This is a genomic window from Pseudomonadota bacterium, assembly GCA_016719885.1.
Taxonomy (GTDB): Bacteria; Pseudomonadota; Gammaproteobacteria.
Genome location: JADJYF010000021.1, coordinates 1 through 56801, shown reverse-complemented (window position 1 = coordinate 56801; position 56801 = coordinate 1). Strand labels below are relative to the sequence as shown.

At 66.1% G+C, this 56801-nt stretch carries 52 protein-coding genes and 1 pseudogene (1 of these 53 running past the window's edge); 27 read left to right on the top strand and 26 right to left on the bottom strand.

Annotated elements, in window-relative coordinates; genetic code table 11:
* A protein-coding gene (locus IPM80_20100) for a nitroreductase family protein (GenBank protein ID MBK8960655.1) crosses the window boundary here: on the top strand, positions 1-536 show its 3' portion. Its footprint begins 22 nt before the window's first position; only the last 536 of its 558 coding nucleotides appear in the window; its start codon lies off the left edge, out of view; the stop codon is at positions 534-536.
* A 60-nt stretch (positions 537-596) separates the two neighbouring features.
* Positions 597-935, top strand: a complete 339-nt coding sequence (locus tag IPM80_20095; GenBank protein MBK8960654.1) for a zinc ribbon domain-containing protein — start codon at positions 597-599, stop codon at positions 933-935.
* Positions 936-944: 9 nt separating this feature from the next.
* Here the strand turns inward: IPM80_20095 and IPM80_20090 are convergent, their stop codons facing one another.
* The 4 genes from IPM80_20090 to groES all read right to left on the bottom strand — a co-directional run bounded on the left by IPM80_20090 (position 945) and on the right by groES (position 4606).
* Positions 945-1601: a hypothetical protein gene (locus IPM80_20090; protein ID MBK8960653.1), complete on the bottom strand. Its 657-nt coding sequence runs from the start codon at positions 1599-1601 to the stop codon at positions 945-947.
* Positions 1602-1615: 14 nt separating this feature from the next.
* Positions 1616-2239, bottom strand: coding sequence for a hypothetical protein (locus IPM80_20085; protein ID MBK8960652.1), 624 nt, complete (start codon positions 2237-2239; stop codon positions 1616-1618).
* A gap of 381 nt (positions 2240-2620) precedes the next feature.
* Positions 2621-4276 carry a chaperonin GroEL gene (gene groL, locus IPM80_20080; protein MBK8960651.1) on the bottom strand — a complete coding sequence of 552 codons (1656 nt, stop codon included), beginning with the start codon at positions 4274-4276 and terminating at the stop codon, positions 2621-2623.
* 39 nt (positions 4277-4315) lie between these two features.
* Positions 4316-4606 carry a co-chaperone GroES gene (gene groES, locus IPM80_20075; protein MBK8960650.1) on the bottom strand — a complete coding sequence of 97 codons (291 nt, stop codon included), beginning with the start codon at positions 4604-4606 and terminating at the stop codon, positions 4316-4318.
* A 233-nt stretch (positions 4607-4839) separates the two neighbouring features.
* On the opposite strand from groES, the gene IPM80_20070 reads away from it, so the two are divergent.
* Positions 4840-5370, top strand: a complete 531-nt coding sequence (locus IPM80_20070) for a hypothetical protein (protein MBK8960649.1) — start codon at positions 4840-4842, stop codon at positions 5368-5370.
* A gap of 88 nt (positions 5371-5458) precedes the next feature.
* Positions 5459-6124 carry a cAMP-activated global transcriptional regulator CRP gene (gene crp, locus IPM80_20065; GenBank protein ID MBK8960648.1) on the top strand — a complete coding sequence of 222 codons (666 nt, stop codon included), beginning with the start codon at positions 5459-5461 and terminating at the stop codon, positions 6122-6124.
* Here the strand turns inward: crp and IPM80_20060 are convergent.
* Complete coding sequence (locus IPM80_20060) at positions 6121-6354, bottom strand: hypothetical protein (GenBank protein MBK8960647.1); 234 nt, start codon at positions 6352-6354, stop codon at positions 6121-6123. The two genes, crp and IPM80_20060, sit on opposite strands and share 4 nt — an antisense overlap.
* Positions 6355-6550: 196 nt before the next feature.
* Here IPM80_20060 and IPM80_20055 point away from each other — a divergent pair, with 196 nt between their 5' ends.
* Positions 6551-8635: a sel1 repeat family protein gene (locus tag IPM80_20055; protein MBK8960646.1), complete on the top strand. Its 2085-nt coding sequence runs from the start codon at positions 6551-6553 to the stop codon at positions 8633-8635.
* A 7-nt stretch (positions 8636-8642) separates the two neighbouring features.
* Here IPM80_20055 and IPM80_20050 read toward each other — a convergent pair whose 3' ends face one another.
* Together IPM80_20050 and IPM80_20045 are read right to left on the bottom strand one after the other, a co-directional pair.
* On the bottom strand, positions 8643-9257 hold the full coding sequence (locus tag IPM80_20050; GenBank protein ID MBK8960645.1) for a hypothetical protein: 615 nt from the start codon (positions 9255-9257) through the stop codon (positions 8643-8645).
* A gap of 29 nt (positions 9258-9286) precedes the next feature.
* The gene (locus IPM80_20045) at positions 9287-10912 is read right to left on the bottom strand and encodes a tetratricopeptide repeat protein (protein ID MBK8960644.1); all 1626 of its coding nucleotides are present in this window, start codon (positions 10910-10912) and stop codon (positions 9287-9289) included.
* 158 nt (positions 10913-11070) lie between these two features.
* Between IPM80_20045 and IPM80_20040 the strand changes: the two genes are divergently transcribed.
* Positions 11071-11658 (top strand): class I SAM-dependent methyltransferase, encoded by a 588-nt coding sequence (locus tag IPM80_20040; protein MBK8960643.1) that lies wholly within the window; start codon positions 11071-11073, stop codon positions 11656-11658.
* Positions 11659-11668: 10 nt separating this feature from the next.
* Here the strand turns inward: IPM80_20040 and msrB are convergent, their stop codons facing one another.
* On the bottom strand, positions 11669-12229 hold the full coding sequence (gene msrB, locus IPM80_20035) for a peptide-methionine (R)-S-oxide reductase MsrB (GenBank protein MBK8960642.1): 561 nt from the start codon (positions 12227-12229) through the stop codon (positions 11669-11671).
* Positions 12230-12296: 67 nt separating this feature from the next.
* The gene (locus tag IPM80_20030) at positions 12297-13865 is read right to left on the bottom strand and encodes a glutamate--cysteine ligase (protein MBK8960641.1); all 1569 of its coding nucleotides are present in this window, start codon (positions 13863-13865) and stop codon (positions 12297-12299) included.
* 227 nt (positions 13866-14092) lie between these two features.
* Here IPM80_20030 and IPM80_20025 point away from each other — a divergent pair, with 227 nt between their 5' ends.
* Positions 14093-14965 carry an allophanate hydrolase subunit 1 gene (locus tag IPM80_20025; protein ID MBK8960640.1) on the top strand — a complete coding sequence of 291 codons (873 nt, stop codon included), beginning with the start codon at positions 14093-14095 and terminating at the stop codon, positions 14963-14965.
* Between the two features lie 12 nt (positions 14966-14977).
* Positions 14978-15949 carry a biotin-dependent carboxyltransferase gene (locus IPM80_20020; GenBank protein MBK8960639.1) on the top strand — a complete coding sequence of 324 codons (972 nt, stop codon included), beginning with the start codon at positions 14978-14980 and terminating at the stop codon, positions 15947-15949.
* An 81-nt stretch (positions 15950-16030) separates the two neighbouring features.
* Here the strand turns inward: IPM80_20020 and IPM80_20015 are convergent, their stop codons facing one another.
* The 5 genes from IPM80_20015 to IPM80_19995 all read right to left on the bottom strand — a co-directional run bounded on the left by IPM80_20015 (position 16031) and on the right by IPM80_19995 (position 21065).
* On the bottom strand, positions 16031-17515 hold the full coding sequence (locus tag IPM80_20015) for an anthranilate synthase component I (GenBank protein ID MBK8960638.1): 1485 nt from the start codon (positions 17513-17515) through the stop codon (positions 16031-16033).
* A gap of 116 nt (positions 17516-17631) precedes the next feature.
* Positions 17632-18303: a hypothetical protein gene (locus tag IPM80_20010; protein ID MBK8960637.1), complete on the bottom strand. Its 672-nt coding sequence runs from the start codon at positions 18301-18303 to the stop codon at positions 17632-17634.
* Positions 18304-18524: 221 nt separating this feature from the next.
* A complete protein-coding gene (locus IPM80_20005) occupies positions 18525-18731 on the bottom strand; it encodes a hypothetical protein (GenBank protein ID MBK8960636.1) in 207 nt (68 codons plus the stop codon).
* Positions 18732-19033: 302 nt separating this feature from the next.
* The gene (locus IPM80_20000; GenBank protein MBK8960635.1) at positions 19034-20146 is read right to left on the bottom strand and encodes a VWA domain-containing protein; all 1113 of its coding nucleotides are present in this window, start codon (positions 20144-20146) and stop codon (positions 19034-19036) included.
* A gap of 61 nt (positions 20147-20207) precedes the next feature.
* A complete protein-coding gene (locus IPM80_19995; protein ID MBK8960634.1) occupies positions 20208-21065 on the bottom strand; it encodes a MoxR family ATPase in 858 nt (285 codons plus the stop codon).
* Between the two features lie 85 nt (positions 21066-21150).
* Here IPM80_19995 and IPM80_19990 point away from each other — a divergent pair, with 85 nt between their 5' ends.
* A complete protein-coding gene (locus IPM80_19990; GenBank protein ID MBK8960633.1) occupies positions 21151-21972 on the top strand; it encodes a sel1 repeat family protein in 822 nt (273 codons plus the stop codon).
* A gap of 12 nt (positions 21973-21984) precedes the next feature.
* Here IPM80_19990 and IPM80_19985 read toward each other — a convergent pair whose 3' ends face one another.
* Both IPM80_19985 and IPM80_19980 read right to left on the bottom strand, forming a co-directional pair.
* Positions 21985-25170, bottom strand: coding sequence for a cyclic nucleotide-binding domain-containing protein (locus tag IPM80_19985; GenBank protein MBK8960632.1), 3186 nt, complete (start codon positions 25168-25170; stop codon positions 21985-21987).
* Positions 25171-25209: 39 nt separating this feature from the next.
* Positions 25210-25416, bottom strand: coding sequence for a YdcH family protein (locus IPM80_19980; GenBank protein ID MBK8960631.1), 207 nt, complete (start codon positions 25414-25416; stop codon positions 25210-25212).
* A gap of 384 nt (positions 25417-25800) precedes the next feature.
* Here IPM80_19980 and IPM80_19975 point away from each other — a divergent pair, with 384 nt between their 5' ends.
* Positions 25801-29661, top strand: coding sequence for a cyclic nucleotide-binding domain-containing protein (locus IPM80_19975; protein MBK8960630.1), 3861 nt, complete (start codon positions 25801-25803; stop codon positions 29659-29661).
* Positions 29662-29688: 27 nt separating this feature from the next.
* On the opposite strand, the gene IPM80_19970 is transcribed toward IPM80_19975, so the two are convergent.
* From IPM80_19970 to IPM80_19960, 3 genes are all read right to left on the bottom strand, one after another.
* Positions 29689-30027 (bottom strand): DUF3301 domain-containing protein, encoded by a 339-nt coding sequence (locus IPM80_19970; protein MBK8960629.1) that lies wholly within the window; start codon positions 30025-30027, stop codon positions 29689-29691.
* 30 nt (positions 30028-30057) lie between these two features.
* A complete protein-coding gene (locus IPM80_19965; GenBank protein ID MBK8960628.1) occupies positions 30058-30192 on the bottom strand; it encodes a CPXCG motif-containing cysteine-rich protein in 135 nt (44 codons plus the stop codon).
* A gap of 62 nt (positions 30193-30254) precedes the next feature.
* On the bottom strand, positions 30255-30737 hold the full coding sequence (locus tag IPM80_19960) for a YajQ family cyclic di-GMP-binding protein (GenBank protein ID MBK8960627.1): 483 nt from the start codon (positions 30735-30737) through the stop codon (positions 30255-30257).
* An 87-nt stretch (positions 30738-30824) separates the two neighbouring features.
* Here IPM80_19960 and IPM80_19955 point away from each other — a divergent pair, with 87 nt between their 5' ends.
* The 8 genes from IPM80_19955 to IPM80_19920 all read left to right on the top strand — a co-directional run bounded on the left by IPM80_19955 (position 30825) and on the right by IPM80_19920 (position 39921).
* The gene (locus IPM80_19955) at positions 30825-31511 is read left to right on the top strand and encodes an HAD family hydrolase (GenBank protein MBK8960626.1); all 687 of its coding nucleotides are present in this window, start codon (positions 30825-30827) and stop codon (positions 31509-31511) included.
* 52 nt (positions 31512-31563) lie between these two features.
* Complete coding sequence (locus tag IPM80_19950; protein MBK8960625.1) at positions 31564-34455, top strand: insulinase family protein; 2892 nt, start codon at positions 31564-31566, stop codon at positions 34453-34455.
* A 15-nt stretch (positions 34456-34470) separates the two neighbouring features.
* The gene (locus tag IPM80_19945) at positions 34471-34905 is read left to right on the top strand and encodes a hypothetical protein (protein ID MBK8960624.1); all 435 of its coding nucleotides are present in this window, start codon (positions 34471-34473) and stop codon (positions 34903-34905) included.
* Positions 34906-35006: 101 nt separating this feature from the next.
* A complete protein-coding gene (locus IPM80_19940) occupies positions 35007-36065 on the top strand; it encodes a phosphotransferase (protein MBK8960623.1) in 1059 nt (352 codons plus the stop codon).
* A 109-nt stretch (positions 36066-36174) separates the two neighbouring features.
* Positions 36175-36540, top strand: coding sequence for a hypothetical protein (locus IPM80_19935; protein MBK8960622.1), 366 nt, complete (start codon positions 36175-36177; stop codon positions 36538-36540).
* Positions 36541-36701: 161 nt separating this feature from the next.
* Positions 36702-37064 carry a hypothetical protein gene (locus tag IPM80_19930; protein MBK8960621.1) on the top strand — a complete coding sequence of 121 codons (363 nt, stop codon included), beginning with the start codon at positions 36702-36704 and terminating at the stop codon, positions 37062-37064.
* Positions 37064-39334, top strand: coding sequence for a LamG domain-containing protein (locus IPM80_19925; GenBank protein ID MBK8960620.1), 2271 nt, complete (start codon positions 37064-37066; stop codon positions 39332-39334). Before IPM80_19930 ends, IPM80_19925 begins: the two co-directional genes overlap by 1 nt.
* Before the next feature lie 302 nt (positions 39335-39636).
* A complete protein-coding gene (locus IPM80_19920) occupies positions 39637-39921 on the top strand; it encodes a hypothetical protein (GenBank protein ID MBK8960619.1) in 285 nt (94 codons plus the stop codon).
* Positions 39922-39948: 27 nt separating this feature from the next.
* Here IPM80_19920 and IPM80_19915 read toward each other — a convergent pair whose 3' ends face one another.
* Complete coding sequence (locus IPM80_19915) at positions 39949-40899, bottom strand: paraslipin (protein MBK8960618.1); 951 nt, start codon at positions 40897-40899, stop codon at positions 39949-39951.
* A gap of 19 nt (positions 40900-40918) precedes the next feature.
* Entirely contained in the window at positions 40919-41356 is a 438-nt protein-coding gene (locus IPM80_19910; protein MBK8960617.1) for an NfeD family protein, read from the bottom strand.
* A 164-nt stretch (positions 41357-41520) separates the two neighbouring features.
* Between IPM80_19910 and IPM80_19905 the strand changes: the two genes are divergently transcribed.
* On the top strand, positions 41521-41934 hold the full coding sequence (locus IPM80_19905) for an acyl-CoA thioesterase (GenBank protein MBK8960616.1): 414 nt from the start codon (positions 41521-41523) through the stop codon (positions 41932-41934).
* A 52-nt stretch (positions 41935-41986) separates the two neighbouring features.
* Positions 41987-43117 (top strand): hypothetical protein, encoded by a 1131-nt coding sequence (locus IPM80_19900; GenBank protein ID MBK8960615.1) that lies wholly within the window; start codon positions 41987-41989, stop codon positions 43115-43117.
* A 169-nt stretch (positions 43118-43286) separates the two neighbouring features.
* Here the strand turns inward: IPM80_19900 and IPM80_19895 are convergent, their stop codons facing one another.
* Positions 43287-44186 carry a hypothetical protein gene (locus IPM80_19895; protein ID MBK8960614.1) on the bottom strand — a complete coding sequence of 300 codons (900 nt, stop codon included), beginning with the start codon at positions 44184-44186 and terminating at the stop codon, positions 43287-43289.
* A gap of 161 nt (positions 44187-44347) precedes the next feature.
* Here IPM80_19895 and IPM80_19890 point away from each other — a divergent pair, with 161 nt between their 5' ends.
* Entirely contained in the window at positions 44348-45097 is a 750-nt protein-coding gene (locus IPM80_19890) for an alpha/beta hydrolase (GenBank protein ID MBK8960613.1), read from the top strand.
* 16 nt (positions 45098-45113) lie between these two features.
* Here IPM80_19890 and IPM80_19885 read toward each other — a convergent pair whose 3' ends face one another.
* Entirely contained in the window at positions 45114-45467 is a 354-nt protein-coding gene (locus IPM80_19885; GenBank protein ID MBK8960612.1) for a nuclear transport factor 2 family protein, read from the bottom strand.
* Positions 45468-45533: 66 nt separating this feature from the next.
* On the opposite strand from IPM80_19885, the gene IPM80_19880 reads away from it, so the two are divergent.
* Both IPM80_19880 and IPM80_19875 read left to right on the top strand, forming a co-directional pair.
* Positions 45534-46184, top strand: a complete 651-nt coding sequence (locus tag IPM80_19880) for a nitroreductase family protein (GenBank protein ID MBK8960611.1) — start codon at positions 45534-45536, stop codon at positions 46182-46184.
* Positions 46185-46273: 89 nt separating this feature from the next.
* The gene (locus IPM80_19875) at positions 46274-46657 is read left to right on the top strand and encodes a rhodanese-like domain-containing protein (GenBank protein ID MBK8960610.1); all 384 of its coding nucleotides are present in this window, start codon (positions 46274-46276) and stop codon (positions 46655-46657) included.
* Positions 46658-46763: 106 nt separating this feature from the next.
* Here the strand turns inward: IPM80_19875 and IPM80_19870 are convergent, their stop codons facing one another.
* Both IPM80_19870 and IPM80_19865 read right to left on the bottom strand, forming a co-directional pair.
* A complete protein-coding gene (locus IPM80_19870; GenBank protein ID MBK8960609.1) occupies positions 46764-47588 on the bottom strand; it encodes an alpha/beta hydrolase in 825 nt (274 codons plus the stop codon).
* Positions 47585-47968, bottom strand: a complete 384-nt coding sequence (locus tag IPM80_19865) for a hypothetical protein (protein ID MBK8960608.1) — start codon at positions 47966-47968, stop codon at positions 47585-47587. The genes IPM80_19870 and IPM80_19865 overlap by 4 nt, the downstream gene beginning before the upstream one ends.
* 204 nt (positions 47969-48172) lie before the next feature.
* On the opposite strand from IPM80_19865, the gene IPM80_19860 reads away from it, so the two are divergent.
* The 4 genes from IPM80_19860 to IPM80_19845 all read left to right on the top strand — a co-directional run bounded on the left by IPM80_19860 (position 48173) and on the right by IPM80_19845 (position 55649).
* Complete coding sequence (locus tag IPM80_19860) at positions 48173-49300, top strand: fatty acid desaturase (GenBank protein MBK8960607.1); 1128 nt, start codon at positions 48173-48175, stop codon at positions 49298-49300.
* Between the two features lie 347 nt (positions 49301-49647).
* Positions 49648-54474 carry an FG-GAP repeat protein gene (locus IPM80_19855; GenBank protein MBK8960606.1) on the top strand — a complete coding sequence of 1609 codons (4827 nt, stop codon included), beginning with the start codon at positions 49648-49650 and terminating at the stop codon, positions 54472-54474.
* A 135-nt stretch (positions 54475-54609) separates the two neighbouring features.
* Positions 54610-55419 (top strand): LLM class flavin-dependent oxidoreductase, encoded by an 810-nt coding sequence (locus IPM80_19850; GenBank protein ID MBK8960605.1) that lies wholly within the window; start codon positions 54610-54612, stop codon positions 55417-55419.
* Positions 55416-55649, top strand: a complete 234-nt coding sequence (locus IPM80_19845) for a hypothetical protein (protein ID MBK8960604.1) — start codon at positions 55416-55418, stop codon at positions 55647-55649. Before IPM80_19850 ends, IPM80_19845 begins: the two co-directional genes overlap by 4 nt.
* Positions 55650-55739: 90 nt before the next feature.
* On the opposite strand, the pseudogene IPM80_19840 reads toward IPM80_19845, so the two are convergent.
* Positions 55740-56600 (bottom strand): annotated as a pseudogene (locus tag IPM80_19840) (NAD-dependent deacetylase).
* Between the last annotated feature and the right edge of the window lie 201 nt (positions 56601-56801).

The following is a 56801-nucleotide window of genomic DNA, read 5'->3' as shown; positions in this document are numbered from 1 at the left end:
TCAGCCAACGCTGGAGTCCACGCGCCTTCGCGTCGCGACCCATCGAAGCCGAGAAATTGCAGACCTTGTTCGAAGCCGCGCGCTGGGCGCCGTCCTGCTACAACGACCAGCCGTGGAGTTTCGTGGTGACCCGCCAGGGCGTCGACGCGCAACACGAGGCCTTGTTGGGTTCTCTCATGCCCGCCAACCAGGCGTGGGCGGCCACCGCGCCGGTGCTGGTGTTGAACTGCGTGCGCAAGAACTTTTCGCACAACGGCAAACCCAATCGCTGGGCGCACTATGATCTCGGCTTGGCGGTCGGCAACCTGCTCGGCGAGGCGACTCACCAAGGCTTGTTCGTGCACCAGATGGCCGGTTTCGATGCGGACATCGCGCATCGTGCGCTGGCCTTGCCCGATGACGTCGACGCGGTCGCCGTGATGGCGCTCGGCTATCTCGGCGATGCCGCCCGCCTGCCAGCGGGCGTGGAAGAGAAGTCCGCGGCGCAACGCGAGCGCAAGGCCGTCGCCGACTTTCTCCACCAAGGCCGATGGTGAAAGGATTCGATGCCGAACGCGCTGCGGCGCCCAGGCATCTTCACGTTCGGAGGTTGCGACATGCCGGTATATGAATACGTGTGCGAAGAGAACGGCCAGGTGGTGACCGTGCGTCACGGCATGCAGGTCGTGATCCGTAATTGGGGCGAACTATGCTTCGCCGCGCAGGTGCCGATGGGCGACACGGATTTCGAAGCGCCGGTGCGCAAGAAGCTCGGCGTGCAGGGCATCTCCATCCCGGTCGGCAATTCGACCTTGAAGAACCAGGGCTTCACCAAGCTGGTCAAGCGCGACAAGGGTGTTTATGAGAACGTGACCGCGACCGGCTCGGAAAAACGCTACATGAAGGCCGGCGACGCGAGCTCCATGCCCCATCTGCACAAGAAAATCGGCGATTGATGCTTCCTTTCAATTGAGTGCCTTGTCGATGGAGCGGATTTTTTCATTTTGCGACAGCCGGTAGAAGCGGCGCAGTTCCTTGATGAACATCGGCTGCTGATGCTGGGCCGGGTAGCGACGATTCAATTTACGACAATACTTGCCGGCGTAGTGATTGGCGGCGCGATAGCGTTGCCCGAGCGGGCAATGATGATCGGCGGCGTAGCTCACCGCGGCGAAGAACTGCTCATGAAATTCCTCGCTGTCGTCGATGACGCCTTGTTGCCGTAACAACAAGGTGGCGGTGACGTACTTGTCGACCTCCGCCTGTAATTCCATTTCGAGCTGGGTTACCTGGCGCGCATGCACAGCGTTCCACACCAGGTAGTGGAAATGGCTGACACCTTCGAGCGCGATCAGGAATTCGTTGAGGTTGCGCTCGTCGAGACAGGCGTAAGGGTCGCAGGCCGACAGGCTGTCCAGCACCTGCGCGTCGATGTAGAGGCTGATGTCGAGCGTGTCTTCACATTCACGCACCAGCAGCCTTTCGCTGTTGGTGTGCGCCTGTTCCCCCGACTCGAGTGACTCGGCGAGTCGCGCGTCGGTGACGAGGTAGTCGGCAACGCGCTGTTCAATCGGCGCTTCGTACAGACACGTCAGGTGCTCTTGCAGCGTGGTCAGCAGCATCGCCGCGGTTCCCGTCAGTGCGAGATGCCGACACGGCCAACGAACGGCACGATACCGGCGCGGCGCAACTGCTTCCTGGCACGTTCACTGCCGGTCTTCTGCCACAGTTCATAGGTACGTAGCAGGTCGCTGCGGGATTTCAGTCCGCTCATTTCGCTGATTTCTGTCAACAGGTCGACCAATAACGGGAACTTGCTGCTCAATTCGGCGAATACCCCGCTCGCCGATCGCGCCCGCGCGTCGACTTGCAAGGAGTCGTATACGCAGCAGTAAGCAGCCTCTCCCATGCCGATGTAGTAATCGACATCCACCAGTTTGCGGTTCAGGCTGTCGCTGAAGATGCCGGCGATGAACAGGGCCAGATCGCCCAGCTTCTGCAGGGTGCGGCGACGGTGTTCGCTGGTGGGGGCTTCTAGTGCCTCGCCGTAGAGCGTGGCGAGCGGTTTGATTTGCTGATTCGAATCGGTGACGGCCGCGAGAGCGGACGCTTCGCAGTAATCTGTCAGCAGGTTGACGAGGTAGGTGGACGTGTTGTCGCGCAACGCCACGTCCTGGTTGCGCGCCGCCGACTGTAACGCTGCGCTGAAATGCTCACGCACAGTCACGGTATGGATCAGACTCAAATCGACGGTGGTCATGCGACTCCTCCGCTCGTGAATGATCAATCTCTCGACTTTTATCGGCGCCAGGCCAAGATTCCTCACGCGCCGGGCAAAATGAATAATCCAAGATTCATGCCGTGAAAAGCCCACGCGCGGCTTTCGGCTATCTCGATGATTTGAAAAACCTGTGCAGCACTCCGCGCCGGGGCTGCTAACAGAAAGGCACCGGATTGGAGACGGATTGCAATAATTGCCGCCACATGGTGCGTGGCACGCGGACGCCAGGCGGGACGTTCGATAGTACGGCCGGGGGGATTCGACGCAGGGAACGAAGCGAAAAGCACGAATGCTCGGCTACAAAAAAAGAACCCCGCACAAGGCGGGGTTCTCTCGAGCCGGTGAGGGCTGGAGGCTGATTTACATCATGCCGCCCATGCCACCCATACCGCCCATGCCACCCATGCCGCTCATGTCAGGACCGGCGCCGCCGTCCTTCTTCGGAGCTTCGGCCACCATGCACTCGGTGGTCAGGATCAGGGAGGAGACGGACGCGGCGTTCTGCAGCGCGGAGCGTGCGACCTTGGCCGGGTCCAGGATGCCCATTTCGATCATGTCGCCGAATTCGCCGGTCTGGGCGTTGTAACCGTAGTTACCCTTGCCATCGGCAACCTTCGCCACCACGACCGACGGTTCTTCGCCGGCATTGGCAACGATCTGGCGGATCGGCTCTTCGAGCGCGCGCACCAGGATGTTGACGCCGATACGCTGATCGTCGTTGTCGACCTTGACGGCCCGTGCCTGGGCCTGCACGCGGAGCAGGGCAACACCGCCGCCGGGCACCACGCCTTCTTCAACCGCCGCGCGGGTCGAATGCAGCGCGTCTTCGACGCGAGCCTTCTTTTCCTTCATTTCGACTTCGGTCGCGGCACCGACCTTGATCACGGCCACGCCGCCGGCGAGTTTCGCAACACGCTCCTGCAGCTTCTCGCGATCGTAATCGGAGCTGGTCTCTTCGATCTGGGTGCGGATCTGGTTGACGCGGCCTTCGATCGCCTTCTGGTCACCGGCGCCATCGATGATGGTGGTGTTTTCCTTGGTGATCTGGATGCGCTTCGCACTGCCGAGGTCATGCAGACCGGCCTTCTCGAGCGACAGGCCGACTTCGTCGGAAATCACGGTGCCGCCGGTCAGGATCGCGATGTCTTCCAGCATCGCCTTGCGACGATCGCCGAAGCCCGGTGCCTTGACGGCTGCAACCTTGACGATGCCGCGCATGTTGTTGACGACCAGGGTCGCCAGCGCTTCGCCTTCGACGTCTTCCGCGATGATCAGCAGCGCACGGCCGGACTTGGCCACGCCTTCCAGGATCGGCAGCATGTCGCGGATGTTCGAGATCTTCTTGTCGTGCAGGAGGATCAACGGCTCTTCCAGGTCGACGTTCATCGTTTCCTGGTTGTTGATGAAGTAGGGCGACAGGTAGCCGCGGTCAAACTGCATGCCTTCGACGATGTCCAGCTCGTTCTCGAGACCCGAACCTTCTTCAACGGTGATGACGCCTTCCTTGCCGACCTTGTCCATCGCTTCGGCGATGATTTCGCCGACCGCGGTGTCGGAGTTGGCCGAGATGGTGCCGACCTGCGAGATGGCCTTGCTGTCGGTGCAGGGACGCGAGATCTTCTTCAGCTCTTCGACGGCGGCCGTAACGGCCTTGTCGATGCCGCGCTTCAGATCCATCGGGTTGATGCCGGCGGTGACGGACTTCAAGCCTTCGCGGACGATGGCCTGGGCCAGCACGGTCGCGGTGGTGGTGCCGTCGCCGGCGACATCGGAAGTCTTGGACGCGACTTCCTTCACCATCTGGGCGCCCATGTTCTCGAACTTGTCAGCCAGTTCGATTTCCTTGGCGACGGAAACGCCGTCCTTGGTCACGGTCGGTGCGCCGAAGCTCTTCTCGAGCACGACGTTGCGACCCTTCGGGCCCAGCGTCTGCTTGACGGCGTTGGCGAGAATGTTGACGCCGACAGCCATGCGCTGGCGGGCGTCATCGGAAAAACGTACTTCTTTAGCAGCCATTGTTCATTGACCTCTTCAAATTTCTTGGTGCCGGGACGCTTAGGCGTCGAACACGGCCATGATGTCGTCTTCGCGCATGACCAGCAGGTCGGCGCCGTCCACCTTCACTTCGGTGCCGGAGTACTTGCCGAACAGGATCTTGTCGCCGACTTTGACGTCGAGCTTGCGGACTTCGCCGTTGTCGAGAACCTTGCCGTTGCCGACCGCGATGATTTCGCCCTTGACCGGCTTTTCAGCAGCGGAGTCCGGAATGACGATGCCACCGGCGGAAGTCTTTTCTTCTTCCACGCGCTTGACGATGACTCGATCGTGTAAGGGCCGAATCTTCATGGGTATTATTCTCCTCAGGCATTTAACTGTTTGATTTTACTAATTTTAGAGAAGCGCTATTAGCACTCTCCTGCGAGTAGTGCCAGAAATATAGCGGCGCCCTTTGGAATGTCAAGCAAATTCAGGCGAGCCGCGCGACGCCGGACGGCGGTCATATCACCGCTAGCGCACCGCGAGCACCGACGTAGAATAGCCGCCCTAACCAATTCCAATTCGTGGGGCGGCCGGAAGCCATGCTGCGTTCATTTGTACTCGCTGTCGCCCTGCTCGCGTCGGCCGTCGCGCTCGCGGCGCCCGAGCCGACGCCTACCTCCGCCGTGTTCGGCGCCTACACCGTGACGGTCGCGCCCGACCCGGATTCCACCCTGTCCGCCGCCGAATACCAGATCACGGTGCGTAACGAAGAACTGCTGCTCGCACGCCTGAGTGCGCCCTACAACGGCGTGCTGTCCAAGAGCTTCGTCGCCGACCTCAACCGCGACGGCGCCTTCGAGGTGGTGGTCACCTACACCGAGGCGGCCACCCACGTCACCGTGGTCAAGGTCTATTCGTGGAAGGACGACCTGTTGCAACCGGTCAAGCTCGCCGAGCTCGACGACCAGCAAAAGCAGGGCTATCGCGGTGACGACGAAGTAGCCGTCAAGGATGGCAAGCTGCTGCGCCTGTTCCAGGTCTACGAACAGCAGAATGGCGAGTGGGTCGCGACCACGTCGACGCGCAAGCTCCATTACTCGTTCGACAGCAGTCGTTGGATGACCGATTGACGACAATGATGTCGACGGCTGGCTTGAATCCGCGGTCGATGCGCGCATCGACTTCAAGAACACGAGGCGTTTCGAGGAGTATGCGAGCATGTCTTTGCTGAGCACCAGCGTCGCGCAATCGGTCGACAAGCTGCTGGCCCATTGCCATCGCCGAGTGTTTTCGGCCAAGGCTGCCATCATTCGCCAGGGCGACCCGGCAGGCGAACTGTATTTCATCATCCGCGGTTCGGTGACCGTGCTGCTGGAAGACGACAAGGGGCACGAAATCGTGCTCGCCTATCTCAATCCCGGGGAATTCTTCGGCGAGATCGGGCTTTTCAACGAGGACGCCAATCGCACCGCGCTCGTGCGTGCGCGCAGCGAATGTGAAATTGCCCAGATCGGGTACAAGAAGCTGAAGGCGCTGACCGAGATCTATCCCGATCTGATCATCGCCATGACCTCGCAGTTGGCGCGGCGGCTGCGCAATACCAACCGCAAACTCGGCGACCTGGCCTTCATGGACGTTTACGGGCGGGTCGCGCGCACCCTGTTGGACCTGTGTGAACAGCCCGACGCCATGACCCATCCCAACGGCATGCAGGTGCGCGTGACGCGCCAGGAACTCTCACGACTGGTGGGCTGTTCGCGCGAAATGGTCGGCAAGGTCTTGAAGGACATGGAAGACCAGAACCACATCGCGGCGACCGGCAAGAACATCGTCGTGCAGGGCGTACGCCCCAAGCGCCTGCAGGTCGCGACCCGGCTCAGCTAGACGCCGGGCGCCTGCACGGCAACGTCGATACCGCGCAACTGGCGACGTTTGTCCCGCAGCAGTCGATGCAAGCGGGCGCGGCCCAGGTCGGCGCCGCGATCCAGTGCCGCGCCGCATTCCATGAGGATGTCTTCCAGCTCCGCGATCTGCTCGACCAGCGAACGCCAGTCGGTCGGCGCGTCGCCGCAAGTTGAGTATGGCTGCCGTTGGACTTTCCGCGCGTCGCGCATGGGCTCGCACTCCGGTTTGTTCGAGGCGCGAATCTACGCACGCTGCTTTACCGCGGTATGACGGCCGGCGGTCAGGAGTGATGGCCTAGGCGACGGGCGCTCCCTATAATGCCGCTCGCTCTCAACCACGCAGACGCCCCCCGATCGCCCACGCGATCGTTCCCGGGTGGCGACACACTGCATCCGGAGGATATCGATGCGTCTGGCACGCATTTACTGCGCCGCGCTGGCGTTTCTGAGTGCGGCGGTCATCGCCGACGATTTCGAGCAATTGCGCGATGCCGTGGCCAAGGGCGACTACTCGGCCGCGGTGCCGGCCTTGCAGGCCGCCGCGGCCAAGGATGACCCGCGTGCCCTCGGCTTGCTGGCTTCGCTCTACCAGCACGGCCAGGCGTTTCCCCACGATCCCGCCAAGGCGCTCGAACTCTATACCCGCGCGGCCGACCTGGGAGACGCCGAAGCGCAATTCGCGCTCGGCAGCATGTATCTCCTGGGTGATGGCGTGAAGGCCGACGAGGCCTGGGCGCTCACTTACTACCGTAAGGCCGCCGCGCAGGGCCACGAGGGCGCCAAGCGCAACCTCGCCGAACTGTACCGCGCGTCGGGCATCACGCCTGCCCCGCCGAGTGACCCTCCCCCCGACAGCCCGGTGGCCGAAGAGGCCGCGCGCCTGCGCGCCGAGCCGGCCGTCGCACCCGTTCCGGCGCTCAAGGCCGAGGCACTGGCGGCGGGCATGAGTACCAGCGCCAATCCGCCCGTTGCCGGCGCGGTGGCGCGCGACATCACGCGTCGTCCGCCTGCCGTGCCGTCGGCGCCGCCAGCGCCCGCCACCGCGGGTCGGGCCGTGTCGCCCCCGGTGCAAGCTCCCGTCGCGCCGGAGCAGAACGCCGCCGCCGCGCCATCCCTCGATGAACTGCGTGCGCTCGACATGGCGCGCAAGGCCGGCATCGAAGTGCGCATGGAGGGCAGTGCCGCGCCGCCGTCGACCGTGGTGACGCTGTCGCACCCGGCGCCCGGCCGTGCCGACGAAGCGGGGCAGGAGGGCTACACGCCGTCCAGCGCCGCCGATGATGTGGATACCGTGGAGAACACCGAAGAAGGCGCGGCGGCCTACAGCAGCGCGCAGCGCTACCTGCTGGGCCAGGGCGTGGCGGTTGATGCCGCGGTTGGCGTGCAATGGCTGGAGCGCGCCGCGCGCGCCGGCCACTCGCAGGCCAAATATGAGTTGGCCCTGCATTACCTCAAGGGCGAGGGCGTGCAGGCTGACGAGGCGATGGCCATCACGCTGCTACGCGACGCGGCCCAGGCCGGGCATGACAAGGCCGCCGCCAAGTTGAAGGCGGTCTACAGCGCCGCCGGCATGCCCATGCCCGAGCTCGTGCGCCCGGCGGCAGGCGAAGCGCGCCAGTCGTCATCCGCTTCGCTGCCGCTCAAGGAAGATGCGCCGGCCGCCAAGGCAGGCACCGAATCGCGCCATGACGAGGCCTTCGAACGCCAGGAACGGCACCCGGCGCGGGGCGCCCATACCGGCATGATGGCCGACGCCGCCGCCGAAGAAGAGGACGCCGCCGCGAGCAATGCGCCGTCCGCCGCGCCCGGCCCGGCCGCAACCCTCGGTGAGGCGCGCGCCGCGTTGGACGCGCAGGACTTGCCGCGCGCCGCGACGCTCTTCACGCAATTGGCTGAAGCCGGCAACGCCGAGGCGCAAGCCCACATCGGCTACATGACCTATCGCGGCGAAGGCGTGCGGGCGGACAAGGCCAAGGCGGTGGAGTGGTACCTCAAGGCTGCCGCCCAGGGCAATCGCGACGCGCAGTACAACCTTGCCGTTGCCTACGCGTTCGGCGACGGCGTGGCACAGGACGATGGGCAAGCCCTGCACTGGTACCAGCGCGCCGCGGAACAGGGCAGCGCCGTTGCCCAGTACAGCCTCGGCGTGTCCTATGCTCTCGGTGAAAGTGCACGTCGCGACGATGCGCTGGCATTGAAGTGGTATCGCGCCGCCGCCGCGCAAGGTTATGCCGACGCGCAGTTCAATCTCGGCCAGATGATCCGCAGCGGTCGCGGTGTGAAAGCGGACGAGAACGAAGGCCTTGCCCTCGTCAAGCAGGCGGCTGACAACGGTAGTGCCGCCGCGCAATACAGTCTCGGCAACATGTATCGCGCCGGCAGTGGCGTCAAACGCGACCTCGCCGAGGCAACGCGCCTGTACAAGCTTGCCGCCGCCCAGGGCCACAGCGAAGCGCGCGCCAGCCTGGCCACGCTGCAAGCCCGGCCCTGACGCCCGCTCAGATTGCCCTGCGGTCGGGGCTGGCAGGCGGTGTCGGCCGTGCCTGCGGCGGGTCGCGCAACAGCTCGTCGAGCCGCCTGCGCAATTCCGGCACCTGGCCGCGAATATCCTTCTCGATGGTGGACAGTTCGCTTTCGAGCTTGGGCAAGGCTCGCTTCAATTCTTCCAGTGATTGGTTGACGCCCGCGCCGAAACGCGTGGTCAGTTCTTGCACGCGCGTGATGAGCTTGGCCAGGCGGCTGTCGGTGGTGATGTCGCGCACGGTGTCCGGGTAATCAACGCGCCAAGCATCGTGCTCGCGTATCAACACTGTCACGACATCGACATGCAGCGCGTCGTCGCCGGCGAGTGTGACCCGCGTGTCGAGCTCGGCGCGATCGCCGTCGATCCTGAGCCCACCCAGTTCGAAGGCGCGGATCGGCAACACCGTCAAGCCGCTGTCGAGCTTGGCGGCGTCGCTTTCACGTACGAGGTGATGGACGCGATCCGCATCGCCGCGCTGTTGCGCTTGCCAGAACTCGCTGGCGACCTGGCGCGGATCGGCGGGACGAGAACAGGCGCTGAGCAAGGCGACGACCAGAAGTGCCAGCAGGCCGACATGCGATGTCGACACCGGCGGCCAGGCGCCAGGGAAGCTGGCGCTTAGTGCGCGCGACGCCCCGCCTCGACCGCGACCGGGCCGCTGAAAGGCGGGCGATCGGGAGCGATCACCTTGCCCATGCGCATCAGTCGAGCCCAATTCTCGTCTCCGATGTCGCTGCGGTGTTGACGGTGGATTTCCTCGGCAAGGTCGACAAACTCCTCGTGCCGTTCATTGAGGTAATAGATCTCCGCCAGCCGCAGCTTGGCGCGGAAATTATTCGGCGCATCGACGATGGTCTGTTCGAGCATCGCCTCGGCCTCATTGTATTGGCCGTGCGCGATGCGCGTCTCGATTTCTTCCAGCGAGCCGCGTACGCCGGCCAGCAGGTCGGCGGGTCGCAACAAGCCCTGCGAGGCGGCCGCGTTAGCGTCGATGCGTCCGGCAATCATGCGCTTCACTTCGTCTTCGAGCTGCACGCGTTTTTCGATCTTGCGGCTGATTTCCGCCAACATGTCGCGCTCGGCGCTGCGCTCGCCACCGTCGGCCAGGCGCGCCCGCATGCGACGCCCGAAGCGCAGTGCGCCCAGCGTCAATGCCACCAGCAGCAGCAAGGTCCCGATACCGACCAGGATGCGACCATCGACCATCGTTGCCAGGCTGTCGAGCGGGCTGTCGTCGGTAACCGCCGGTGGTGCCGTCACCGGCACGGGGCGCGGTTTGATCGCCGCCGCCGCGACGCCGGCCTTGGTTGTCTCGGCCGTAACGGGCGCGGGTACGGGCACGGCGTCGACCACGGTCGACGCGGCAGCCGCAGCCTGTTGCTCGTCCTTGATTGGCGCCGACCCGCTCGATGCGTTGGGTTTGGCCGGCGCCTGCACCACGGCCGCCGCGGTGCGCGCCTGCTGCGCGGCGTAGCGCGCGCGAATCTGTTCGAATTTCTCCGCCAGTCGCGCCAAGCGCGCGGCGGTTTCGGCGTCCACCGCCTGCGGTGCGGCGGGCGCTGCGGGAGCGACCGCGGCGGGCGTCGCTGCCTGGCCGCGCGGCAGGCGCAGCCTCGCACCAACGCGTAAACGCGCAGCGTCTCCGCCGACAAAGGCGGCAGGATTGGCCGCGACGATGGCGCGCATGAGCGCCTGGCCGTCGCCGCCATGGGCGAGCCCGGTTTCCTTGACGATGCCCCACAGCGTCTGGCCGGCACGCACGGGCCCATATTCGCCGTCGGTGACGATGCTTGTAGCGGGCGACGCCGGTTGTGTCGTCGCGGCCTTCGCACGTGTCGCACGTCGCGTCGGCGTGGCGCGTTCCGCGCGCGCCAGCGGTGCCGGTATGGTCAATTCGAAGTGCCGCACCAGGGACTGCTTGCCGTCACGCAAGCGCAAGCGCAGCGCAAGCACCTCGAGATCGATGGGCTGGCTGCTGGTGACGACGATGGCCTGTCCTGCACCCGCAGCGTCGCTGACACGCGCCTGCAATCCATAGCGCGACAGCGCATCGCGCGATGAGCCGTGAACCGGCAGGAGTTCGACGCCGAGCTCGCCTGCACCTGGCATGCCGTAAAGACCGACGCGCGCCATCAAGGGTTGGCCGCGTGTCGACTCGCCGGTAATCTGCCCCATCTGCAGCGCCAGCGCGTCCTGGCCCAGGGCGAGCATGAACAGCAGGCCGGGAAATCTCGGTATAGTCATCGTTCTCTCCGTGCGCCAGGCCATGACGGGATGGGCGGAAGCATTCGTTGTGGATCGGGCGACGCCCAAGCGCCGGAGCGCCAATCGCCCGTGTCACCTTTAGCGGCGCACGTTCACCAATCTTGACCCCTGATCGCCGTACGAGCGGAGCAAGCACTTTGACCGTCAATGCCTTTGACCGCGCCTATTTCGAGCGCTTCTATTTCAATCGCGGCACGCGTATCGCGGAACCGGCCTACTTCGACCGGCTGGCGGCTTTTGCCGGCGCCTATCTCCAATTGCTCGAGTGCCCGGTGGCGCGCGTGCTGGACATCGGTTGCGGCGCCGGCCTTTTGCATCGGGGCCTGCGCCGCGCCTTCAAGGGCGTCAAAATCGATGCCTGCGACGTCAGCGAATACATCTGCGAGCGCTTCGGCTGGCGATGCGTGAGCATCGAAGAGCTGCAGGTCGAACGCAGCTACGACCTCGTCATCTGTCACGATGTCCTGCAATACCTGGATGACAAGGCCGCCAGCCGCGCCCTCGACAAGCTCGCGGCCCTGAGCCATCGAGCACTGTTGTTCGGGGTGCTGACCCGTGAAGACTGGGAGCACAACTGCGACCAGGCCTTGACCGATGGCAACGCCTACCTGCGCAGTGCGGCCTGGTATCGGCGTCGCCTCGCGCCGTATTTCCATAATGTCGGCGGCGGCCTGTACATCAAGCGCGATGCCAACGTGGTGCTGTTCTCGCTGGAGTCCTTGTAGCAGCGCGGGCTCAGGACGCGAGCGCGACGAAGCGCAGCGCCACGCCGTTATTGCACCAGCGTTGGCCGGTCGGCGCGGGGCCGTCGTCAAACACATGCCCTTGGTGGCCGCCGCATTTCGCGCAGTGGTATTCCGTGCGCGGCCAGATGAGCTTGAAGTCGCGCTGCGTGGCGAGATGGGTTTCGATGGCGGTGAAGAAGCTCGGCCAGCCGGTACCGCTGTCGAATTTCATGGCCGAGCTGAACAAGGGCAGATCACAGGCGCGACACACGTACAGACCATCGCGTTTTTCATCGTTGAGCGGGCTGCTGAAGGGGCGCTCGGTATCTTCCTCGAACAGCACCGCATAGGCGTCCGCCGGTAACAGGGCGCGCCATTGTTCGTGGCTGCGCTGCAGGGCGGGGGTGGGCTCGACCACGGCGATGCCGGCGGCGCGGAGTTTAGGCCAAGCGCGTCGTAGCGCGGCGAGCGCCGCCGCATCGGCCGGTGTCTCCGCTTTGGCACGACGGATGCCGAGGCACAGCGTTGCCAAGCTCCCTACTCCGAGCTTGAGGATGCTTCTGCGCGTCATGACCTTGCTCCGCGTTCGAATTACCGCTGAGAGCGTCGCCGCGATGGCGGGTTCCGATGGCGCCGCCTCAGTGCTGCAGGTACTTGTCCATGAACTCGGCGAACGGCTCGCTGCGATCGGCTTCCAGGCGCGCCTGTTCGGCGTGGGACGCGGCGGCGAGGGAGTCGAACTCACGCGTGACCTCGGCGCTCGGCGGCCGTGCGCGGAAGTCGGCGCGATGTCTGAGCGACAGTTCGCGGGTATAGCTGTGGAACTCGCTCTGGGTTTCGTGCAGGGCCGCCAACACCCGCGCCGACGGCAGCAGCGTCATGTCGTTGAGGGCCTCGATCTGGCGGGCCACGGCGTCCTGGTAGAAGGTCGCGCCCGCATGTGCATCCAGATGCGCGGCCAGCGGCTGCATGCGCGCGCAGATCTCGAGACTCCATTCACGCAAGCCCACACGGCCGCCGTTGCGCACCAGCTCCAGGCCGGGCGTGCGGCCGCGCAGCGCCACCGTCAATTCGTTGTACTCGATTTCATGCAGTTCCTCGGCCGTGAGCTTGGGGCTGCTTTCGAGCAGGCAGAACAGCACCAGCACTTCGGTGAAGTACAGCTGCTGCAGCGATACGCCGGTCGGCTCCATGCAGTTCACGTCGAGCGCGCGCACTTCCACGTATTCGACGCCGCGCTTCTCCAGTGCATCGCTGGGGCGCTCGCCGGGCAGCGTGGTGCGCTTGGGGCGGATGTAGCTGTAATACTCGTTTTCAATCTGCAGCACGCTGGTGGTGAGCTGGATGATCTTGTCGCCATCGCGCGTGCCGATGGCCTCGTATTCGGGATAGGGCAGCTTGAGCGCGCGCCGCAAATCCGACACGTAGCTCTTGATGTCGTCATGCGAGACCAGCAGCGCCGACTGGTTCTTGTTCTTGTAGCCGATGTCACTCATGCGCAGCGAGGTGGCATAGGGCAGGTAGAAAGTGCCACGCTGCATCTGGTGGAAGCGCGTGGTGCGGCCGGCCAGGAAGGACTTGCACACCGCCGGCGAATTGCCGAACAACAGCGGCACCATCCAGCCGAAGCGCTTGAAATTGCGGATCAGCGCGAAGTAGCGGTAGTTGATGAAATCCTGCAGCTCGCCGCGGTCTTCTTCATCACTTTGAAAGGACGGCCAGAATTCGCCCGGCAGCGAATAATTGAAATGCACGCCGGCGATGGCCTGCATGCGGCGCCCATAGCGGTAATCGAGACCGACGCGGTACAGGTGTTTCAGGCGCCCGATGTTCGATGTGCCGTAGTCGGCGAGCGGAATGGCGCTGTCGTCGGCCACCGCGCAGGGCATGCTGGCGGCCCACAGCACCTCGTCGTCGGGCATGTGCTGGTAGGCGAAGCGATGGATGTCGTCGAGGAAGCGCACCGTGTCACGACTGTCGGTGAAGGCCGGCGTGATGAACTCCGCGAGCGCCTCGGAATAGTCGGTGGTGATGCACGGATGGGTCAGCGCCGCGCCCCAGGCGCGGGGGTGGGGCGTCAGGGCAATGGCGCCGTTGGCGGCAATCCTGAGGCTTTCTTTCTCCAGGCCCTTCCGGCCGCCGCCGAGCAGGCGGTCGGTGCCGGATGCGCGCATGCGCTCCAGGCGTTGTTCTAGTTGTCGGCGCATAGGTTCGAGACTCGAAGCGCGCGCCTGGGCGAGCACGCGTGGTTTATCGAGGCCGCAGTATAGCAGCGCCGCACCGCTGTGAAGCCGGCGTGGGCGGGGCGGCCCGGCGCCTGGACTTCCGGTCGATGGCCAAGCAAGAATGCGATGTCCATGGACACCCTTGTGGCGCACGCGTACGTGCGGCCGTGGTGCGCAGCCAGGACGAGCATCACACGAGGGTGACAGCCATGATTTACGAACAACCGAAGTTCAGTCCGGGCGGCGATCGCTACATGCTGATCGAGTTCGGTGACGAGATGAATCTCGATCTGAACTTCATGGGCCAGGGGCTTGCCACGGCGCTGGCCGGCGGCACCATTCCCGGCGTGGTCGAGACCGCGCCATGCTTCGCCACCACGCTCATCCATTACGAACCGGAGATCATCGGCTACGACGATCTTAAGCGCGAAGTCGAGCGCCTGATCGGATCGCTGGGCGGCAGTGACGACATCGAGATGGACAGCCGCCTGTTCTACTTCCCGACTTTGTACCTCGACCCCTGGAGTCGCGAGTGCATCGACGACTACCGCGCCAAGATCAATCCCTCCAAGGAATACGACCCGGAGTTCGTGGCGCGCATCAATGGTCTGGCCGACGTGCAGCAGTTCGTGCGCGTGCACTCCGGCACCGAGTACTGGGCCGCCAGCCTCGGCTTTTGGCCGGGCCTCGCCTTCCTCATGCCGCTCGACCCGCGCTGCCGCCTGACCGCGCCCAAGTACAACCCGCCACGCACCTGGACACCGCAGGGCACCTTGTCGATGGGCGGCATGTCGACCGCCATCTACCCGGTGGCGAGCCCTGGCGGCTACCAGCTGTTCGGGCGCACGCCGGTACCGATCTGGGACAGGGAACGGCGCTTCGCCGAGTTCGAAGGGGATCTGTGCATCTTCAAGCCCGGCGATCGGCTGAAATTCGTGCCGTGTTCCATGGAGGAATTCCTGGAGGTCGAACGCAAGGTCGCGGAGGGCAGTTACAAGTACAACATCGTCGAGTACCAGCGTTTCTCGGTTCGCAACTACAAGAACTGGGTCAAGCGTCTCGACCTCGACGCACGGTTCTGACGGAGAGACATGATGTTCGAAGTACTCAAGGCGGGGCTGGAAACCTCGATCCAGGACTGGCCGGGCCGCATCGGCTATTGGAACAAGGGCTTTCCGCCGTCGGGACCGATGGACTCGTGGTCGTTCCGCCTCGCCAACCTGCTGGTCGGCAACGCGCTCGGCGATGCCGGGCTCGAATGCCAGTTCATGGGGCCGACGCTGCGCTTCACGCGCGACGGCGTGATTGCGCTGACCGGCGCCGACATGCAGGCCAAGCTCGACGATGTGCCGGTGTCGCCGTGGCAGAGCGTCGCGGTGCGCAGCGGCCAGACGCTGGCCATGTCGTTCGCCAAGAGCGGCGCGCGTGCCTATATCGCCTTCGCCGGCGGCATCGATGCGCCCTTCGTGCTGGGCTCGCGTTCGACCTTTCACAAGGCCGGCGTCGGCGGTCTCGATGGCTATGCCTTGAAGGCCGGTCAACACGTGGCGGTATTGGCGGGCCAGGGCCGCGCCGGGCGCCGCGTCAAGGACGCCGCGCGTCCGCCGATGCGCAGCGACAAGCGCTGGGACGTCGAAGCTGTGGCCGGCCCCAACGACGACTGGATAGACGCCGACGGTCACGCGCGTTTTCTCGCCACCGACTGGAAGGTGTCGAGCAAGAGCGATCGCACCGGCTTCCGCCTCGAAGGCCCGCAGTGGACATTCACCTCCAAGGCCTACAACAAGCTCCCCGAGCACGGCTCGGAACCGGCCAACATCCTCGACCAGGGCTATCCGCTGGGCGCCATCAATCTCGCCGGGCAGACCCCCATCATCCTGGTCAGCGACGGCCCGAGCATGGGCGGTTTCATCAATCCCTACACGGTGCCGAGCTGTGCGTTCTGGAAGCTGGCGCAGGCCCGGCCCGGCGAAGTGTTCCGCTTCAAGGCGGTGAGCGTCAGGCAAGCGCAGGACGGCGCGCAGGCCATCAAGGCGCTGTGCGTGGAGGAGAGTATCGAAGGATGACAGGCGGCGCGCATTGCCTGCCGCACCATTGAATGTGCGAATGAATTCGCACCTACAGGCGAACGGAGCCGGGAAAGATCCTCAGGCCGCCGGTACCAGGCCGTTCTGCGCCATCGCCACCGCGCGGAAAATCGCGCGGCCCTTGTTCATGGTCTCTTCCCATTCGAGTTCCGGCACCGAATCGGCGACCACGCCGCAGCCCGCTTCGATATAGAGCCGGCCCTTGTGCATGACCGCCGTGCGGATGGCGATGGCGGTATCCATGTTGCCGTTCCATGACAAGTAGCCGACCGCGCCGCCGTATACGCCGCGCTTGACCGGCTCCAGTTCGTCGATGATTTCCATGGCGCGGATCTTCGGTGCGCCGGACAAGGTGCCGACCGGCAAGGTCGCGCGCAGCACGTCCATCGCGCTCTTGTCGGCGCGCAGCCGGCCCTCGACGCTGGACGAGATATGCATGACGTGCGAGTAGCGCTCGATGACCATCTTGTCGACGACTTTCACGCTGCCGGTCTCGGCCACGCGGCCGATGTCATTGCGCCCGAGATCGATGAGCATCAGGTGCTCGGCGAGCTCCTTCGGATCGGCCAGCAATTCCTTTTCGAGCGCCTGGTCTTCTTCTTCCGTGCGGCCACGGCGGCGCGTGCCGGCCAGCGGCCGCGTGGTCACCACGCCGTTCTCGAGGCGCACGAGAATCTCCGGGCTGGAGCCGATCACCTGGAAATCGCCGAGGTCGAGGAAGAACAGGTAAGGCGAGGGATTGAGATGGCGCAGCGCGCGGTAGACGTTCAAGGGCGGCAGGTTGAGTTCCACCGACATGCGCTGCGCGAGCACCACCTGCATGACATCGCCATCGACGATGTAGCGCTTGATGCGATCGACGGCCCGCATGAAGGCGTCGCTGCCGAACTCGGACTGGAAATCGACTTCGTCCAGCGCCGCGCCGGTGGTATGCAAGGGCAGGGCTGGTGCCGGCGCCTGCAGGCGTGCGGCCAGCGCGCCGAGTTCGCGACGCGCGTCGTCGAGCAGCGTTTCGTCGCTGGCGTCGATGTACTTGACCAGCAAGAGTTCGCCGCGCAGGTTGTCGAACACCACGAACTTGTCGACCTGCATGAGATAGATGTCGGGTGTGCCGATGGGGTCAGGCGGCGTCGAGTCGCGCAGGCGCGGTTCGACGTAGCGCACCGTGTCGTAGCCGAAGTAGCCGACCAGGCCGCCGCAGAAGCGCGGCAGTTCATCCACCGCCGGCGCATGGATGCGCGCCTGGTAGTCGGCGATGAAGGCCAGCGGATCGTCGCATTCGAACTGTTCCACCGGCACGCCGTTGTCGCACACCGAGACCTCGCGTCCGCGCACGACTATCGTGCGCACCGCCGGCAGGCCGATGATCGAATAGCGGCCCCACTTCTCACCGCCTTCGACCGATTCGAGCAGGAACGAATGGCGGCCCAGCGCCAGCTTGGCATAGGCGCTGAGCGGCGTGTCGAGGTCGGCCAGCACGCGCCGCGTGACCGGCACGCGGTTGTAACCGGCCGCGCGCAATTCTCTGAATCTTTCGGGTGTCACGGCTGAAATCTCTGCTGCTGCGGGCCGACGCGGCAAGGCTCAGCGAACCGCGCCCGGCGTGGGGCGGCAAGCGTAATCCATTCACCTGACCCCAACAAGCAAGCAACCGGCGCCATTCAAGGGCCGTGGTCGAGCAATTCCCAGTGCTGCCGGCCGTCCTTGAGAAAGGTGCTCTTGGAAGTCTCGCGCCGTTCCAGTTTGACCAGGCCAATGCCCGGCGCGTACCACTCGCGCACTTCGACCGCGACGCTGGCCGCGCCGTTGCCGCGGTCGGTCGGCACAGCGGCGCTGCCATGGCCTGCGACTTCCAGGCAGGCGGAGAAGCGCCCGGCCGCCACCTCGACCACGGCATCGTTACGCCGCACTTCCTTTTCCAGCATGACCGGCAGGCGGCGCGGGATGATGCGGTCGCGAGGCTCGAAGGTGCGGCTCTCGATCAGCGCCAGCGTCGACGGCACCTGCCAGCGATGGCCGGGCGCGATGTCCGCCGGCAGCACCTGGCGCGGCGGCATGTCGCTTTCAGGCCCGCGCATGCCGGGGCGCAGACGCGCCACGCGCTCGACGCCGGCGCCTTGTGCTCGGAGGAAGTCGACGGAACCGGCCTGCGCGGTCTGCAGGTAGACGGTATTGTCCATGCCGGCCGCGAGGCCCGCGTTCTGCACGAGGTAGCGGCTGTGGCGCGGCTCATCCAGCACCGTGGCGTCGACCGCGTAATACCACCAGCGTGGCGCCTCCAGCGGGTAGTAGCCGTCACCGTCATGTCCGCAAGCGGTGAGCGCGCACGACACCAGCAGCGCGACCGCAAGCCTCGCGAGCCAGCGGCGCGAACAGTGAAGGCAGCAGGTCCCGACCAAGCGCCGTGCCTCGGTGTGATGTCGATGGGCTAGCTTGTCGGATGGGGCCATCCTTGGCCAGCGCCGTCCCGTCCCGTCATGGCGGGCGGAGCGTCAATTATCAGTCGTAGCAATGGCGTTGTTGTTCTGGCGTGACGCGGCGACGGCGCGGCCGTTCAGGAACTCAAGGAGTGGTCGTTGGTGTAGAAGATGCCGGTCAATTCCTGCTTGTCGGTCAGGGCGAGGCGCAGCAGGACGCGCGCACCGATGGCGCGGGCGCGGCTGAACACTTCATCGGCGGTCTCGAACGGAATGTACTCGCCGTTCAGATCCCGGTATCCGTGAAATCGCGCGGACTGGCTCAGCTTCTTGATTGCATTCATGGTCGGCTCCGTGGCTCGAATGTCTTCGACGGTCTCCAAAGCAACAAGCGTTCCAGCGACTGTTGAGGCGACTCGAGGCGGTCGGGAATGAGAACCGGTTGGTATTTCCGGAGATGTTCTGTGACGGGGTTGGCGCCCGCTTTTCGGCCTGTCCCTAAACCCTGGCGGCGCCTTGTCTCCTGCTGACGACGCCGACCTGGCCGTCCGCGCATCGTCGTGCCGTGCGCCGCGCTGATCTCAGTCCGCGCGCCGCGCCCGAGGCGCTGCCGGCCGCGGTCTCCCGACGGCGACAGGGCGACGCCTCAATGCTGCTTCTTGAGCGCCTTCATGGCACGTTCCAGGCCGTCGATGGTGAGCGGGAACATGCGGTCCGACAGCAGTTCCTTGACCATGCCGATGGACGGAATGTGGCCCCAGTATTCTTCCGCCTGCGGGTTCAACCACACCGCGTAAGGGAACACCGCCAGCAGGCGCGCGATCCAGGTCGCGCCGGCTTCCTCGTTCCAGTGCTCGACGCTGCCGCCGACCGCCATGATCTCGTAGGGACTCATGGTGCCATCGCCGACGAACACTATCTTGTGATCGGCGCCATAGGTATGCATGACCTTCTGGGTCGGCACGCGCACGTTGGCGCGCATGGTGTTGTCGCGCCATACCGTTTCATAGATGAAGTTATGAAAGTAGTAGTGCTCGAGATGCTTGAACTCGCTGCGCGCGGCGGAGAACAGTTCCTCGCACACCCGCACGTAAGGGTCCATGGAACCACCGACGTCGAGGAACAGGAGAATCTTGGTGGCGTTGTGCCGCTCCGGCACCATCTTGATGTCGAGCAGTCCCGCGTTGCGCGCGGTCGAACGGATGGTGTCCGGCAGGTCGAGTTCATCGGCGGCGCCTTCGCGCGCGAAGCGCCTGAGCTTGCGCAGCGCGAGCTTGATGTTGCGCGTGCCGAGTTCCACCGAGTCGTCGAGATTCTTGAAGTCGCGCCGTTCCCACACCTTGGTGGCGCGGCCCTGGCGTCCTTCCTCCTGGCCGATGCGCACGCCTTCGGGGTTGTAGCCGTGCGCGCCGAACGGCGAGGTGCCGCCGGTGCCGATCATCTTGTTGCCGCCGTGGTGGGCTTTCTTCTGCTCCTCGAGGCGCTTGCGCAAGGTCTCCATGAGCTTGTCCCAGCCACCCAGCGCTTCGATCTGCGCTTTTTCTTCGTCGCTGAGATTGAGTTCCTTCTGCTTCTTCAGCCATTCGAGCGGGATCTCGCCGAGCACGTGATCGAACAGCATCTCCTGGCCGCGGAAGTGTTCGCCGAACACCTGGTCGAAGCGGTCGAAGAAACGTTCGTCCTTGACCAGCGTCGCACGCGACAGGTAGTAGAAATCATTGATGCTGAATCCGCACACGCGCGCTTCGAGCGCGCCCATCAAGGTCAGATACTCGGTGATCGACACCGGTATCTGCACCTTGCGCAGCTTATAGAAGAGTTCAGTTAGCACCAGTGCGCCTCGACATGAACACCAGGCGCTCGAACAGGTGCATGTCCTGTTCGTTCTTGAGCATCGCGCCGTAGAGCTTGGGAATGGCGCGACGGGTGTCCTTCTCGCGCAGCGCTTCGGGCGGAATGTCCTCGGCCACCAGCAGCTTGATCCAATCCAGCAGCTCCGAGGTCGACGGGCGCTTCTTCAGGCCCGGGATGTCGCGCAGCTCGAAGAAACACTCGAGAGCCTCGGCCAACAGGTGCTTCTTGATGTCCGGGTAGTGCACGCGAACGATGGCGTCCATGGTGTCGCGATCGGGGAACTGGATGTAATGAAAGAAGCAGCGGCGCAGAAAGGCGTCCGGCAGTTCCTTTTCATTGTTGCTGGTGATGATGATGATCGGCCGGGTCTTGGCCTTCACCACCTGCTTGGTCTCGTAGACGTAGAACTCCATGCGATCGAGTTCGAGCAAGAGGTCGTTAGGGAACTCGATGTCGGCCTTGTCGATTTCGTCGATCAAGAGCACCGGCTGGCCGTCGGATTCGAACGCCTCCCACAGTTTGCCCTTGACGATGTAGTTGGAGATGTCGTGCACCTTGTTGTCGCCAAGCTGCGAATCCCGCAGGCGCGCCACCGCGTCGTATTCATACAGGCCCTGGGCGGCCTTGGTGGTGGACTTGATGTGCCACGGGATCAGCGGACGCCCCAACGAACGCGCGATTTCCTCGGCGAGCATGGTCTTGCCGGTGCCCGGTTCGCCCTTGACTAGCAGCGGCCGCTGCAGGGTGACGGCGGCATTGACGGCCATCATGAGGTCTTCGGTTACGATGTACGTGTCAGTGCCGGAAAAACGTTGGTTCGACATGTCGTCCACAAATGTTGAAAGGTCGAGGCCATTGTAAAACATGGCCGCCGCCAGGATTCAATCATCGCCACGGCGGTCCGCGCGCATGGCGGCGCTGGCATGCGCCACCCTTCTGGGGGTGATGGCCAGCGTCATGGCGCGCGCCGATCTCGATGCCGGCGTCGCCGCGTTTCGCAGTGGTGACTACGGCCTGGCCTTGAGTCACTTGCAGCCCCTGGCGAGCCAGGGCGACGCGCAGGCGCAGTTCTATGTCGGCGTTGCTTACCAGAAAGGGTGGGGGGTGATAGCCGATGCGGACAAGGCCGCGCAATGGTATCGACGCGCCGCCCAGCAAGGCATGAACAAGGCGCAGCACAATCTTGCATTGCTGTACCTGCGTGGCGAGGGCGTGGCAGCGGACGTGGACCAGGCGCGTGATTGGTTCGAGCGGGCCGCGCGCCAAGGCGACATGCGCGCCGCGCACGAACTGGGGCTCATGTATTTTCGCGGCATGGGCGTCGCCCGTGATTTCGGCAAGGCGCGCAGCTGGTGGGAAACCGCCGCCAACGGCGGCGACAGTCGCGCGGCCTACGATCTCGGTATTCTCTATCGTCGCGGCCAGGGTGGCGTGCCGCGCGACGTCGCCGCCAGTATCAAGCTGTGGACCCGCGCCGCGCGCGCCGGACTGCCGGTCGCGCAAAATGCGCTCGGCGCCTGTTATATGAATGGTGACGGCGTCGACGCCGACATGCGGGAAGCATGGGCATGGTTTCGCCTCGCGGCGCAAGGCGGCTTGTCGGTGGCCGAGGTCAATGCCGACATGGTGCGCGGTCAACTCGACGACGCGGGCCTCGCGGCGGCGCGCCAACGTTACGAAGCCTTGCGTGCGCAACTCGCGAATGGCGGCGTGCCGGGCGGCACGCCCTGAGGCTGGCGTCGACTACTGCGATTTGGCCTTTACGAGCTGCTGCTGGATTTCGTCCAGCATGTTCTGCGCATTCTGTTTCTGCTCGGCCTTGGCGGCCGCTGCCCGCGCGCGGATGCGTTCCACCATTTCTTTCTGGCGCGAAAGGATCTCGCGCTGCAGATGGGAGTCCTGCGCTTCTTCGTGCTCGCCTATCCAATCCTTCAGTTCCTTGTGCAGGAGCTGGTTGATTTCGGTCGCGGTGTTGTAGGTGCGTTCGAGCTCGTCCTCGTGTTCTTCCGCGGCGGTGACGATGGCGGTCTCGGCCTCGATGGCCTGGTTGAGCTCACGGTTGGCGGCCGAGGCACGTTCCTGGATCTCGCTGATGGCGTCGTCGATTTCGCGACGCGCGGCGGCGTTGTCGGTGGCGGCCTGGCGCTGACGCGCCTGCGCGAGTTCCTGTTCGGCGGCGGCCTTGTAGGCTTCGGCTTCCTTGCGCACGCGTACCGCCTCGGCCTTGAGCGTGTCGATGCGTTGCGCTTCGGCACGCAGCTTTTCGCGTTCGCGCGCAAACAGCGTCTGCTGTTCGGCCAGCAAGGCCTGCTGCTGTCGTTTGTAGTCCTCGATCATGCGTCGCGCTTCGGCGGCGGTCGCCTCCTTGGCGGCGATGGCGGCGGCGCGCTCCTCGCGCGCACGCTCGAGCTCGGCGGTGGCGCGCGAGACCGCCAGTTCGAACTTGCCGCGCTCGGCGGCGAGCTCCTTGCGCAAGGCGTCGCGCAATTCCGCTTCGCGCCCGGCCTGCAATGATTCGAGGCGGTCGGCCTGCTGCTGGTAGAGCTCGGCCAGACGCCGCTCTTCCTCGCGCAGGCGCGCGGCGGCGACTTCTTCCAGCGCGGCCAGCCGTTGATCGACTTCTTCGTGCTCGCGCGCCACTTCGCGTTCGGCGAGCGCCTGTTGTTCGAGCAGCGTGGCCTTGAGCTTCTCGGCCTCGGCGAGGCGCGTGTTCAGCAGCGCGGCCTCCTGTTCCATGCGCTGCTGCTGTTCCTGCAAGCGTTGACGGCTGGCGGCTTCGACTTCGCTGGCGCGCTGCTGGCGCTCGAGCGTGACCTTCAGTTGTTCGACTTCGGCGAGCTTGTGCTGGAGTTCGGTCGCCTCCTGCTGGATGCGCGCCTGTTCCTCGGCCAGGCGCTGGCGCGCGGCTTCGGCCTGCTGCGCTTCGCGTTGCTGGTCGGCGAGTTCGGCGCGCACGCGCTCGGCGTCGGCGAGACGCTCGTTCAAGCGTCGCGCCTCGTCCTCCATGCGTTTGTGCAGGTCGACCGTGCGCGCCTCGAACTGCAGTTCCTGGGCGCGGGCCTGGGCGGCCATCTCCGCTTGCTGACGCGCCAGCGCTTCACGGCTGGCCTGCTCGCGGGCCGCCACTTCGGCCTGCTGACGTTCGAGCTCGGCGCGTGCCGCCTGCTCGCGGGCGGCGGCTTCGGCGCGCAGGCGCTCGAGTTCCGTGCGGGCCGCCTGTTCACGCTGGTTGGCTTCGGCCTGCAGCCGTTCGAGTTCGCTACGGGCGGCCTGTTCGCGCGCCTGGGCCTCGGCCTGCTGGCGCTCGAGCTCGGCGCGGGTGGCCTGTTCGCGGGCGGCGACCTCGGCCTGGCGACGCTCGATTTCGGCCCGCAGCGCCTGCTCCTGCGCGACGGCCTCGGCCTGGCGGCGTTCGAGCTCGGCGCGCGCGGCCTGTTCGCGCGCCGCCGCCTCGGCCTGTTGGCGCGCGACTTCGGCGAGCGCCGCCTGTTCGCGCGCGCCGAGCGCGGCCTTCAGGCCTTCGGCCTCGGCGACCTTGGTTTGCAGCGCCGCCAGTTCATTGTCCAGGCGTGCACGCTCGCGCTCGAGTTTTTCGGCCACGTAGCGCTCGGCCTCGGCCTTCATGGCCTGGGCCTCGGCCATCATCTTCTGCGCCTGTTCGATGGTGAGGTCGGCCTTGGCGACCTCGGCGCCGAGCGACGAGGCGCGCGCCGCGGCTTCCAGCATGAGGTCCGCGGGCGGCGGCGCGGCGGTCACCACCGGCGCCGTGGCCGACACCACCGGCGCGGCGGCGGGCGGTGGTGCCGGGCTTGTTGTCGCGCCCGGCTCGGCGCTGGCCGCCGCGGCGGGGGCGGTCGGGCTGGCGGTCGCCGCGGCCGGTTCGTCGACCGCGCCACCCTCGACGTAACACACGTCGAAGCCACGCTCGGCGAGCAGGAACGCCGCCGCGGAGCTGCGCCCGCCGCTGTCGCAGTAGGCCACGTAGCTGGCGCCGGCATCGAGCTCGTCGGCCCGCGTACGCAGTACGCCGAGGGGGATGTTCAGACTGCCGGGCAGACCGTTATGGCGGTGCTCGTCCTCGAAGCGCACGTCCAGCCAGCGCGCGCCGGTCGCGACCCTGGCCTCGGCCTCGGCGCGGCTGACGGCGGTCAACAGCGGCGCCTTGATGAGGCGCGTGAAATCGGCCTTGGTCAGGCGCGCCAGTTCGCCGTCGGAGGTCATGCGCACCGTGGCATTGCGCCGCGCGCCCGAGATCAATGCCTCTTCGCCGAAGGTGTCGCCGGGGCCGAGTTCGGCGAGTCGGATCTCGCGCTGGTTACTGCCCTTGCGCACTACTTCGCAGGTGCCGCGCTGCAGCGCGAAGTAGTACTCGCCCGGTTCGCCCTGCTTGATGATTTCCTCGCCGGCCTGCACCTGTATCGGTTCGAGCGTATCGAGCAGGCCTTGGATATTCGACGGCGGGATGCGGGTGAACAGCTCCGACTGCAGTAGCGTCATGAGCCAGTCGGGGTCCTGTGCGGCCTCCATTTCCTCCACTTCCACGCCGCCGGGCAGGGCGTCGTCGCTGTCGGGGGTGTCGAGGCTCAGCAATTGTTCGAGCAGCGAACGGCGCACGCACAGCACGCTGGCCTTGGATTTTGCGACGGCCGTCATCTGTCGGGGCTGAAGCTGCGCCAAGGGCTGAAAGGATGCGCCGTCGCCGCCGCTAACGCGCTTGATGAGGGATTCGTCGGCGAACATCTCCAGTTCGCCCTCGAGCACGTAGAAGGTGAAGTCGTCTCGGTCACCCTGCCTGAACAGGATGTCTTTCTTGCGCAGCTCAATCACTTCCGATTGAGCCAGCAGCCGCGCCTGGCGGTCAGCCGGCAGCTTGTTGAGCGGAACCAGATAACTGAAGCGGGATTTGAGTGATTCTAGGTCGACGGCCATGAGGAGTTTGCTGCTGAAATTTCCCTTCCCGGGCGCAAATCAGGCGTCAAGGTCGGGGATGAGCTGGCTCTTCAAGCGGGCTATCTGGTCCTTGAGCTGCAACTTGCGCTTTTTCATGCGTCGCAGGAGGAGCTGGTCCACGTCGATACGATTGGAGAGCGTGTTGACCACTTCGTCCAGGTCCCGATGCTCGGTCTGCAACTCCAGGATGCGGCGTTGTACGGACTTTGTCTCCTCGCTGACCACGGCTCGCTTCCTGGACTGGCTGACCTCGCCGCATTCTACGCCGATTCATTCGCGACGCGGGCGCGCACCGGCGGCACCGGCCCTGCAAGCGGGGCTGCCGCCGCGCCTGACCATGAGCCCATGCCGGGTCCCGCCTGGCAAGTCTTCACAATCTCACTCCCGTCACAAAACCGAAGGCGCGGGTGTCGCTTCTCGTGACGGCATTCACACTTGCATTGGACCGATCATGAAGCTCGGCCGCTGTAGCGATAGGCTTGAGCCAGTCTGCGGGAGCGACCACGTCGTCGGCCCAAGCCATACCTATAAAAGCCCAGCGCCCAGCGCCAATGCGTGACCCTGATGTCGGCAGTGGAATCTAAATTTGAAAGCCTCGTGGACGGGTTGGTGCCGATGGCCTCCCTCGGCGCGGCCAGCCGCGCCCAGGTCATGGACCAGGCCGAGGTGCTGCGCTATCGGCGCGGTGACATCCTGTTCAAGGAAGGCGACCGCGACGCCTTTGCCATCTACCTGCTCGAGGGACGCCTGGAATTGCGCAGCGGTGGCCAGGTCGTGCAACGCCTGACGGGCGGCACGCCCGCGGCCGCCCACGCCGTCGCCCAGCTGCAGCCGCGCAAGATGACGGCCCGTGCCGAAACCGAGGTCAGCGTGATGCGCGTGGCGCGTGACCTCATCGATCGCCTGCAGGCCGCCGACGGCGCCGGCAGCGCCGGCAGCTACTGCTCGGTACAGGTCGACGAGTTCGAATCGGGCGACGAGGAAGACGGCGACTGGATGACGCGCATGCTGCAGTCCAAGCTGTTCTCGCACCTGCCGGCATCGAACATCCACCGCATCTTCAGCCTGTTCGAAGAAGTCGACGTGCAGGAAGGCGACACCGTCGTCACCCAGGGCGAACCCGGCGACTACTACTACATCATTGCCCAGGGCCGCTGCGAGGTGCTGCGCAGCGCCGGCCCCAGCGCGCCCGGCTACCGCCTGGCCCTGATCGGGCCCGGCGATACCTTCGGTGAAGAAGCGCTGGTGGCCGGCTCGAACCGCAATGCCAGCGTGCGCATGCTGTGCGACGGGCAACTGGTGCGCCTGCCCAAGGAAGCGTTCGTCGAACTCATCCAGAAGCCGCTCCTGAGCGGCGTCACGCGCAAGGAAGGCGAGGCGATACTGGCCACCAAGCCGGCGGTATGGCTGGACGTGCGTTTTCCCGAGGAGTTCCAGCGCGACGGTATCCAGGGCGGCGTCAACTACCCGCTCAATACGTTGCGCATGCATTCCGGTCGACTCGATACCAACTTGACCTACGTGGTCTATTGCGACACCGGCACGCGCAGCGCGGTGGCGGCATTCCTGCTCGCCGAACGCGGATTCGACGTGCATTACCTCGAAGGCGGCCTGATGCGCTACGAAGCGCAGAGCGAAGCGCCGCGGGTTGTCGCGCCCGCCGCCCCGGCCGACGACGAACTCGACATGACCCTGCACGACGACGCCCTCGCGCCCGTCGGCCTGTCGGTGGTGCCGGTGCCGACCTCGCACCAGACCGATGAGGAGCGGATCGCCGATCCGGCGGTGCAGTCGGCGGCGCTACGCGTCGAGATGGCCATCAACGACATGCGCATCGCCGACGCCAGCGCGGCGGCGGCCGGCGTGCCACGCGACCCGACCGTGCACGCGGAGGCTGCCGAGGCCTTGCGCATCGCCACCGAAAAGGCGCGCCGCGAGGCGGAACGCGAGGCCGAAAAGAAAATTGAAGCGGAGCGCCAGCGGGTCGCGGCCGAGATGCAGCGGCAGCGCGCGGAAGTCGAGCGCCGCGCGGCGGAAAAACTGCGCGCCGAGAAAAAGCGCATCCAGGCCGCCGCCGAAGTGGCGCGCCGTGAACTGGCCGAAGCGCAGCGACTCAAGGCTGAAATCGAACAGGCGCGCAGCGAGGCGCAGGCGGCCGCCGTCGCCGCCGCGCAGCGCGATGCGGCCGAAGCGCGCCGCCTCGAGGAAGAATTGGAAAAAGCCCGCGCCGAGGCCGAGGCCGCCGCCGCCGCCCATGCCGCGCGCGACCAGGCCGACAGCGACCGCATCAAGGCCGAGGTCGAGCACGCGCGCCAGGAAGCGGAGGCCGCCGCCGCCGCCGCGGTCGCCGCCGCCCAGCGCGAAACCCTGGAAGCGCAGCGCCTCAAGGATGAACTCGAGCGCGTGCGCGCCGAGGCCGAGGCCGCCGCCGCCGCCCATGCCGCGCGTGACCAGGCCGAGACCGACCGCCTGCGCGCCGAAATCGAACGTGCGCGCCTCGAAGCCGAAGCCGCCGCCACGGCGGCCGCCGACGCTGCCGCCCGCGAAGCCCGGGAAGCGCGGCGCCTCAAGGACGAACTCGAGCGCGCGCGTGCCGAAGTGGAGGCCTCTGCCGCCGCCCATGCCGAGCGTGACCAGGCCGAGACCTCGCGTCTCAAGGCCGAGATCGAGCGCACCCGCGCCGAGGCTGAGGCCGCCGCTGCCGCCGCGCGCGCCGCCGCCGAACGCGAGACCCTGGAAGCCCAGCGTCTCAAGGAAGAACTGGAACGGGCGCGCGCCGAAGTCGAAGCCGCTGCCGTCGCTGCCGCCGAGCGCGAGGCCCAGGAAGCGCAGCGACTGAAGGAAGAACTGGAGCGCGCCCGCGCGCAGGCCGAAGCGGCCGCCGCCGCCGCGTCCGCCGCCGCCGAGCGCGAAGCGCTGCAGACGCAACGCATGAAGGAAGAATTCGAGCGCGCACGGGCCCAGGCCGAGGCCGAGGCCGCCGCCAACGCGGCGCGCGACCAGGCCGAGGCGGAGCGCCTCAAGGCCGAGATTGACCGCGCGCGCGCCGCCGCCGAAGCGCTGGCCGCGGCGGCCGTCGAGCGTGAGCGTGCGGACGCCGAACGCATGCGCGAAGCCCTCGAGCAGGCGCGCGCCGAGGCCGCCGCCGCCGCGCGCGCCGCCGCCGATCGCGAAATGGCCGAGGCCGAGCGCCTGAAAGCGGAACTCGAAGCCGCGCGCGTCGCCGCCGCCGAAGCCGCCGCCGAGGCCGCCGCCAGGGAAGCGGCCGAAGCGCAACGCGTGCGCGAACAACTCGAGCGGGCGCGTGCCGAGACGGAAGCCGCGGTGGCGGAAGCCGCGCGCCGTGAACTGGCCGAGGCGCAGCGCATCAAGGCCGAGATCGAACGGGCCAAGGCCGAGGCCGACGCCGCCGTGCAGGCCGAGCGCGAAGCGCAGCGCGAGCGCGTCGAACAGGTGCGCGCGGAAATGGAGCGGCGCCTGCAGGAAGAAGAGCGCAAGCTGCGCGAAAGCTATGCCTGGCAGGCCGAGGAACTGAAGCGCCTGCAGAGCCAGAAGGCCGATGCCGAAGTGCGTCTGCGCGAAGAACAGGAACGTGTGCGCCAGCAGGCCGAGGAATCGCGCGTGCGGCTGGCCGAAGCGCGCGATTACCAGCGTCGTCTCGAGGAAGTGCAGCAGGTCAGCGCGCGCGAAGCTGAAATGCGCGAGCAACAGCAGCTCGCGCTCGAGACCAAGCTGCGCGAAGAACTGCGCCACAAGGTGCAGACCGAGCGCCGCCAGCTCGAAGAAGAGCTGGCGCGCAATGCCGCTGAACTCGAGCGCGCGCGCCGCGAACGCGAAGCCGCCGAAGCGGCGCGCCGCGCGGCGGCCGCCGAAGCCGAAAAAATCGTCTCCGAGTTCAAGGACGCCCATGCGCGCAAGCGCATGCAGGAAGAGGCCGAGATGCGCTTCGAGCGCGAACGCCTGGAAGCCGACGCGCGACGCCTGCGCCTGGCGCTGGAGCTCGCGCAGCGCGAGAAGCAGGCGGCCGTGCAGCAGCAACGTGAAATCGAAAGCGAAATCGCCGAACTCAAGCGCGGCCCCGACCGCGCCGGCCCCGATGCGCGCGCGGTCGACAGCAACCTGCATCGACTCGAAGAGCAGGCGCGCCACGTGGCCGCGCAGATCGCCGCCAGCGAGCGCGCCCAGGCCGACGCGCAGGCCGCGGCGGTCGCTTCAGCCGGCGACCTGGCCGCCCATCGCGTGCACGAAGAACGCGTGCGCGCCGATCTGAAGAGCGAACTCGACGAGTGGCTCCAGGAGCAGCAGGACAACGAGAACAGCGATATGCAGCGCAGCATCCTGGCCAGCCAGCGCGCCCAGCTCGACCGCATCAAGCAGCGTGCACAGGCGGTGCGCGCCGCGGCCAAGGCCCATGACCAGGCCTTGATCAACGAACTGGCGGACAAACTCCGGCGCGGCGAACCCGATTGAGCCGGCGCCTGCGCCGGCAGCGCTGATTCAGCGCCGCGCCGACAGGTCGATATGGATGTCGCCGTCGGGGTGGTCGAGATGCACCCAGCGCGGCAGCTCGCCGTGCAGACAGATCTCGCCGCGGCGCCGGTCGGCGCCATTGACGCTGAATTCGAAGCGGAACACCCGTTCCAGCATGACTCCGTACTCGGTACGGGCCAAGCCCAGGCGTCGCAGCGACACCGCTTCGTCGAGGCGTTGCACGTCGAGATCCTTGCACACCTCGCGGCTGATGAAATCGACGCGGTCGTGGGCCTGCATGCTCCACCACCACAGGCCGATCACGAGGCCGCCGCCGAACAGCAGCGATAACTCCGCGACGCTCATGCGCGCGCTGCTCCGCGCCCGGGCCGCGCTTCAGTCATCGCCACGGCGTGCCACCAGGCGCACCCGTTCATCGTCATCGACCTCGACGTGCAAGGAGATCGGACGGCAGCAAACCTCACAATCCTCAATGTAATCCTGGCCGGCTTCCGACGGGTCGACCAGCATGCTGATGCGCTCGCCGCAATAGGGGCAGCGCAAGCGTTGTTCGCTCTGCCGCACGGCCCGCCTCAATCGCGGAAATTGGTGAACTGAAACGGCACGCCGAGCTTGGCGTTCCTGATGAGGGCAATCACCGCCTGCAAATCGTCGCGGTTCTTGCCGGTCACGCGCAGCTGGTTCTGCTGCATCTGCGAGGTGACCTTGATCTTGCTGTCCTTGATGAGCTTGTTGAGCTTGCGTCCGGTGTCGGCGTCCACGCCCTCGCGCACGGTCACCGGCAGGCGCGTTTCGGCGATGTTCGAGGCGAAGTCGCCGACCTCCAGGCAATCGATGTCGATACCGCGTTTGGCCAGCCGGGTCTGCAAGATTTCCAACAGTTGCTTGGCTTGAAACTCACCATCGGCGATGATGGTCAACTTGTACTCGTCGCGCTCGACCCGTGCCTTGCTGCCCTTGAAATCGAAGCGCTGTCCGACCTCGCGATTGGCCTGGTCGACAGCGTTGGTGAGTTCGTGTTTGTCGACTTCAGAGACGACATCAAACGATGGCATGGACGGTTCCTTCATTTCGGCCGGTGCGCAAGTATAGCCGCCACCCGACGTCGCATGGATTATTCAACAGCGCCAAGAGCGGCCACGATGTTTGAAGTGATTACCTTCGATCTCGACGACACCCTGTGGGACGCGCGCCCGGCGCTGCTGCGCGCCGAACAGCTCCAGCATGCCTGGATCACCGAGCACGCGCCGCGCCTCGCCGCCGCGCACGACAACGAATCCCTGCGCCACTGGCGCTGGCAACTCGCCAAGACCCATCCCGAGGTCGCGCACGACTTCACCGCCTTGCGCCTGCTGGCGCTGCGCGAACAACTTGCCGCCTACGACTACGATCCGGCGCTGGCCGAGCCCGGCATCGCCCTGTTCGTGCGCGAGCGCAGCGTGGTGACGCTGTTCGACGATGTGCTGCCGACGCTGGCCGACCTCGCGCGTGACCACGTGCTGGTGGCGCTCACCAATGGCAACGCCGACCTTGAAGTGGCCGGCGTCAGTCCCTATTTCGCTTTTTGCATCTCGCCCGCCGAGGCCGGCGTGCAGAAGCCCGATCCGCGCATGTTCGAAGTGGCCCTGGCGCGCGTCGGCGTGCCGGCGGCGCGCGCGGTGCACGTCGGCGATCAGCCGCTGTACGATATCGAGGGCGCGCGGCGCGCGGCCCTGGCGAGCGTGTGGTTGAACCGCGACGGCGAGCCATGGCCCGACGATTACCTGCGGCCCCAGGCCGAGATCGCGTCCCTGACTGAACTGCGCGCCGCGCTGACGCGTATCGCGTGAAGGCGCGCCGCCCCAACATCCTGACATGCCCTGCACAGGCGACCGAGTAACGATGTCCACACCCGCTTTTGAATTGACCGCCACCACCGAGATCGGCTCGCTGGGCATGGAGCTGCGCCAGTACCAGCATGCCGCCACCGGTGCCCGCCACCTGCATTTCGCCTGCAACGACGCCAACAACGCCTTCATGGTGGTGCTGCCGACCTTGCCGCAGGATTCGAGCGGCGTTGCCCACATCCTCGAGCACACCACCCTGTGCGGCAGCCAACGCTACCCGGTGCGCGACCCGTTCTTCATGATGCTGCGCCGTTCCTTGAATACGTTCATGAACGCCTTCACCAGCAGCGACAGCACCGCCTACCCGTTCGCGACACAGAACCGCAAGGACTTTGACAACCTGCTCAAGGTCTATCTCGATGCGGTGTTCTTTCCGAACCTGCATCCGCTCGATTTCGCGCAGGAGGGCTGGCGTCTCGAACTGCGCGACGAACAGGCGGCCGACGAACCACCGCTGGAATTCCACGGCGTGGTCTACAACGAGATGAAGGGGGCGATGAGCTCGCCGCTCGCGCAGCTCTACCATCACCTGCACGCCGCGCTGTTTCCGGACACGGTTTATCGCCACAACAGCGGCGGCGAGCCGCTCGCGATCCCCGATCTCACGCACGCCGCGCTGCGCGATTTCCATGCCCGTCACTATCACCCCGGCAACGCGGTGTTCATGACCTATGGCAGCTTTCCCGAGAGCGAGCATCAACGTCATATCGCCGAACTGGTGCTGGCGCGCTTCACGCGTCCCGAAGGCATCATCATGAGCCCTTTGCAGACGCCGTTCAGCGCGCCGCGCAGCGTCGAGGTGCGTTACGCGGCCGAACAGGAGGACGAGCGCGCCACGCACATCGTGTGGGCGTGGCTGTTGGGCGAAGCGGCTGAGCCCGACGACGTCGTGCAGGCGCACCTGCTGTCATCGATCCTGCTCGAACACAGCGCCTCGCCGCTGCGTCATTTCCTCGAAACCACCGAACTCGCCGATGCGCCGTCGGAACTGTGCGGGGTGGATGACTCGGCGCGCCAACTGGTGTTCGTATGTGGCGTGGAGGGCAGCGATCTCCAACATGCCGATGCGCTGGAGCGCGGCATCATTGAAGTGCTGGAGCGCGTGGCGCGCGAGGGCGTCGATGGCGCGACGCTCGACGCGGTGCTTGACCGCATCGAGATGGCGCAGCGTGACATCGGCGGCGGCAGCTATCCTTTCGGCCTGCAGCTGATGGGCCGCGTGATGCCGGCGGCCATGTATCGCCGCGACCCGGCGCGCCTGCTGGAACTCGACCGGGTGCTGGACAGCCTGCGCCGCGACATCCGCGCGCCGGGCTTCGTGGCCGGCCTGGTGCGGCGCCTGTTGCTGGGCAACCTGCATCGCGTGCGGGTGAGCATGGCGCCCGACGCGGCCAAGGCCGAGCACGACGAAGCGATCGAGCTCGCGCGCCTCGAAGCGTTGGCCAGCCACATGAATGAAGACGCGCGCGCCACGCTGCTGGCGCAGGCCGCGGCGCTGCGTGAGCGCCAGGCGCGCGTGGACGATCCGGACGTGCTGCCGCGCGTGACGCTGGCCGACGTGCCGGCGCCGACGCCGGCGCCGCGCGCCGTGCTCAGCAGCCACCAGGGCGTCGAAGTGCATCGCTACGATTGCGCGGCCAACGGCATTTTCCGCATGCAGCTGGTGTACGACCTGCCGGATCTCTCGGCCGATGAACTGCGCGTGTTGCCGCTGCTGTCGGAATACCTGACCGAGTTCGGACACGGCGACGAGGATTACCTGGCGGTGCAGACACGCCGCGCGCTGTCCGGCAGCTTCGGTACCAACACCATGGCGCGCGCGCCGGTGGCCGGCGGCGCGCTGCGCGGCTGGTTCGTGATCACCGGCAAGGGTCTCGCGCGCAAGCGCGACGAGGTCATCGCCATCGTCAACGAAATGCTCGACGGCGTGCGTTTCGATGAAGTCGAACACCTGCGCGAATTGCTGCTGCAGTCGCGCGCCGAAGCCGAACAGTCGCTCACCGATCGCGGGCATCAGCTGGCCGTGATCAGCGCCGCGCGCGGCTTTTCGGACGGCGCCGCGCTGGATGACCTGTGGGATGGTCCTGCCGCCCATCACATCCTGAAAGAACTGGCGGCGGCCGAGGATGACGCCACCCTCGCGAGGCTGTTTGCGCTGTTCGCGTCGATACGCGGCAAGCTGCGCCATGCGCCGCGACGCGTGGCGCTGTTCGGCGACGCAACGGTGCTGGACGGCGCCGCGCCGCTGGCGGCGGGTGTCGGCGCACCGCGCCTGCCGCTGTGCGCGCCGTTCGTCGCGCGCATCGCCGCGGGCTCGCCGTGCAATGGCTGGCTGATCAATTCGCAGGTCAATTTCTCCGCCAAGGCCTACGCCGCGGTTGCCGAGGATCACGCCGACGCGCCGCTGCTCGCGGTGCTTGGCCGCTACCTGCAGGATGGCTTCCTGCACGGCGAGATCCGCGAGAAGGGCGGCGCCTATGGTTCCGGCGCGAGCTACGACACCGACAGCGCGACCTTCCGCTTTTATTCCTATCGCGACCCGCGCGCGCTGGCGACCTTAAACGATTTCGACAGGGCCTTGGCGTGGTTCGAAGAGGACGACGACAAGCAGCGCCTCGAGGAAGCGGTGCTCGGCACCATACGCGCGCTCGATCAGCCGCGTTCACCGGCCGGCGAGTGCGAGCGCGCCTTCACCAATGCGCTGTACGGCCGCGACGATGCGTTTCGTGAGCGTTTCCGCGCGCGCGTGCTGGCCGCCGATCACGCGGCCCTGCGCGCGGTGGCGGCCCGTTACCTGGCGCCCGGCAGCGGCCGCGTGGCGGTGGTGTGCAGCAGCGCGAGCGAAGGCGATTTCGCCGCGGCCGATCTCACTTTCGGCAAACTCTGAGCACGAGGATCGGCCATGGAAGTCAGCTTTGAGGAAGGCGCGGCGGGCTTTCACGAGGCGCGCGCGCTGCTCGCCATCGCGCGCGCCACACCACCGGAAGAATTTACCGCCGATCACGAAAGCGCGGTGCTGGATGCCTTGAAGACCGCCGGCGAAGTGCATCTCGCACGCGACGAATTCACGGCGCTGCGCGCCGAGTTCGAAGTCGACGACAGCGCGCGCGGCGCGGCCGCCGAGGAAGACGGCTGGTGGGCGCGCGTGTTCGGGCCTTCGCGCCGCGAGCAGTTGATGTCGGCACAGCGCAGCCTCGCCCTGGAACGCGCCAGCCGCGCCGAGCAGGCCTCCTTCGAGGCGCTGGCCGAGACCGCGCGCGTGGCACGCGAGCGCGACGCCGCCCACGCGCGCATCGCCGAGCTCGAGCGCGAGCTCCACGCGCTGCGCCAGGCGTGAAGCGCGCCAGGCGCGATGGGCAAGCGCACTTGCACTCGCGGCGTGGGGCAAGGTCGATCATCGAACCGGCGCCGTAGCGCGCAACGAGGAATTCCCCGCAGGTGACAGCCGCAGATCCGTCCTCCTGGCGCAGCGCCGCCGACGCCGTGCTCACGCATTACGCGCTCGATGTCACGCACATCGCGCACATCACCCAGGGCCTGGTCAACCTGACCTTGAAGGTCACGACCCGCGATGGCCGGCATTACGCCTTGCAGCGCCTGCACCCGGTGTTCGGCGCGGGCGTCAATCACAACATCGAAGCGGTGTGTGCCCATCTCGCCGCGCGCGGCATGCTGACGCCGCAACTCGTACGCACCCGTGACGATGCCTTGGCCGTCGAGCACGCGGGTGGGCGCTGGCGCGTGATGACCTGGGTGGAGGGTCGCGCCTTCGATTTCCTCGACACGCCGGCCCAGGCCCAGGCGGCCGGCGAACTGCTGGCGCGCTTCCATGCCGCGCTCGTCGATTTCCCCCATGCGCTGCGCATCGAGCGCGCACCCATCCACGACTTCGCGCGCCATCGAGCGCGTCTCGACGCGGCGCTGGGCGTGGCCGGCGACCATCGCCTCGGCGGCGAGGTGCGCGTGGCCTGCGATGACATCGACGCCCTGCGCGGCGCGCATGCGGCGCCCGCCGCCACCGCGCCGCGGCTCGTGCACGGCGATCCCAAGATCTCCAACCTGTTGTTCGATGCGGCCGGCACGCACGCGCTGTGCCTGGTCGACCTCGACACGCTTGCGCCCATGGCCTTGCCGCTGGAACTCGGCGATGCCATGCGATCATGGTGCAATCCGCGCCGCGAGGACGACCCGCTGGCGCGTTTCGAACTGCCGCTGTTCACGGCCGCGATGCATGGCTACGGGCGCGTCGCACGCGCCTTCGTCAGCGCCGGGGAAATCGCCGCCATGGTGCCCGCCACGCTCGAGATCCATCTCGAGCTCGCGGTGCGTTTCCTGGTCGATGCGCTGGAAGAGAGCTATTTCGGTTGGGACGCCAGCCGTTACGATTCGCGCGGCGCACACAACCTGGCGCGCGCCCGCGGTCAGCTCGCCGCCGCCGGTTCGCTGATCGCGCAACTCGACGCCGCACAGGAGGCCGTGGTTCACGCTTTTGCGTGACGCAACGTCACAACGCTCACCTATACTCGAAATGACGACGCGCGGGCGATGGTGACGGGTAATGGCAATCCGGCGGCGAATCACGCAATGCGCTGGCCTGGCGACGGCCGTGCTGCTCGGCGCCTGCACGCAGGTCGAAGTGCGCTATCCCGACGGGCGCACGCAAACCATGAGCAAGGCCGAGTTCAAGGCCTACGCGGAAACGGTGTTTCGCCGTCAGAACCGCGTGGTCGACCGCTTGATTCGCGCCGACGTCGGCCTCGGCAACGAAGGCCTCGCATCGGACGCGCGCCTGCTGCGCGCCGAAGAGGCGATGGAAGACGCCTGCCGGCCGCTGATCGACCTGGTCAGCGCCAAGGCCGAAGGGCGCAAGATGGATCTCCTCGACAAACTCGAGATGCCTAGCGCCGCACCGGCCTGCGATCGCGCGGTGAAAGACCTGGAAGCACTGCTGCCGACAGCGCCGACGTTTTGATTGTTCGACCGGGTGTCAGACGTAGGTGCGAATTCATTCGCACATCCATGCATGGCGCGAGCGTCGGGGAGCAGCGGTGAATGTGCGAATGAATTCGCACCTACAGGTCGACTGAAACACGCGGTTATACTCGCCCTTTGCTTCACTGCTCCGGGGGAACCATGACCACCACCGCCTTGCCGGCCGATCGCCAGCTGCTCGTCTATGCGCGCTTCACCGAAGAACTCCGGGCCGAGATGCGGCCCTTGATCACCGAAGACCTCATCGAAGAACACCGCCGCCGGCCCTTGGGGCAGCACAGCGATACGCTCATGCGGCTCTTGAACATGTTCCGCCGCGCGCCGGCCTATGCCTTGTACTCGCGCGTGCCGTGTCGCGAATTCCAGGTCATCCGCCTGCCGGTCAGCGAAGGCTCCGAGCCGACGCCGGTGGATGATGTCGTCTACACCGACCAGAACGAGGCCTTGCACGCGGTGTTCCTGCGCAACCTCGAAGATCTCATGCGCAGCACAGGAGCCAAGTAATGGCCAACACCCCTTTCATCACCGGTTACGTCGACAGCCTCTCGGTACGTGCGGGCGAGAGCGTGCAATTCATGGTCAGCGCCGAAGGCGTCGCCGAAGCCCAGGTGCAGCTCGTGCGTCTCATCCACGGCGACATGGCGCCCGGCGGACCGGGCTTCGTCGAACGCGAAGTGGCGGCCAGCATGAACGGCACGGTCGCGCTCACGACCCAGTTCACCCAGACCGGCAGTTTCGTGCGTGTCGCCGACCCGGCAGGGCGCCTGACGCCGGCCGGCAGTTTCACCGTGCATGCCTTCGTGTGGGCGACCACGCCCGGCAAGGGCAGGGCGGGCCTGGTCACGCAGTTCGATGCGGCCAGCCGTCGCGGCTATGGCCTCGGCCTCAACGAGAACGGCTGCCTGTCGTTCTGGGCCGGTGACGGCCAGGCGGTGCACGAGGTGGCCAGCGAGCGGGCGCTCACGCCGCGCATCTGGTACTTCGTGGCGGCGGCCTTCGATGCCGAGAAGGGCACGGTCGAGCTCTACCAGGAGGCGGTGGTCAACGCCTACAACAGTCATTTGAGCCCGCTGCTCGAGTTGGACGACGGCACGCGCGTCGCTGGTGCACTGGCGTTGACGCCACAAGCGGCCGGCGTCGATCTGCTGCTGGCGGGCTTCCATGACCAGCGCGCGGGCCACGGTCCGGTGGTGGTGGGCCTGTTCAACGGCAAGCTGGACCGCCCCGGCATCCAGGCCGGCGCGCTGGGCTTGGCCGAGCTCACACGCCTCAAGGAAGGCCAGGCGCCGCAGGGCGCCAGCACGGTCGCCTACTGGGATACCAGCGCCGGCTACACCGACGATGGCATCGGCGACCGCGTGGTCGACACCGGCCCCCATGGGTTGCACGGCCAGGGTTACAACCGCCCGGTGCGCGCCATGACCGGCTGGAACTGGCGCGGCAAGGACGATTGCTTCCGCCTGGCGCCGGCGCAGTACGGCGGCATCTATTTCAACGACGACGCGATCATCGATTGCCGCTGGCAGCCGACTTTCCGCTGGACGGTGCCGGCGGATCTCAAGAGCGGCGTGTACGCGGCGCGCCTGCGCGGCGGCGGCGTCGAGGACCACGTCACGTTCTTCGTGCGCCCCACCACCGCGACCGCCAAGGTCGCGATGCTGATGCCGACCGCGAGCTACCTCGCCTACGCCAACGAGCGTTTCGTGCTGGGCGACCCGGGCGTGGTGGAAGCCATCACCGGTCACGGCCTCATCCTGCACGACGACGACTATTTCCTCGGCGCCCATCCCGAGTTCGGCGCCTCGACCTATGACCACCATGCCGACGGCGCGGGCGTCTGCTACACCTCCTACCGGCGCCCGATCATGGGCCTGCGCCCGCGTCACCGCATGGCGGCGACCGGCGTGCCGTGGCAGTTCGCGGCCGACATGTCCATCGTCTGGTGGCTGGAGCAGTGCGGGCACGACTTCGACGTCATCACCGACGAGGATCTCGACCGCGAGGGCGCGGCCCTGCTTGCGCCGTACAACGTGGTGCTGAACGGCACGCACTCCGAGTACTACTCGGAGCGCATGATGGACGCCACCGACCAGTACCTGGCCCGGGGTGGGCGCGTGATGTACCTCGGCGCCAACGGCTATTACTGGGTGGTGGGTTTCCGCCCCGACGAGCCCTGGTGCATGGAAGTGCGCAAGCTCAATTCCGGCTCGCGCGCCTGGCAGGCGGCGCCCGGCGAGTACTACCTGGCCTCGACCGGCGAGAAGAGCGGCATCTGGCGCGACCGCGGCCGCGCGCCGCAGAAATCCATGGGCGTGGGCTTCACCAGCGAAGGCATGGACGAGTGCAAGCCCTACCGGCGCCTGCCGGATTCCTACGATCCGCGCGTCTCCTACATCTTCGAAGGGGTGGGCGAGAAGTTCGGCGATCACGGCCTGGCCTTGGGCGGCGCCGCCGGCCTCGAGCTGGATCGCTACGATCTCATGTGGGGCACGCCGCCCGACACCTTCCTGCTGGCGGCCTCCAGCGGCCACTCCGACAACTATCCCCACGTCGGCGAGGAAGTGATGTTCAACCTGCCCGGCATGGGCGGTACCCAGGACTTCCAGATCCGGGCCGACATGACCCTGTTCAAGAGTCGCGCTGGCGGCGCGGTGTTCTCGACCGGCTCGATTGCCTGGGGTCAGGCCCTGCCCTGGAACAACGGTGACAACGATGTCGCCCGCCTCACGAAGAACGTTCTCGACCGTTTCGTGCGCGACGAAGACGTGGCGTAAACACCGAGAAATCGCCTTGGCCTTGTGGTGCGGATCACGCCCCTCCACAAGGCTTTTTTCGCGCTGGCCGGCCCCGATTTCGCGTGTTAGTGTTCAGCACGCAGGGGAGTCGATAGATATAAAAAAGAAGTGCCCAAACTCACCGAGCTGAGCTTGCCTCTTTGATTTCTGATCTCTAACACCCCGCACGAGTCGGCCACAGAGCCGCATGCCTGCCCGCGTGTACGCGCGGGTGTTCCTGCACCGCCCAGAGCCACGCTGCCGTGTGCCTGCAGGCGGTGCGCCGCAGATGGAGACCAAGCATGAGTGCGATTCCGAAAATTGACGAGGCCAAGCTGGACAGCGCATCGGGCACCCCGCCGGCCATCTACCACGTCACCAAGCTCGAAAAGTGCAAACTGGACCAGGCCGGCCCGAGTGGCTATCGCTACGTGATCGAAGGCGGCTACGCGCCCATTACCGGTTTCCATATCGGCAGCAAGGATGCCGTCATGGTGCATGCCTCGGCGCTGGCCAAGGAAATGAACAACCGTCGCGGCGTGAAGGGCACCCGCCACATCGTGATCGGCAAGCCCAAGCAGGCTTGAGCCTCAGACCCACGACGACGCGCGACGCTAGCCGCGCGTCGTCGTCACCGCCGGCGCTTCAGTCTTGCCGGCCGCTATCACACTGGTCGCCACGCTGATCATCGACGAGATGTCGGCAAGATTGGCCGGCACGATCAAGGTGCCCTTGGCGTCCCGCGCCAGCTGACCGAATTCCCGGATGTACTGCTCGGCGATGCGCAACTGCATGGCCTGGGAGCCGCCGTCGCTGCCGAGCGCATTGGCGACGCTGCGCAGGCCTTCCGCCGTCGCACTCGCGATGGACATGATGGCCGCCGCCTGGCCTTCCGCTTCGTTGATCTGCTGTTGCTTGCTGGCCTCCGAAGCCTTGATCACGCGTTGCTTCTCGCCCTCGGCCTGGTTGATGGCGGCGTCGCGCTCGCCTTCCGAGGCCAGCACCACCGCGCGCTTCTCGCGCTCGGCGCGCATCTGCTTTTCCATCGCGGTCAACACGTCGTGCGGCGGGTTGATGTTGCGGATCTCGTAGCGCAGCACTTTCACGCCCCATGGCTCGGAAGCCTTGTCTAGCTCGCTGACCACGTTGCCGTTGATGGTGGCGCGTTCCTCGAAGGTGCGGTCGAGATCAATCTTGCCTATCTCGCTGCGCAGGGTGGTCTGCGCGAGCTGGATCAAGGCGAACTTGTAATTGGTGATGCCGTAGGACGCCTTGTTCGCTTCCAGCACCTGCATGTACAGGATGCCGTCCACGCCGACCTGCACGTTGTCCTTGGTGATGCACACCTGCTCGGGGATATCGAGCGCCTCTTCCTTCAGGTTCAACCGATAGGCGATGCGTTCCACGAATGGCACCAGGATGTGAAAGCCCGCATGCAGGGTGCGGCTGTAACGGCCGAGGTTCTCGACCACGTAGCCACTCTGCTGCGGCACGATGGTGGCGGTCTTGGCGATGACGATGATGACCAGGATGGCGATGGTCAGAACGACGTAGATGGTTTCCATGGGAGCTCCTGCGGTGAAGTCAGCGCGGATTGCGGATGTGCAGCGTGAGGCCGGTGGTTTCCCACACTTCGGCTTCGACGCCGGCCTCGATGGGCGCGCTGTCGGTGTTGCGCGCGCTCCAGGTGGTGCCGCGGTATTCGACGCGACAACTCGCGCCGGGCGCGAGGCGCTCGGGCACGGCGATACGATCGCCGAGGATCAGGCGTTCTTCGACATTGCCGTCGGCGCCCTTGAACTTGTCGTACAGGCGCGCGCGGAACAGCGCCATCATGGTCAGCGCCAGCGCCGCGAAGCTGATCCATTGCGCCCATTCCGGCAGCGCCACGCCGGCCACGCCCAGCAGGCCGACCACGATCGCCGCCGCGCCGATGAATACCAGGTAGAACTGCGCTGACACGCCGAGCATCTCGGCGCCAAACAGCAAGGTGCCCGTCACCATCCATCCCCACCACGGCATGTTCGTTTCCTCGCGCACGATGGGCCCAGCGCCCCGTATCCCATCGTGACTTCTGCGCCCGATGCTTGCAAGCCACGCCCCCACGGTCGGGCAATTGTCAAAGCCCGGGTCCAATCGTTAATGTCCCTCCAACATCAAGCAGGCCACCAGGCGAGGACTCATCCGTGCCCTATACCCACCGCATCCGCGTGCGCTACGGCGAATGCGATCAGCAAGGCGTGGTGTTCAATCCGAACTACATGGTCTACATGGACGACGCCGCCGAGAACTGGGTCAGCAGCCTCGCGCCCAGCGGCAATTTTCTCGACCTCGGCTGGGACTGGATGGTGGTGCGCTCGGTCATCGAATGGCAGGCGCCGGCCCATCATGGCGAAACCTTGCACATCGAAGTCGCCATCGTGCGCTATGGCAGCACCTCGTTCGAGATTGGCTATGTCGGCACGGTGGAAGAGCGCGCGGTGTTCAAGGCGCGCAGCGTGTGCGTGAGCGTGAAAGCCGGCACCACCGAGAAATTCGTCACGCCCGAACACATCAAGGCACTGCTGGGGCCCGCCGAGGCGTGGGACGTGCCGAGTTGACGAACGTGCGAATGAACTCGCACCTACATCAGAATCATTGGAATCTCGAAACATGATCACCGCCTTCGACGACTACCTCATCCATCAAACGCCGCTGGCGCTCGCCCACGTCGGCACCACCGATTCGAACGCCTACGATCGTTATTTCCTGGAAGGCTTCATCGCCGATGGCTCCCTGATCTTCGGCGGCGCCTTCGGCCTCTATCCCAACCGCGACGTGATGGACGCCGCCTTCAGTGTCAGCTTCGAAGGCACGCAGTATTCATTGTTCACCAGCGGCCGCGCGCCGGTGGAACGCGGCGATTCGGCGGTCGGCCCGATCAAGGTCGAGATTTTGCAGCCCATGCGCAGTCTGCGTCTGCTGGTGAACGATCGCGAACGCGGCTTCATCGCCGAGCTCACGTTCCAGGCCATCACCGGCGCCATCGACGAAGGCCGCCAGACCATGACCGATGGCCCGCGCACCTCGGTCGATCTGACGCGCTATTCGCAGCTCGGCCGCTGGTCGGGCTTCATCGAAGTGAAGGGCCGCCGCATCGACCTCGATGGCAAGGAAGTGCTGGGCGTGCGCGACCATTCGTGGGGCGTGCGTCCGCTGGGCGGTGGCGGCAGCACGCGCTGGGCGCCGCAGATCCACTGGTACTGGGGCCCGATCTTCTTCGGCGACGAATGCATGCACTGGCATTTGAACGACAGCGCCGAGGGCGAGATCCAGGATCGCTTCCTGGCGCTGGTCCCGCGCGTGGAAGCGGCCGGCACGGGCCCGCTCTACATGCGCGACACCGGCGGCGAATACTTGATCCCCGTCGCCTTCACGCCGCGCTATCGCCGTGGCACACGACGCCTCGAGCACCTGGCCGTGCAACTCAACGACAAGCGCGGCCCGCGCATGACGCTGGAATTCATCCCCAACCCGAGCGTGCTGTTCTCGCTGATGGGCCTGGGCTACACCAACAAGGCCTGGGAACACGGCGCCTGGCGCGGCGAAGCCATGGTCGACGAGAACGCCTGGCCCGGCCACGAGCAGTCACCGCTGTTCCCGCGCAACGGGCACATGCACCACGTGTGCAAGGTGGTGCGCGACGATGGGGTCGAGGGCTCGGCGATACTCGAGCAGTGCTTCTTCGGGCCGCACAAGCCGAGTGGGCTTTCGGGGGTGACGGAGGGGTGGCAGGGGAGTTGATGGTTATCGCCGTGGGCGACCGTTCCGCAGGTGCGAACCCATTCGCGCCCGTGTTTCAGTTTCGGTGTGCGAACAAGTTCGCACCTACAGGGAGACGCCATGCGTGGCGTCGCCGTAATGGCTGACGCCCTGTAGGTGCGAATTCATTCGCACATTCATCACGCTCGCCTCACGGCTTCGTGAACGTCTTCAGCCAGGTGAGATTGGCCGGCAGTGCCCAGTTCGCCGAACTCGACTTCCAGTTGGCGTCGAGCTTGTTCTGGCTGCCGTTGCAATCGCTGGGGAAGCGTTGGTAACAGTGGTCGGCGGACTTGTCCTTGACCTGGGAGTTCTTGACCATGATCCAGCCGCTGCCGTTGCTGTTCAGGCACACGTAGTCCTTGGCGCCGCACACCTTGCCGGTGATGGTTTGTGAGGCTTTGCGTACGCCGCTGGCATTGCCGTTGCCGAAGATGTCCTTTTCGCCGTTGACGATGCGCAGCGCCTTGGCCGACAGCTTGTGCTTGCCGTTGTTCATGCAACTGGTCATGTCGTACTGCGGGCTGTAGTTCGTGAATGCGCCCATGCCGTACACCGCTTTCACGCGCGTGTCGGTGTTCTTGGCGAGGATGGCGGCGATCGAGCCCTGGCTGAAGCCGCTGACCACGATGCCCTTGCTGCAGTCGCCGCGCGCGCACAGCTTGCGGATGGCGCTGGCAGCACTCGCGGGTTTGAACACGCAGGCGGCTTTCTGGGCGATTTGCGCGCAGGTGCCGAAGGTCTCGCTGCGGTACTGCACCGAGGCCGCCACGAAGCCGCGCGCGCCCATGTAGGCGATGGCGGCCTTGGCCTGGGCGTTGTCATGGGATTCGTTGGTGCCGTTCAAGTAGATGAACACCGGGTGCTTGAGCTTGTCGCTCGGCGTGACGCCGGTGATGGCGTAGGTGGTGTCACAGGCGGCGCCGCTGCCCGAGCCTTTATAGGTGTCGCTGAACGCGGTGGTGGCGGACAAGGCCGAAGCCGCGAAGGCGAGCCCCAGCACGAGCACGAGGCTGCGCGCCGCCAGGATGAAGGGGAATTGTCGATGCATGAGCTTTGTCCTTGAAGCCGCGCGTGCCGCGATCGCGGCAAGCATCCTCCCGCCGGGCCGGCGCGGCAAGCGCCGCGCTGAAAAACTTCGTTGCGGGTGTGTCGCCCCGCACAGCGGCAAACACGGGATAATCCCTGCTTGCCGACCACCATGCCGAGACCATGCCGCGCATCACCGTCAACCACGTCAACTTCCATTACCTCGACGAAGGCCAGGGCCCGGTGCTGCTGCTGCTGGGCGGCACGCTCAGCACCGCGCGCGGCGATTTCTCGGCGCAGATCGATGCTTTCAAAGGCCGCCACCGCGTGATCGCGCCCGACCGGCGCGGCTATGGCGAGACGCGTCCGCCGGACCGTGACTTTCCGGACAATTTCTACGAGCGCGAAGCGCGCGACATGGCCGCGCTGGTTAAGGCGCTGGATCTCGACGACATCGTGGTGTTCGGCTGGAGCGAAGGGGCGGCGGTGGCGCTGTGGCTGGCAACGCTGGCGCCCGCCCGCGTCAAGGCGCTGGTGGTGTGGGGCGGCATCGCGAGTCTCGGCGCGCAAGACATCGAGCGCTTCGAGGCTAGACGCGATACCGCGAGCTGGTCACCACGCGCCCAGGCCGCGCTCAATGAAACCTTCGGCGATGGCTACTGGCAACGCGTGTGGTGCGACTGGCTGGACACCATGCAGCGCCTGGCCGCGCAGGGCAGCGCGCGGCTCGCGCGGCTCGACGAAGTGCGCTGCCCGGTGCTGGTCATGCATGGCGGCAAGGACCCGCTCATCGGTCCCGAGCATCCGCGCGCACTGGTGCAGGGCTTGGGCGACGCGCGCTTGCACGAGATCGCCGCCGGCGCGCACAACGTGCATCTGTCCCAGGCCGAGGAGTTCAACCGCGTGGCGGCGGACTTCATCGCGCGCTCGTGATCAAACGCGGCGCCGCTTACAAGTAATGCGCCGCCGCGCGGCTGACGAGGCCCGCGTCATCGAAGAAGAACACTTCGAGAGCCGGCCCGCGCACTCCCTCGTAGTGGAGCGCGACGCTGTCCGCGCCGACGAAGATGGCCAGCAAGGTGAAATGGAGATCGGGCATCAAGGCCAGCGCCTTGGCCCAGTAGGCGCCGACCGCGTCCTTGCCCTGGAGGATCCCTGAGGCTTCGCCGGCGATGGCGGCGATGCGCGGTGAGGACATCACGAAGTCGTCGCGGTAATGGCTCAAGATGCGCTGGAGGTCATGACTGTTCCAGGCCGCAATCCATTCCTCGGCGAAATGCTCGGCGTGCTCTTGGCTCAACATGGGCGTGGCCTCGACGGTGGCGTTGCGCGAGTATGCGTGCCAGGCACGCAAGAACGGTAGCGCCCGATGACCGACCCGGTTTCCTTTTTCGACGAAATGCTCGCCACCACCCGCTCGGTGCGGCGGCGCATCGATTTCACGCGCGCGGTGGAAGCGGCGATGCTCTATGACTGTATCGACCTGGCCGTGCAGGCGCCGAGCAGCGTCGGCGGCGAGACCTGGCGCTTCGTGGTATTGACCGAGCAGCCGCGCAAGGACGCCATGGCGGCGCTCTACCGCAAGTCCTTCGACACCTTCCTGGCCGCGCAGGCGGCCGAGCACCACGCGCAGGGTACGACCCCCGAGCCCTTGCCGCCCAACTACCGCTACCTCGCCGAGCGCATGCAGGATTTTCCGGCCATCATCGTGGTGTGTCGCGAAGGCCGGCCGCCGGCCGATACCGCCGGCCAGGTGGCGTTCTACAGTTCGGTGATCCCGGCGGCGTGGTCCTTGATGCTGGCGCTGCGCGCGCGGCGCCTCGGCACCACCTGGACCACCCTGCACAGTCGCTACGAGCGTGAGTCCGCCGATATCATCGGCATGCCCGACGACGCCACTGCCGCGGTGGTGCTGCCGGTCGGCCACATGAAGGACGCGACCTTGCGCCGTGCGCAGCGCAGCCCGGCGCGCAGCGTGACCTACTGGAATCAATGGGGCGCGGCGGACCACCGCGAGTGATCCATGCACTTCCCTGATCCGACGCCGGGTCGACGACGGCCCGGCGCAGTATGCTTGCACTCACCGACCACCCCATCCCAGGAGCCGCCATGAGCAAATCCCTCAAGGACTTCGTCGCCGATGCGAAAAGCCGCATCCGTGAAATCAGCGCCGCCGACGCCGCCCAGGCCCTCGCCGCCAATCCGTCGCTGTTGATAGTCGATGTACGCGAGCCGGCCGAATGGGCCGAAGGCCATCTGCCTGAGGCCATCCTCGTGCCGCGCGGCATGGTCGAAGCCAAGGCCGACCTCGACTACCCCAACCGCGAGCCGAAGCTCGCCGACCGCCACCAAGCCATCATTGTCCATTGCGCCAGCGGCGCGCGCAGCGCGATGGCGGTGGACGTCCTGCAGCAGATGGGCTTTACCGACGTGCGCTCCATGGCGGGCGGCATCGCGGCGTGGAAGGAGGCCGGGTTCGAAGTCGTGAGATGACCTTGCAGGTGCGAATTCATTCGCACATTCAATCGTCAGACTGAAGTCGACCCACACAGAGCGCTGCGACCATTGTGGGTCGGACTTCAGTCTGACATTCAAGTGTTCAGCCGGATCCAATAATCCCGCGCCGCCTCAAAAACCCGAGACACGCCTCGGCCAGCAACTCCGGCTCTTCCATCATGATGAGGTGCCCCATCTTCTTCGCGATGCCGCCCTCGGCAAGGCCGCTGGGGATGGCGGCGATGGTGTCCAGCACCGCCTGCTCGGGCACGTGGTAATCGGCTTCGCCCTTGTAGACGAAGATCGGGCACTCGATCTTGTGCAGGTGTTCGCGCACGTCGTGATCGTTCCAGGCGTCCATGTCCGCCACGCAGGTCTGCTGGTAGGTGGCGCGATGTTGCCACTTCGATTCGATGACCTTGCGCGGGTCGCAGGGGTAATACATGGCCGAGGTCGAGGCGTTGTCGGTCAGCGCATGGAAGCCCGGGAAGGTGTGCGGGTCCGCATAGCCGGACAGGAATGAGATGGAGCCGGTGCGTGCCGCCGATTCGAACGCCATGCCGGCGCGGATGCCGTCCGGATGATGGCAGGCGAGCTGCAGCGTCATGTCGCCGCCGATGCCGCTGCCGCATACCACCGGCCGCTCCCCCGGGCACACCGCTTCGATGAAATGCCACACCCACTCGGCGTAGTCGCGCATCTTGCGGAACGGCTGCCAGTTGACCGGCATCGACTTCGCATGGCCGGGCAGATCCGGCGCGATGACCTTGAAGCCGGCCGCCGCCATCAGCGGCATGAAGTAATGCCATTGCAGGGAACAGGCCCAGCCCATGTGGATGCAGATGAGCGGAATGCCGCTGCCGCACAGGTCGTAATAGGCGCGCGCGCCGTCCACGTTCACGTAGCGTCCGGTGATTTCCTCGCTCATGGCGTGCTCCCCTCGAGATCGCGCAGCGCGCTCAACATGAGATGGGTCGATTCGTAAAGCCGGTTTGCTTCGAGCAGGTTGCCGTCGATGGTGATGGCGCCGGTGTCGAGCAGGTGGCCGAGCGCGCGACTGCCGTCGCGCAGCGCCGCCCAGGTTTCGAGCGGCGCGCTGATCATGTAATCCCAGCCAAGCGGATTGGCGAACGGGAAGTACACCATCACGTCGATGATCTTGCCGCCGTAGAGTTTCAGCCAGTAGCGCTCCTCGCCCAGCACCAGCAGGACTTTCACGTCGGACCAGCGGCTGGCGGTGGCGAAAGCGGCGTCATCGTTAAGACGATCACGCAGGGCGTGGATGAATTCGATGCCGGGGAACTGCATGGGATGCCTCCTGCTGCTCGTTCCGCAGTCTATCCGCGTGTCGATCGGCCTGTCAGCCGGGCGGCGTATCATTCACGGTTGCCGTGTGCGCGGCAGCGCGTGGCAGGATGGCCCGGTGCGCCCGGCTTGACCGAAATCAGGCCCGTGCCGCCCTGCACGCGCAACACTTGTCAACGCAACTGACCGGCCGAGGGCTGCCGCGAGATGTGGACCTACATTCGTTATTGCGGAACTCACCTTCTCATCCTGCTGGCCATGGTGGGCCTGGTGCTCGGGCAACAGGCATCATGGCTCGGCATTGCGGCGGGTGTGCTGGGGTGGATCGGCAGCGATGCCTTGAGTCCGCGCGCCAGCGCGGCGCGGGCGGTGCGTCACCCGTGGTTGCTGGACTGCGTATTGCACAGCTTCGTACCGTCGCTCGCGGCCTTGAGCGTGGTGTTCGCCTGGTACCTGGCGCCCGATGACCTGTTCGGCCTGGGACGGGCTGTCGAGTCCTTGTCCGGTTATCCCGCCCTCGCGCAGCGGGCGGCGAACGACGCTGTCGACCATCTCGGCGCGGTGCTGTCCTTCGGCCTCGCGGTGGCGCTCGGCGGCATCCTCACCGCCCATGAGCTCATGCACCGCACCAACGACGCCGCCGCGATGTTCAGTGCGCGCTGGCTGCTCGCCATGGCGTGCAACGCCAGCTTGGAAGTGGCCCACGTATTCGGTCACCACCGCGACGTGGGTACCGCGCGGGACCCGGCCACCGCGTTGCGCGGCGAAAACGTCTATCGCTTCTACCTGCGCTCGTCACTCGGCCAGGTGGCGCAGGCCTGGGACATCGAGCGCGAGCGACTGCGTAACCGGCCCGCGCTCCACAGGCTGCTGCTGGCCAACAAGGTGACACGCGGCTTCGTCCGATCCGGCCTGGTGTTGGCTCTGTATGGCTGGGCGGCCGGCGGTGTCGGCGTCGCGGCCTTCCTGCTCGCTTCACTGTTCAACAAGCTGTTGCTGGAAGCGCTCAATTACCTCGAACACTACGGCTTGGTGCGAAGTCCGGAAACGCCCTATGCGTTACGCCATGCCTGGGATACGGATCGCGCTTTCAGTCACGTGGTATTGATCCACCTGCCGATGCATTCGGAACATCATCTGCAACCCTTGACGCATTTCGAGTCCTTGCAGGCGCAACCGCGCGAAACCCCGCTGTTGCCCTGCGGCTACCTTGCGGCGCTGGCCCTGACGCTGGTGCCACCGCTGTGGCACCGGGTGATGGCGCCGAAGCTCGCGGAATGGGACGAGCGCTTCGCCACGCCCGATGAACGGGCGCTGGCCGCGGCCCCCGCCTAGCTGTCCGACCAGCGGCCGATCCCCGCGCCGCGGGGTAGCAACTTTCAGCACCCTCGCTGTTTTGTAACGTTTTGTGGCCACTCCTTCGGGCGTGCGCTGGGTCCTTGCTCCAGCCAGTCGGAGCGTTTAGCGTTCGTGCCTCAAGCGTGAGCCTCTGAGAGGGAGGCGCGACGCATGCCGACGTGGCTGCTCGCGTTCAGAGGATTCGTGCCGTCGCAGGGCCGAACGCGCAGATGTTCGCCCATTCCCGATCTTCAAACCTCCGAAACCCTGGCCTTCGGCCAGTCGCCAGTGGCTGCCCGTGCGGCGACAGAACAAATACCAATAACGATAAGAGGGTGCTCGCCATGGCTACGAAGAAGGGGACCAGCGGTAAAGACGTACTGACCGGGGGCGCGGCGAATGACTTGCTGCTAGGCCTGGCCGGCGACGACCGGCTGACGGGGAGTGGTGGCAACGACCGTCTCGACGGCGCAGCCGGCAACGACACGCTCAACGGCGGCACGGGCAACGACATCCTCATCGGTGGCGACGGCAACGACATCCTGATTGGCGGCGCCGGCAACGACAGCCTGACCGGCGGTCTCGGCCGCGATTCCCTGCGCGGCGATGCGGGAGACGATACCTATGTCATTGACGGCACCGGCGAGATCAACAAGGCCTTGGCCGATGCCGGCACCGATACCGTCAAGTCCAGTGTCAGCTACGCACTGGGCGTTCAGCAGGAACGTCTGACCCTGACCGGCGTCGGCAACCTGACCGCCATCGGCAACAGCGCCGCCAACATCCTGCTCGGCAACAGCGGCGCCAACCGCCTCGATGGCCGGGCCGGCGCCGATACCTTGAGCGCCGGCGCGGGCAACGACGTGCTGATCTACGACAGCGCCGATGTGCTGCAGCATGGCGGCACGGGCGAAGACACCTTGCTGGTGGCGGGGGCGGGTGTTGCGCTCAGGACTGCCGGTCTCGCCGCCGCGCGCGCCATCGAGGTGCTGGACCTGCGGGGCAGCGGCGCGAACATGGCGCAACTGACCGCGTCGCGGATAGTAAGCCTGTCGGACACCGACGTGCTGCGTGTGCGTGGTGGTTCGGACGACGGTGTCATCGCCAACGGCGCGTGGGTGGCCGGCAGCAATACCACGATAGGCGGCGTCACCTATGCGCAATACACGCTCAGTGGGGCGAGCCTTCAGATCGAAACCAGCGCCGCACGCATGATAGGTGGCGTGGTGCCGCTGTCGATGTTGAACGGCGCCAACGGCTTCCGTCTCGATGGCGTGGCCGCCGAAGATCACGCCGGCCGCAGCGTCAGCAGCGCCGGCGACATCAATGGCGACGGCTTCGACGACGTGGTGGTCGGCGCTCCGGGTACCGATATCAGTCCCGCAGGGCCCGGCGACTATTCGGGCTCGGCTTATATCGTGTTCGGCAAGGCCAGCGGCTTCACGTCTTCCTTGAGCCTCTCTGCCCTCACGGGCAGCAACGGTTTTCGTCTCGACGGTGTCGCGGACTACGACGTCGCCGGCTTCGCCGTGCGCGGCGCCGGTGATGTGGATGGTGATGGTGTGGACGATCTCGTGATCGGCGCCTACGGCGTCGATACGAATGGTGGCGAGTCCGGCACGACCTACATCGTGTTCGGCAAGACCAGCGGCTTCGAGTCCAGCATCAGTCTCAGTACGGTCGGTGAGCCTGGTGGCCTCGGCGGCTTTCGCCTGCAGGGCGTCGTCGCATCCGACAAGAGCGGCATCGCGGTGAGCGGCGCCGGCGATGTCAACGGCGATGGCTTCAACGATCTGCTGGTGGGCGCGAGTGGTGCCGCGCCCAATGGCGCCGCGTCCGGCGCGAGCTACGTGGTGTTCGGCACGGACCAGGGTTTCGCGGCCTCCATCGATCTCGTCTCGCTCGATGGCAACACCGGCTTTCGCCTCGAAGGCGTGGCGGCCAGCGATACCAGCGGCTTGAGCGTCAGCAGCGCCGGTGATGTGAACGGCGATGGCTTCGGCGACATCGTGGTCGGCGCGATCGGCGTCAGCCAGAACGGCGCCTTCTCGGGCGCCAGCTACGTGGTGTTCGGCAAGGCCAGCGGCTTTGCCCCGAGTATCAACCTCGGCAGCCTCGATGGCGATACCGGCTTCCGCCTGGTGGGCGTCGCCCATGACGACATGAGTGGCGGCGCGGTAAGCGCTGCCGGCGATGTGAACGGCGACGGTTTCGGCGATCTCCTGATCGGCGCGCGGAGCGCCGATCCCAATGGCAGCAATTCGGGCTCGGCCTACGTGCTGTTCGGCAAGGCGGGCGATTTCGACGCGAGCGCCACCCTGAGTGTTCTCAATGGCAGCAACGGCTTCCGCATCGACGGCGTGGCGGCGGGTGACGGCGCCGGCGAGGCGGTGAGCGCCGCCGGCGACGTCAACGGCGATGGCTACGCTGATCTCCTGGTGGGCGCGGCCGACGCCGACCCGAACGGCAGCGGTGCGGGTTCGAGCTACGTGGTGTTCGGCAAGGCCAGCGGCTTTGCCGCGAGTTTCGGCCTTGCCAGCCTGGACGGCAGCAACGGCCTGCGCCTCGACGGCGTGGCGGCGGCGGACGGCAGTGGCCGCGCCGTCAGCGCCGCCGGCGACGTGAACGGCGATGGCTATGACGACGTGCTGGTGGGCGCCGAGGACACCGATGCCAATGGCGCGGGGGCCGGTGGAGCCTACGTATTTTTTGGCAACGACTTCAGCGCCGCCGTCGCCAGGCAGGGCGGCGCCGGCAGTGACACCCTGACCGGTACCACCGCCGCCGAGATCATCGTCGGCGGCGCCGGCAACGATGTGATCGACGGCGCGGGTGGCGCCGACTTCCTGCGCGGCGGCAGCGGCGACGACACCTTGACCTGGCGCCCGGGCATGCGCGGCGTGGATGCCGGCAGCGGCACCGACACGCTGCGCATCGCGAGCGGCGGTGCGGCATTCACCGTCGGCAACACTTCCCTGCACGGCATCGAGCAGATCGATCTGCGTGGCGGCGGCGTCAACACCCTGGTGCTCGACGCGCCGGGCTTGCGCACCATCACCGAGTCGCCCCATCACCTGGGCGTGGCGGGCGACAGCGGCGACCTGGTGGTGCTGGGCGGCGTGTGGACCACACCGGGCGGCGCGGTGGATGGCTTCACGCGCTACGCCCACGGCGCGCTCCTGGTCGACATCGACAGCGATGTCACGGTGCTGAACAACGCCTCGCTGGCTTTTTCTGCGCTGGACGGCAGCAACGGCACGCAGTTCGAGGGCGTGGCCAACAGCGACTTCGCCGGCGCCAGTGTCAGCGCTGCCGGCGATGTCAACGGCGACGGCTTCGACGATTTCATCATCGGCGCGGCATTCGCCGACCCCGCAAGCGTTTCGGCCGCCGGCTCGAGCTACGTGGTGTTCGGGCAGGCCGCCCCCTTCGACCCGACCAAGAACCTCGGCACCCTGGACGGCACCAACGGCTTTCGTCTCGACGGCGTCGCGGGCGACGATCGCAGCGGCGGCTCAGTCGGCGGCGCTGGCGACCTCAACGGTGACGGTTTCGATGACCTCGTGATCGGCGCCGAGCGCGCCGATCCGCACGGCTCCAATTCCGGCTCGGCCTACGTGGTGTACGGCAAGGCGAGCTTCACGGCATCCATCGAGCTTGGCTCCCTCGATGTCGACACCGGCTTCCGGCTCGACGGTACCGCGGCCAATGAGCGCGGCGGCTCCGCGGTCACCACCGCCGGCGATATCAACGGCGATGGCTTTGATGATTTGCTGGTGGGCGCGCGTTATGCGAACGGCTTTGCGGGTGCCGCCTACGTGGTGTTCGGCAAGGCGGGCGGCTTTCCGCTGACCATCAACGCGGCCGACCTGACCGGCACCGATCTGCTCGACGTGATCGGCACCGACGGCGTTCGGCTGCTGGCTGCCGCCGGTGACTATACCGGACTGAGCGTGCATGGCGCGGGCGACATCAACGGCGACGGCATTGGCGATGTGGTGCTCAACCGTTTTCAGGGCGCCTACATCGTGTTCGGCAAGACAGACCCCTTCGCCGCCAGCATCGATCTCGCCAACCTCAACGGCAGCGATGGCTTCATCTTGGGCGGCGCTAGCAACGGCACACGTGTGAGCGGTGCGGGCGACGTCAATGGCGATGGTTTCGATGACGTCGTGGTGGGCGATCCCCATGCGGGTACGGCCTACGTGGTGTTCGGCAAGGCGGGCGTCTTCGCTGCGAGCGTCGACCTCACCACGCTCGATAGCGACGCCGGCTTTCGGCTCACCGGTGCGGCGTCCTTCAACGGGGTTGGCGCAGAGGTGAGCGGCGCCGGCGACATCAACGGCGACGGCTTCGACGATTTATTGGTAGCCCAGGATGGCCTGAGCTACCTGGTGTTCGGCAAGGCCGGCGCCTTCGCGCCGTCGATTGATCTCGCCACCCTGAACGGCCGTGATGGCATGTTCCTCCCGGACGCCCCAAGTCACTTCCTCACACAGTCACTCAGCGGCGCGGGCGACGTCAACGGCGACGGTTTCGACGACCTCGTGGCGGGACTCCGCTCGGCCGCCCCGAATGGCACCAATTCGGGCGCGGCCTTCATCGTGTACGGCCGCGATTTCAACGGCAGCGTGGCGCAACAGGGCACCAGCGGCAACGACACCCTGACCGGCACCAGCGTCGACGAAGCCCTGGTGGGTGGTCTTGGCGATGATCTCATCAAGGGCGGTGGCGGCGCCGACGCACTGCGCGGCGGCGGCGGCAACGACACGCTGGTGTGGCAGGACGGCGCGCGCGCCTTCGACGGCGGCAGCGGCATCGATACCCTGCGCATCGACGGCAGTGGCGTGGCGCTCGACCTGACGCAGGTCGCCAACAACTTCATCACCGGCATCGAGCGCATCAATCTCACCGGCAGCGGCAACAACAGCCTCACCCTCGATATCCGCGACGTGCTCGCCCTGCCGGACGCCACCGGCATGTTCCGCGACACCGCCACCCACGAACTCATCATCGATGGCAACAGCGGCGACAGCGTCAGCTCCGTCGGCCAGGGCTGGGTGGCGGGCGAGAACGTGACCGTGGGCGGCACGCTGTACGCGTCCTACACCAATGCATCGATAGCGGCCACCCTGCTGGTGGATACGGATATCACGCGGACCATCAGTTGAGAGGGCGGGGGCACGGGCACGGGGCGTTGAACGCCCTGCCCGTGCCCTCGCCACGCACTCCCCATCCGGCGAATGGTGGCGGTGGCTCGCGGCCGATAGATTTGAACCTCCGGCATGAACAGCAGGAGGTATCCCATGCGTTTCGGCGTGATGCACGACTTTCGCAACCCCCAGCGCTGGCATGTGCCCAGCCCGCGCTTCTACGAGTCGATGATCGAGCAGGTGGTGGCCATGGAGCGCATGGGCTACGACCACGTGTGGCTCACCGAGCATCACTTCACCGAAGATGCCTACAACCCCGTGCCGCTGGCCATGGCCTGCGCGCTCGCGGCGCGCACCAAGACGATCCGCATCGGTACCTTCGTCATGCTCATGCCCTTCATCCACCCGCTGCGTGCGGCCGAGGAAGTGGTGCTGGCGGATATCCTCTCCAACGGCCGCTTCGATCTCGGCGTGGGGCAGGGCTACACCCACGAGGAGTTCGACGCCTTCTGCCAGAAGCGCGGCGAGCGCGGCGCGCTTGGAGAAGGCGTGACGCTCATGAAGAAACTCCTGACCGAGGAGAACGTGAGCTTTGACGGCCGCTTCACCCAGGTGAAGAACGCGACGCTCATGCCACGCCCCGTGCAGCAGCCGGTGCCGATCTGGATAGGCGCCCGCGGCCCCAAGGCCATCCGCCGCGCCGCGGCCCTCGGCGCCAACTTCATGACCACCTTCGGCCCCGACCCGGTGCCCGAGTACATGGCCGCCTTGAAGGAGCTCGGCCGCGACCCTTCGCCGAATTCAAAGTGGCGCAACTGCGCATGGTCTACGTCGCCGACAGTGACGATGCGGCCTGGGAAGAGGCCCAGCACCACCTGTGGCACGTGTTCGATTACTACCGCGGCGTGCTGTCGACTTCCGCCGACGTGGAAGGCGACGCGGCACTCGCCGACTGGCCGATGAAGAAGGCCGAGGACCTGCGCGATTCGGCGATGGCAGCGGATTTGTTCGTGGGGTCGCCTAAGACGGTGGCGGACAAGCTGGAGAAGTTCGTGGTGAGCGGGACGGTGTATACGGACTTCATCATGTCCACGCATCTTGCGGGGATCGCGGTGGAGAAGAGTACGCGGTCGTTGGAGTTGTTTGCGCGAGAGGGTGATGCCGGGGTTCAGGGGGAGGTGACATATCGGTAATCGACGAGGCCGCGAGCAGGGTCGGCAAGACTCAAGTGACGGCTACCGAATAGCGTCAGCATTCAGCGTCAACTCTTGCCGTTGGCGCTGCTAATTGCCTAGTAGCTCCCTCGCTATGCCCTGTATTCCTTTAAGCGCTGTGGTCTTGAGAAATATGTCACCTGGGCTTGCACCGCCATCCGGCAACGGATTGATGCGGATCACGCCCCTGCCAAGCGACTTGGCAAAGCGACGGACCGTGGGGATCGCGGTACCAGCGCCGATCTCGATGACGGCCAAGCGCTCAATTTTTTCCAGCCAGTTGTAGAGTCGCTCCTGCTGTAGGTCAGTACGGTGCGCAAGCCATAGCCAGTCGCTGAACATCAAGATGTTGGGCCTCGCGACAGCCCCGCATTGCGGACAGAGTGGCAGAGCATTCAGGAGGCGGCATTCCTCTTGGTCGACCTCGGGATGAAATCATTCGCACTCCAGATGGCATCGCTACAGTTCTCCAAGCATTGCAGGTGATGAATCGAGCCATGGCACTCGGCGATCCGCTCGGACGGAAAGCCGGCTGCAGAATGCGCCATCGACGTTGCTGGTGAAGACAAATGCTCCACGCTCCGGCAGCTTGCCAATCGAGTCGAGCAGGCCGTAGCCCGCATGGGGCGCCGTACTCCGATACAACTGTAAACGATGCCCGTAGAAGCCCCAGGCGAGCACGGGGTCATCGGTAAAGGCGCCCATGTTTGCTATGTCGGAAAATTGCAGTCGCGCCCGCTCAAGCGCCGGATAGGCCGCCCAAAAACCCGCCGGCCCGCGAAAATCCGGCAAGCCCGAATCCACTCCCATGCCGGCGCCGGCGGCAATCAGTAAACCGTCGGCCGCCCCAATCAAGTCGGCCGCGCGCCGATACTTCTCGCTGAGCTGACCGTCGTTATCCAATATATTGGTCGAGACACGTTCTGCCATGGGTGCCACTGAATTGAAACTTGCCCGCGAGCAAGGTGGTGAAAAGGCGTAGTGAGCGCCGTAGTTTTTCACCCCCTTGAAGAGCCGGCAACTACATCGAGGGTAAGGCAATGCCACAACTGCCGAGTGGGCGTCATGTCGGACTTTCAGCAGGCCGCACCATGGAAATGGCGCGCCAGGGTAATTTCAATTTGTCCTTGG

Bases quoted from the DNA above. Each gene is read 5' to 3' on its own strand.
- IPM80_20095 (MBK8960654.1), top strand. From the start codon at position 597: ATGCCGGTATATGAATACGTGTGCGAAGAGAACGGCCAGGTGGTGACC.
- IPM80_20090 (MBK8960653.1), bottom strand. From the start codon at position 1,601: ATGCTGCTGACCACGCTGCAAGAGCACCTGACGTGTCTGTACGAAGCG.
- IPM80_20085 (MBK8960652.1), bottom strand. From the start codon at position 2,239: ATGACCACCGTCGATTTGAGTCTGATCCATACCGTGACTGTGCGTGAG.
- groL (MBK8960651.1), bottom strand. From the start codon at position 4,276: ATGGCTGCTAAAGAAGTACGTTTTTCCGATGACGCCCGCCAGCGCATG.
- groES (MBK8960650.1), bottom strand. From the start codon at position 4,606: ATGAAGATTCGGCCCTTACACGATCGAGTCATCGTCAAGCGCGTGGAA.
- IPM80_20070 (MBK8960649.1), top strand. From the start codon at position 4,840: ATGCTGCGTTCATTTGTACTCGCTGTCGCCCTGCTCGCGTCGGCCGTC.
- crp (MBK8960648.1), top strand. From the start codon at position 5,459: ATGTCTTTGCTGAGCACCAGCGTCGCGCAATCGGTCGACAAGCTGCTG.
- IPM80_20060 (MBK8960647.1), bottom strand. From the start codon at position 6,354: ATGCGCGACGCGCGGAAAGTCCAACGGCAGCCATACTCAACTTGCGGC.
- IPM80_20055 (MBK8960646.1), top strand. From the start codon at position 6,551: ATGCGTCTGGCACGCATTTACTGCGCCGCGCTGGCGTTTCTGAGTGCG.
- IPM80_20045 (MBK8960644.1), bottom strand. From the start codon at position 10,912: ATGACTATACCGAGATTTCCCGGCCTGCTGTTCATGCTCGCCCTGGGC.
- msrB (MBK8960642.1), bottom strand. From the start codon at position 12,229: ATGACGCGCAGAAGCATCCTCAAGCTCGGAGTAGGGAGCTTGGCAACG.
- IPM80_20030 (MBK8960641.1), bottom strand. From the start codon at position 13,865: ATGCGCCGACAACTAGAACAACGCCTGGAGCGCATGCGCGCATCCGGC.
- IPM80_20025 (MBK8960640.1), top strand. From the start codon at position 14,093: ATGATTTACGAACAACCGAAGTTCAGTCCGGGCGGCGATCGCTACATG.
- IPM80_20020 (MBK8960639.1), top strand. From the start codon at position 14,978: ATGTTCGAAGTACTCAAGGCGGGGCTGGAAACCTCGATCCAGGACTGG.
- IPM80_20005 (MBK8960636.1), bottom strand. From the start codon at position 18,731: ATGAATGCAATCAAGAAGCTGAGCCAGTCCGCGCGATTTCACGGATAC.
- IPM80_20000 (MBK8960635.1), bottom strand. From the start codon at position 20,146: ATGGGCGCGCTCGAAGCGCGCGTGTGCGGATTCAGCATCAATGATTTC.
- IPM80_19995 (MBK8960634.1), bottom strand. From the start codon at position 21,065: ATGTCGAACCAACGTTTTTCCGGCACTGACACGTACATCGTAACCGAA.
- IPM80_19990 (MBK8960633.1), top strand. From the start codon at position 21,151: ATGGCGGCGCTGGCATGCGCCACCCTTCTGGGGGTGATGGCCAGCGTC.
- IPM80_19985 (MBK8960632.1), bottom strand. From the start codon at position 25,170: ATGGCCGTCGACCTAGAATCACTCAAATCCCGCTTCAGTTATCTGGTT.
- IPM80_19970 (MBK8960629.1), bottom strand. From the start codon at position 30,027: ATGAGCGTCGCGGAGTTATCGCTGCTGTTCGGCGGCGGCCTCGTGATC.
- IPM80_19965 (MBK8960628.1), bottom strand. From the start codon at position 30,192: ATGCTGGTCGACCCGTCGGAAGCCGGCCAGGATTACATTGAGGATTGT.
- IPM80_19960 (MBK8960627.1), bottom strand. From the start codon at position 30,737: ATGCCATCGTTTGATGTCGTCTCTGAAGTCGACAAACACGAACTCACC.
- IPM80_19955 (MBK8960626.1), top strand. From the start codon at position 30,825: ATGTTTGAAGTGATTACCTTCGATCTCGACGACACCCTGTGGGACGCG.
- IPM80_19950 (MBK8960625.1), top strand. From the start codon at position 31,564: ATGTCCACACCCGCTTTTGAATTGACCGCCACCACCGAGATCGGCTCG.
- IPM80_19945 (MBK8960624.1), top strand. From the start codon at position 34,471: ATGGAAGTCAGCTTTGAGGAAGGCGCGGCGGGCTTTCACGAGGCGCGC.
- IPM80_19930 (MBK8960621.1), top strand. From the start codon at position 36,702: ATGACCACCACCGCCTTGCCGGCCGATCGCCAGCTGCTCGTCTATGCG.
- IPM80_19925 (MBK8960620.1), top strand. From the start codon at position 37,064: ATGGCCAACACCCCTTTCATCACCGGTTACGTCGACAGCCTCTCGGTA.
- IPM80_19920 (MBK8960619.1), top strand. From the start codon at position 39,637: ATGAGTGCGATTCCGAAAATTGACGAGGCCAAGCTGGACAGCGCATCG.
- IPM80_19915 (MBK8960618.1), bottom strand. From the start codon at position 40,899: ATGGAAACCATCTACGTCGTTCTGACCATCGCCATCCTGGTCATCATC.
- IPM80_19910 (MBK8960617.1), bottom strand. From the start codon at position 41,356: ATGCCGTGGTGGGGATGGATGGTGACGGGCACCTTGCTGTTTGGCGCC.
- IPM80_19900 (MBK8960615.1), top strand. From the start codon at position 41,987: ATGATCACCGCCTTCGACGACTACCTCATCCATCAAACGCCGCTGGCG.
- IPM80_19895 (MBK8960614.1), bottom strand. From the start codon at position 44,186: ATGCATCGACAATTCCCCTTCATCCTGGCGGCGCGCAGCCTCGTGCTC.
- IPM80_19890 (MBK8960613.1), top strand. From the start codon at position 44,348: ATGCCGCGCATCACCGTCAACCACGTCAACTTCCATTACCTCGACGAA.
- IPM80_19885 (MBK8960612.1), bottom strand. From the start codon at position 45,467: ATGTTGAGCCAAGAGCACGCCGAGCATTTCGCCGAGGAATGGATTGCG.
- IPM80_19880 (MBK8960611.1), top strand. From the start codon at position 45,534: ATGACCGACCCGGTTTCCTTTTTCGACGAAATGCTCGCCACCACCCGC.
- IPM80_19875 (MBK8960610.1), top strand. From the start codon at position 46,274: ATGAGCAAATCCCTCAAGGACTTCGTCGCCGATGCGAAAAGCCGCATC.
- IPM80_19870 (MBK8960609.1), bottom strand. From the start codon at position 47,588: ATGAGCGAGGAAATCACCGGACGCTACGTGAACGTGGACGGCGCGCGC.
- IPM80_19865 (MBK8960608.1), bottom strand. From the start codon at position 47,968: ATGCAGTTCCCCGGCATCGAATTCATCCACGCCCTGCGTGATCGTCTT.
- IPM80_19860 (MBK8960607.1), top strand. From the start codon at position 48,173: ATGTGGACCTACATTCGTTATTGCGGAACTCACCTTCTCATCCTGCTG.
- IPM80_19855 (MBK8960606.1), top strand. From the start codon at position 49,648: ATGGCTACGAAGAAGGGGACCAGCGGTAAAGACGTACTGACCGGGGGC.
- IPM80_19850 (MBK8960605.1), top strand. From the start codon at position 54,610: ATGCGTTTCGGCGTGATGCACGACTTTCGCAACCCCCAGCGCTGGCAT.
- IPM80_19845 (MBK8960604.1), top strand. From the start codon at position 55,416: ATGAAGAAGGCCGAGGACCTGCGCGATTCGGCGATGGCAGCGGATTTG.